This window comes from Chryseobacterium sp. MYb7 (genome assembly GCF_002979455.1).
Lineage (GTDB): Bacteria > Bacteroidota > Bacteroidia > Flavobacteriales > Weeksellaceae > Chryseobacterium.
The window spans coordinates 171475-229145 of record NZ_PCOU01000001.1; the positions used below are offsets into that span (position 1 = coordinate 171475).

The 57671-nt window shown below is 36.8% G+C and carries 47 protein-coding genes (2 of these 47 only partly in view); 20 read left to right on the top strand and 27 right to left on the bottom strand.

Features of this window, described 5'->3' with window-relative positions:
* The 5 genes from CQ046_RS00840 to CQ046_RS00860 all read right to left on the bottom strand — a co-directional run.
* On the bottom strand, nt 1-530 hold the 5' portion of the coding sequence (locus CQ046_RS00840; RefSeq protein ID WP_105700440.1) for a T9SS-dependent choice-of-anchor J family protein. Its footprint begins 427 nt before the window's first position; only the first 530 of its 957 coding nucleotides appear in the window; it begins with the start codon at nt 528-530; the stop codon falls past the left edge of the window.
* An 82-nt stretch (nt 531-612) separates the two neighbouring features.
* The gene (locus CQ046_RS00845) at nt 613-2154 is read right to left on the bottom strand and encodes a protein adenylyltransferase SelO (protein ID WP_105700441.1); all 1542 of its coding nucleotides are present in this window, start codon (nt 2152-2154) and stop codon (nt 613-615) included.
* Nucleotides 2155-2229: 75 nt separating this feature from the next.
* Nucleotides 2230-4608, bottom strand: a complete 2379-nt coding sequence (locus CQ046_RS00850) for a transglycosylase domain-containing protein (protein ID WP_105700442.1) — start codon at nt 4606-4608, stop codon at nt 2230-2232.
* A gap of 6 nt (nt 4609-4614) precedes the next feature.
* Nucleotides 4615-5079 carry a gliding motility lipoprotein GldH gene (locus tag CQ046_RS00855; protein ID WP_105700443.1) on the bottom strand — a complete coding sequence of 155 codons (465 nt, stop codon included), beginning with the start codon at nt 5077-5079 and terminating at the stop codon, nt 4615-4617.
* Nucleotides 5072-6487: a stage 0 sporulation family protein gene (locus tag CQ046_RS00860; protein WP_105700444.1), complete on the bottom strand. Its 1416-nt coding sequence runs from the start codon at nt 6485-6487 to the stop codon at nt 5072-5074. The genes CQ046_RS00855 and CQ046_RS00860 overlap by 8 nt, the downstream gene beginning before the upstream one ends.
* Before the next feature lie 467 nt (nt 6488-6954).
* Here CQ046_RS00860 and CQ046_RS00865 point away from each other — a divergent pair, with 467 nt between their 5' ends.
* From CQ046_RS00865 to CQ046_RS00885, 5 genes are all read left to right on the top strand, one after another.
* A complete protein-coding gene (locus CQ046_RS00865) occupies nt 6955-8193 on the top strand; it encodes an OmpP1/FadL family transporter (RefSeq protein WP_105700445.1) in 1239 nt (412 codons plus the stop codon).
* 12 nt (nt 8194-8205) lie between these two features.
* Nucleotides 8206-9768 (top strand): G-D-S-L family lipolytic protein, encoded by a 1563-nt coding sequence (locus tag CQ046_RS00870; protein WP_105700446.1) that lies wholly within the window; start codon nt 8206-8208, stop codon nt 9766-9768.
* Nucleotides 9769-9853: 85 nt separating this feature from the next.
* Nucleotides 9854-10792, top strand: coding sequence for a ribose-phosphate pyrophosphokinase (locus CQ046_RS00875; RefSeq protein ID WP_047426959.1), 939 nt, complete (start codon nt 9854-9856; stop codon nt 10790-10792).
* 55 nt (nt 10793-10847) lie between these two features.
* On the top strand, nt 10848-11495 hold the full coding sequence (locus CQ046_RS00880) for a 50S ribosomal protein L25/general stress protein Ctc (protein ID WP_105700447.1): 648 nt from the start codon (nt 10848-10850) through the stop codon (nt 11493-11495).
* A 240-nt stretch (nt 11496-11735) separates the two neighbouring features.
* Nucleotides 11736-12956: an aminotransferase class V-fold PLP-dependent enzyme gene (locus tag CQ046_RS00885; protein ID WP_105700448.1), complete on the top strand. Its 1221-nt coding sequence runs from the start codon at nt 11736-11738 to the stop codon at nt 12954-12956.
* Between the two features lie 57 nt (nt 12957-13013).
* Here CQ046_RS00885 and CQ046_RS00890 read toward each other — a convergent pair whose 3' ends face one another.
* From CQ046_RS00890 to hemA, 5 genes are all read right to left on the bottom strand, one after another.
* Nucleotides 13014-13139 carry a GNAT family acetyltransferase gene (locus tag CQ046_RS00890; RefSeq protein WP_105700449.1) on the bottom strand — a complete coding sequence of 42 codons (126 nt, stop codon included), beginning with the start codon at nt 13137-13139 and terminating at the stop codon, nt 13014-13016.
* Nucleotides 13140-13266: 127 nt separating this feature from the next.
* Nucleotides 13267-14298, bottom strand: coding sequence for a uroporphyrinogen decarboxylase (gene hemE, locus CQ046_RS00895; RefSeq protein WP_047376227.1), 1032 nt, complete (start codon nt 14296-14298; stop codon nt 13267-13269).
* A gap of 46 nt (nt 14299-14344) precedes the next feature.
* The gene (locus CQ046_RS00900; protein WP_105700450.1) at nt 14345-15028 is read right to left on the bottom strand and encodes a uroporphyrinogen-III synthase; all 684 of its coding nucleotides are present in this window, start codon (nt 15026-15028) and stop codon (nt 14345-14347) included.
* Between the two features lie 57 nt (nt 15029-15085).
* Complete coding sequence (hemC, locus tag CQ046_RS00905; RefSeq protein ID WP_105700451.1) at nt 15086-15994, bottom strand: hydroxymethylbilane synthase; 909 nt, start codon at nt 15992-15994, stop codon at nt 15086-15088.
* On the bottom strand, nt 15981-17255 hold the full coding sequence (gene hemA, locus CQ046_RS00910; protein ID WP_105700452.1) for a glutamyl-tRNA reductase: 1275 nt from the start codon (nt 17253-17255) through the stop codon (nt 15981-15983). The genes hemC and hemA overlap by 14 nt, the downstream gene beginning before the upstream one ends.
* A 386-nt stretch (nt 17256-17641) precedes the next feature.
* On the opposite strand from hemA, the gene CQ046_RS00915 reads away from it, so the two are divergent.
* From CQ046_RS00915 to CQ046_RS00940, 6 genes are all read left to right on the top strand, one after another.
* On the top strand, nt 17642-18667 hold the full coding sequence (locus CQ046_RS00915) for a rod shape-determining protein (RefSeq protein ID WP_045491741.1): 1026 nt from the start codon (nt 17642-17644) through the stop codon (nt 18665-18667).
* A gap of 28 nt (nt 18668-18695) precedes the next feature.
* Nucleotides 18696-19550: a rod shape-determining protein MreC gene (gene mreC / locus CQ046_RS00920; RefSeq protein WP_105700453.1), complete on the top strand. Its 855-nt coding sequence runs from the start codon at nt 18696-18698 to the stop codon at nt 19548-19550.
* Nucleotides 19543-20049 (top strand): hypothetical protein, encoded by a 507-nt coding sequence (locus CQ046_RS00925; RefSeq protein WP_002982456.1) that lies wholly within the window; start codon nt 19543-19545, stop codon nt 20047-20049. Before mreC ends, CQ046_RS00925 begins: the two co-directional genes overlap by 8 nt.
* Entirely contained in the window at nt 20046-22091 is a 2046-nt protein-coding gene (locus CQ046_RS00930) for a peptidoglycan D,D-transpeptidase FtsI family protein (protein WP_105700454.1), read from the top strand. The genes CQ046_RS00925 and CQ046_RS00930 overlap by 4 nt, the downstream gene beginning before the upstream one ends.
* The gene (gene rodA / locus CQ046_RS00935; protein WP_105700455.1) at nt 22088-23317 is read left to right on the top strand and encodes a rod shape-determining protein RodA; all 1230 of its coding nucleotides are present in this window, start codon (nt 22088-22090) and stop codon (nt 23315-23317) included. Before CQ046_RS00930 ends, rodA begins: the two co-directional genes overlap by 4 nt.
* 88 nt (nt 23318-23405) lie before the next feature.
* Nucleotides 23406-23987 carry a pentapeptide repeat-containing protein gene (locus CQ046_RS00940; RefSeq protein ID WP_105700456.1) on the top strand — a complete coding sequence of 194 codons (582 nt, stop codon included), beginning with the start codon at nt 23406-23408 and terminating at the stop codon, nt 23985-23987.
* Nucleotides 23988-24172: 185 nt separating this feature from the next.
* On the opposite strand, the gene CQ046_RS00945 is transcribed toward CQ046_RS00940, so the two are convergent.
* The 7 genes from CQ046_RS00945 to CQ046_RS00975 all read right to left on the bottom strand — a co-directional run bounded on the left by CQ046_RS00945 (nt 24173) and on the right by CQ046_RS00975 (nt 35471).
* Nucleotides 24173-24883, bottom strand: coding sequence for a C40 family peptidase (locus CQ046_RS00945; protein ID WP_105700457.1), 711 nt, complete (start codon nt 24881-24883; stop codon nt 24173-24175).
* A 306-nt stretch (nt 24884-25189) separates the two neighbouring features.
* Nucleotides 25190-26296: an efflux RND transporter periplasmic adaptor subunit gene (locus tag CQ046_RS00950; protein WP_105700458.1), complete on the bottom strand. Its 1107-nt coding sequence runs from the start codon at nt 26294-26296 to the stop codon at nt 25190-25192.
* Between the two features lie 27 nt (nt 26297-26323).
* Entirely contained in the window at nt 26324-29593 is a 3270-nt protein-coding gene (locus CQ046_RS00955) for an efflux RND transporter permease subunit (RefSeq protein WP_105700459.1), read from the bottom strand.
* Nucleotides 29594-29626: 33 nt separating this feature from the next.
* Nucleotides 29627-31018 (bottom strand): TolC family protein, encoded by a 1392-nt coding sequence (locus tag CQ046_RS00960; RefSeq protein WP_105700460.1) that lies wholly within the window; start codon nt 31016-31018, stop codon nt 29627-29629.
* Nucleotides 31019-31098: 80 nt separating this feature from the next.
* Nucleotides 31099-32451, bottom strand: a complete 1353-nt coding sequence (locus tag CQ046_RS00965; RefSeq protein WP_105700461.1) for a sensor histidine kinase — start codon at nt 32449-32451, stop codon at nt 31099-31101.
* On the bottom strand, nt 32448-33140 hold the full coding sequence (locus CQ046_RS00970) for a response regulator transcription factor (RefSeq protein WP_105700462.1): 693 nt from the start codon (nt 33138-33140) through the stop codon (nt 32448-32450). The genes CQ046_RS00965 and CQ046_RS00970 overlap by 4 nt, the downstream gene beginning before the upstream one ends.
* Before the next feature lie 135 nt (nt 33141-33275).
* Nucleotides 33276-35471 (bottom strand): glutamine synthetase III, encoded by a 2196-nt coding sequence (locus CQ046_RS00975; RefSeq protein ID WP_105700463.1) that lies wholly within the window; start codon nt 35469-35471, stop codon nt 33276-33278.
* A 305-nt stretch (nt 35472-35776) separates the two neighbouring features.
* On the opposite strand from CQ046_RS00975, the gene CQ046_RS00980 reads away from it, so the two are divergent.
* The gene (locus tag CQ046_RS00980; protein ID WP_105700464.1) at nt 35777-37468 is read left to right on the top strand and encodes a DUF6909 family protein; all 1692 of its coding nucleotides are present in this window, start codon (nt 35777-35779) and stop codon (nt 37466-37468) included.
* Nucleotides 37469-37543: 75 nt separating this feature from the next.
* Here CQ046_RS00980 and CQ046_RS00985 read toward each other — a convergent pair whose 3' ends face one another.
* A complete protein-coding gene (locus CQ046_RS00985) occupies nt 37544-38791 on the bottom strand; it encodes a phage integrase SAM-like domain-containing protein (RefSeq protein ID WP_105700465.1) in 1248 nt (415 codons plus the stop codon).
* A gap of 282 nt (nt 38792-39073) precedes the next feature.
* Here CQ046_RS00985 and CQ046_RS00990 point away from each other — a divergent pair, with 282 nt between their 5' ends.
* The 6 genes from CQ046_RS00990 (at nt 39074) to CQ046_RS01015 (ending at nt 44675) form a co-directional block, all read left to right on the top strand.
* Nucleotides 39074-39736 (top strand): hypothetical protein, encoded by a 663-nt coding sequence (locus tag CQ046_RS00990; RefSeq protein WP_105700466.1) that lies wholly within the window; start codon nt 39074-39076, stop codon nt 39734-39736.
* A 117-nt stretch (nt 39737-39853) separates the two neighbouring features.
* Nucleotides 39854-41131 (top strand): hypothetical protein, encoded by a 1278-nt coding sequence (locus CQ046_RS00995; protein WP_105700467.1) that lies wholly within the window; start codon nt 39854-39856, stop codon nt 41129-41131.
* Between the two features lie 111 nt (nt 41132-41242).
* Nucleotides 41243-41674, top strand: coding sequence for a transposase (locus CQ046_RS01000; protein WP_105700468.1), 432 nt, complete (start codon nt 41243-41245; stop codon nt 41672-41674).
* A 21-nt stretch (nt 41675-41695) separates the two neighbouring features.
* Nucleotides 41696-42028, top strand: coding sequence for a transposase (locus CQ046_RS01005; protein ID WP_105700469.1), 333 nt, complete (start codon nt 41696-41698; stop codon nt 42026-42028).
* A 171-nt stretch (nt 42029-42199) separates the two neighbouring features.
* A complete protein-coding gene (locus CQ046_RS01010; RefSeq protein WP_105700470.1) occupies nt 42200-42670 on the top strand; it encodes a DinB family protein in 471 nt (156 codons plus the stop codon).
* A 166-nt stretch (nt 42671-42836) separates the two neighbouring features.
* A complete protein-coding gene (locus CQ046_RS01015; RefSeq protein WP_105700471.1) occupies nt 42837-44675 on the top strand; it encodes a M1 family metallopeptidase in 1839 nt (612 codons plus the stop codon).
* Nucleotides 44676-44726: 51 nt separating this feature from the next.
* Here CQ046_RS01015 and CQ046_RS01020 read toward each other — a convergent pair whose 3' ends face one another.
* Nucleotides 44727-45329: a hypothetical protein gene (locus CQ046_RS01020; protein WP_123906549.1), complete on the bottom strand. Its 603-nt coding sequence runs from the start codon at nt 45327-45329 to the stop codon at nt 44727-44729.
* 191 nt (nt 45330-45520) lie between these two features.
* Here CQ046_RS01020 and CQ046_RS01025 point away from each other — a divergent pair, with 191 nt between their 5' ends.
* On the top strand, nt 45521-46279 hold the full coding sequence (locus CQ046_RS01025) for a type III pantothenate kinase (RefSeq protein WP_105700646.1): 759 nt from the start codon (nt 45521-45523) through the stop codon (nt 46277-46279).
* A gap of 72 nt (nt 46280-46351) precedes the next feature.
* Nucleotides 46352-46879 (top strand): GNAT family N-acetyltransferase, encoded by a 528-nt coding sequence (locus tag CQ046_RS01030; RefSeq protein ID WP_105700473.1) that lies wholly within the window; start codon nt 46352-46354, stop codon nt 46877-46879.
* A 93-nt stretch (nt 46880-46972) separates the two neighbouring features.
* Here CQ046_RS01030 and CQ046_RS01035 read toward each other — a convergent pair whose 3' ends face one another.
* From CQ046_RS01035 to CQ046_RS01070, 8 genes are all read right to left on the bottom strand, one after another.
* The gene (locus CQ046_RS01035) at nt 46973-47404 is read right to left on the bottom strand and encodes a nucleoside deaminase (RefSeq protein WP_105700474.1); all 432 of its coding nucleotides are present in this window, start codon (nt 47402-47404) and stop codon (nt 46973-46975) included.
* 1 nt (nt 47405) lies between these two features.
* Nucleotides 47406-48023 carry an energy transducer TonB gene (locus tag CQ046_RS01040; RefSeq protein ID WP_228406829.1) on the bottom strand — a complete coding sequence of 206 codons (618 nt, stop codon included), beginning with the start codon at nt 48021-48023 and terminating at the stop codon, nt 47406-47408.
* Nucleotides 48024-48076: 53 nt separating this feature from the next.
* Nucleotides 48077-48997: a helix-turn-helix transcriptional regulator gene (locus CQ046_RS01045; RefSeq protein WP_105700475.1), complete on the bottom strand. Its 921-nt coding sequence runs from the start codon at nt 48995-48997 to the stop codon at nt 48077-48079.
* A 142-nt stretch (nt 48998-49139) separates the two neighbouring features.
* Entirely contained in the window at nt 49140-49430 is a 291-nt protein-coding gene (locus tag CQ046_RS01050) for a hypothetical protein (RefSeq protein ID WP_105700476.1), read from the bottom strand.
* 1 nt (nt 49431) lies between these two features.
* The gene (locus CQ046_RS01055; RefSeq protein WP_228406830.1) at nt 49432-51606 is read right to left on the bottom strand and encodes a zincin-like metallopeptidase toxin domain-containing protein; all 2175 of its coding nucleotides are present in this window, start codon (nt 51604-51606) and stop codon (nt 49432-49434) included.
* 73 nt (nt 51607-51679) lie between these two features.
* Nucleotides 51680-55465: a hypothetical protein gene (locus CQ046_RS01060; protein WP_105700477.1), complete on the bottom strand. Its 3786-nt coding sequence runs from the start codon at nt 55463-55465 to the stop codon at nt 51680-51682.
* A 57-nt stretch (nt 55466-55522) separates the two neighbouring features.
* Nucleotides 55523-57565: a hypothetical protein gene (locus CQ046_RS01065; RefSeq protein ID WP_105700478.1), complete on the bottom strand. Its 2043-nt coding sequence runs from the start codon at nt 57563-57565 to the stop codon at nt 55523-55525.
* A gap of 11 nt (nt 57566-57576) precedes the next feature.
* A protein-coding gene (locus tag CQ046_RS01070; protein WP_105700479.1) for a leucine-rich repeat domain-containing protein crosses the window boundary here: on the bottom strand, nt 57577-57671 show its 3' portion. The gene runs 664 nt beyond the window's last position; the window shows 95 of its 759 coding nt (coding positions 665-759); the start codon falls outside the window, past its right edge; it ends in the stop codon at nt 57577-57579.

Consider the following 57671-nt stretch of genomic DNA (forward strand, 5'->3'; position numbering starts at 1 on the left):
GCAGCAGATGTGGGATTTCCGCTTCCTGTATAAACTCCCACTTTATAACTTTCTACAAAACTTGGAGATAACGCTTTTACCCAGAATGTTAAAGTGTTAGAGCTTGTACCTAAGGTTACCGCCGGTGTTATCAGCCAATCGTTATTAGCAGAAACTCCTCCAGCAGGTATTCCCGCCCATGATACTGCACATTTTTGTCCTCCGTGCGGACTGAAATTTCTAATCTCTTCATCAGCTGCAGTTGATGTGGCATTATTGGTGGCATTGCTTGCTGAAAGATTAAATATTTGAAATGCCATCGGACTTGCGGCATTAAGCCAGTTTGCTGTCCAGGATGCAGATGTGGTACCACCAATTACTGGACCGCCACCTGTATACGTATTTAAACCATCAAGATCGAGTGTAGTCCAACTGCCAATGCTGTTAATAGTGAAGTTGGTGTAAGACTCGAAGGTCTCATCAAGCAAAACTGTTTGGGAGCTTGCTGTTATTCCAATCAGTAAACTTAAAGAAAATACAATTTTTTTCATATTAAAGATTTTTTTAAATGTAGTGAAAATATTTAATATGCTAAAAACATGTTAGTTAATGAGTGTTTTTGTTGTTAATTTACTAAGAGCTGCATGAGAGTGTAGAACATCCTGCGGTGTCATCATAGCCGGCTGGTCTTTTAGCAGAAAACTCAGGATAGAGTTCCTGATAAGGATTTTCTAAGGCTTTGGTAAGTTTTTCCAGCATTTCTTTTTTTCCATTATTGATCTCTTCAATACATTCATAAAGAAGGTAGTTTCTAAGAATGAATTTTGGATTTGTCTTTTTCATCATAGCCACTGAATCTTCTTTCGAAATAGAATTTAAACCCAATCTTGCTTTGTAGCTTGTGATGAAATGGCTAAGCTTTTCCAACATTTCTTCATTTAAAGTGATGTAAGAAACGTCTTTAAAATGTTCTTTCAAGTCAGTGCCTGGTGTTACAGTTTCCAGTTTACTGAAAAATAAGGTGTAATCCAGCTGAAGTTCCTGCATAAGTCCCTGCCAGCTGGTGAAAAAATCTTCATCCTCTTTTCGAAGCTGATCAAACCCGAATTTTTTGCAAAGCATTTGGTCATGTGCTTCCCAGAAATACGTTCCGAAATTATTTAAAGTATCTTCTAAAAATTTTTCATCTTTAATCAATGGATGAAGGGCATTGGCCAGCTGCCAAAGATTCCACTGGGCAATCTGTCCCTGTTTTCCGAAGGCATATCTTCTTCCGGGAAGATCTGTTGTGTTGGGGGTAAAATTCAAATCGTATTCATCCATCATGGAATAAGGTCCGTAATCAATAGTTAATCCCAAAACAGACATATTATCTGTATTCATAACGCCATGTACAAAACCTACTCTGAACCATTCAACCATTAAATTTGCGGTGCGGGTGCAGATATTTTCGAAAAAGTCTCTGTATTTCTGACTGTCTGATGATGTGATCTCGGGATAATAGTTTTCTATGGTAAAATCTGCCAAATCCTGCAGATTGTTGTACTCTCTCTGGGCAGACATGAGTTCAAAATGTCCGAAACGCAGAAAGCTTTCGGCTGTTCTGATGACCACTGCTCCTTTTTCAAGCTGTGGATTTCCATTATACATGATATCGCGCATTACATCTTCGCCGGTGAAAGCCAGGCTCAGTGCTCTTGTTGTAGGGATTCCTAAATGATACATGGCTTCACTCATCAGGTATTCCCGTACAGAAGACCTTAATACGGCTCTTCCATCAGCATGTCTGGAATATGGAGTTGCTCCGGCGCCTTTCCATTGAATTTCCGTTTTTTTTCCGGCATCATTTGTGATTTCTCCTGCAAGAATAGCTCTTCCGTCCCCAAGCTGGCCTGCCCAGTTTCCGAACTGATGTCCTGCATAAGCTGTTGCGTAAGTTTGAACGTTTTCCGGAAGATTATTCCCCACCAGAAAGTCCAGATCTTTATCTTCAAGTTTTCCTAATCCTATTTCCTCGGATAAGATTTTATTAAAAGCAATCAGTTCAGGTTTGTCAAAGCCAGTAGGTTTAATGGTGGCAAATAAAACCTTTGGTGTGTTTCTCTGCATGGGGTTGTTAGAAAAATCACCAGGAAAATTCTCGATAAAAGGTTGTCTGATACGTTCGATATTCATGCTTCAAAGGTATTAATTATAAAAGAAAAGACCTTCCAAATTATTGAAAGGTCTTGTATATTTCTAAAAGAGAATTTATTTATTGAAATCTACTTCATCATTGGAATGAAGATTTTCATTAATGTTGTCCTCTTTCTTTTCTGTTGGTTTTTTAGGAGTTGGATCTACCGGTCTTGGATTTTTGATCTCATCAATAGTCTGAAGACTTCCGTCGTCTCCATATCCTCCGCTTAAGCCTTTAAGGTTTGAACATCCGTCTTTCCAATCCGAAGGTTTGACAAATTTATCATCAGGAGTCACTCCTAAGCTTTTATCTGCCCATACTTTCTTCATAAAGATAGCCCAGATTGGTAATGCCATTTTCGCACCCTGACCTTCTCCTGTGCCAAAGAAGTGAGTTGCTCTGTCTTCCCATCCAACCCATGCTCCGGTTGCTAATTTTGGTGTGATTCCCATAAACCATCCATCGGAGTTGTTCTGAGTGGTACCTGTTTTACCTGCAATTTCCACTGCTTTGGAAATGCCTTTTCTTCCCAGTTCTCCGGAAGCAGTTCCGAATTGTGCCACACCTTTCATGAGTTCAATCATGGTGTATGCGTACATTGGGTTCATTACTTCTTTCGGCTCTACGTTTACTTCCTTGATTACTCTACCGTTGGCGTCTTCAATTCTCCAAATCATCTCTGGCTTGATGTAGTTACCATAGTTGGCAAAAGTACTGTAGGCACCTAGCATTTCGTAAATCGTAATGTCTGATGAACCTAGGGCGATTGTATTGTTTCTTGGAATATCTTCTGTTACTCCCAGATCTCTTGCAGTCTGGATTACAGCATCTACTCCTGTCATTTCAATAAGTCTTGCGGCAACAGGGTTTTGAGAGTGTGCCAATGCATCTTTTAAAGTAAGCATTCCACCTCTTCCCGGTACGTGCCATCCGTTGTGATCATAAGTTCCGTTAGAAACCGCTGAACAAGGAGTCATTCCCAGTTTCATGATAGCAGTTGCGTATACGAAAGGTTTGAATGTAGATCCTACCTGTCTCTTTCCTTGTTTGATGTGATCATACTGGAAATGCTGCCAGTCGATACCACCTACCCAAGCTTTGATTTCTCCAGTTCCCGGAACCATAGACATCAAACCTGCCTGTGCAATTTGTTTGTGGTATCTGATAGAGTCCCAAGGAGACATTTCTACCTCTTCTTCTCCATTCCATGTGAATCGTGAAGTTTTGATAGGTTTCTTGAATTCCATCATGATAGAATCCTCAGGCATTCCGTCGGCTTTCAACAATTTGTATCGGCCGGTTCTTTTCATTGCCTGAAGCATTACATCCTTGATTTGTTTATCATTCAGATAATAGAAAGGTCTGTTCTTTCTACCTCTTTGTTCTGCATCAAATCTTTTCTGAAGATCCGTTAAGTGTTCTTTAATTGCTTCTTCGGCATATTTCTGCATTTTAGAATCAAGAGTAACATATATTTTTAGCCCGTCTTTGTAAAGGTTCAGCTTTTTGCCGGTTTCTTTTTCGTTGGCTTCAAGATATTTGTCAATCTCTTTTCTAAGATAGAATTTGTAATAAGCAGAATATCCGTCAGTAATACTTTTAATAGGGTGGAAGTCCACTTCTATTGGAGTATTTGCTGCTTTTTCATAGGTTGCAGCATCAATATACCCGGTTTTTTGCATCTGTTCCAATACCACATTCCTTCTTTCTTTTGCCTTTTCAGGATATCTGTAAGGATTGTTTTTTCTTGGATTTTCAAGCATAGCCACAAATGTTGCAGCTTCAGGTAATGTAAGTTCAGATGTTTTTTTGTTAAAATAAACTCTGGAAGCCATTTCAATACCGTTAGCATTGAAAAGGAAATCAAATTTATTGAAATAAAGAGTAACAATCTCTTCTTTGGTATATCTTTTCTCAAGACTTACTGCTACTACCCATTCTTTTAATTTCTGGAATGCTCTTTCAATCTTATTTTGAGAAGCATTTCCTGTAAAAAGAAGTTTGGCAAGCTGCTGGGTAATGGTAGAACCTCCACCACGTCCCCCGCCATATGCTACGGCTCTGGCGATGGAATATAAGTCGATTCCTGAATGTTCTTTAAAACGCTCATCTTCTTTAGCCTGAAGGGCATAAATAAGGAAAGGAGGAAGGTCCTTATAAACGATAGGTTGTGTTTTCTCTTTTTCAAATTTACCCAAAGTAACTCCGTCTGAAGAAATAATCTCTGAAGCAACAAAGATGTTTGGATTTTCAAGTTCTTTTACATCAGGCATTTCCCCAAGAAATCCTTGAGATACCGCAAAGAAAAGTCCCGAAATCCCCAGAACTACTGCAACAAGTCCGATCCAAATGAACGAGACCCATTTTCTCCAGGAGGTATCTTTCTTTTTTTTGGGAGGCAGAGGAAATGTTTTCCCCTTATTTCCTGCATTTTTTTTGTTTTCTTCCATTTATGGTTACGGTTTAGCCGTTTCTATTTTTACCCCAATATCCTCAATTCCCAAAAGGTTGTCATTCCTCATCGCCTGTATCAGCCCGATTTCATATTTTCCTTTTGATGGAAACGTATACTTTACTTTATACTGAAACAAAGTTTCCTTCGTATCACCAAACCCTGTACCAAGCCATTCGCCGTTAGGTTTTGCCAGTACATAATTAAGGGTGTCCGTTTCCTTTTTTTTGTTCTGAAGATTAGTGAAATTTACTATAAACCTTATATTACTGTAAGGATAATTATTGTTATTTCTTACAACAAATATAATATTTTTAGGATTCTGCGGATCTGAAATTTCAAGATTAAATTTTTGCTCACTTTTCTTATTCCATTTGTTATCAACAGAATTCATGATGACATCTCCTCCTGAGGAAGAGTTGCAGCTAAAGAAAAGGATAAGTGACAGTAATCCTAAAATTTTATGCATTATTATCTTTTTTTGGAGGATATTTTTTCTTGAATTTCTTCTTGTTCGGATTGTTTTGTTGCTTATTTTCAGCATTCGCATTTCCATCTACTTTTTCCGCTTGCGGTTTTTGCTGTGGATGTTGTTTTTGCGGTCTGGGCTGATTTCCGGACTGAGCGTTTGCATTAGGGTTTTCAGATTTTTCAGATCTGTCCGGTCTTTCTTGTCTTTCAGGTCTGTTTCTTTTTTGCCCTTGTGGCTGCCCCTGTTGCCCTTGTGGGTTGTTATTCTGCTTATTTTGGTTGCTCTGGTTGCTGTTCCTGTTTCTATTGTTTCTGTTTTTCTTTTCAAAACGATCCACGTTATTTTCCTGAATCAGATCGATAGTATGAGCAGAAGGTTCCGGCTGTTTCAGGTCTTCAAGAGGGAGTATTCTTTCTCCTCTTTTGTTCTTTGAAATCAGTTTTTTTACAAGATCAATATCGAAATCATACCATGCAACAGAACTGTCCACATAAGCGAACCACATTTTCTTTTTGAAAACATCAATTTTGATACAGAATGCTTTTCCTTTCTCTGTTTCTAAAGTAGTTGAAGAAGAAGGGAAATTGCTTAATGCATCCAGATAGCTGTCGAGTTCATAGTTAAGACAGCATTTAAGTTTACCGCATTGTCCTGCCAGTTTCTGAGGATTAATACTCAGCTGTTGATATCTTGCAACATTGGTGTTTACAGATCTGAAATCCGTAAGCCATGTAGAACAGCAAAGTTCACGTCCGCAAGATCCAATACCACCTACTTTTGCAGCTTCCTGTCTGAAACCAATCTGCTTCATGTCGATTTTTGTACGGAATGCTCCTGCATAATCTTTGATCAGCTGTCTGAAATCAATTCTGTTTTCAGCAGTGTAGTAGAAGGTGATTTTAGAAGAGTCACCCTGGTATTCCACATCAGTAACTTTCATTTCAAGGCCTAATCTTTGAGCAATTTTTCTTGCCTCAAGCTTTACGCCATCTTCTTTTTTTCTTGCTTCCTGCCATACCTCAAGATCTTTTTGGTTGGCTTGTCTGTATATTTTGAGTGCCAATTCTTCAGAAAACTTTTTCTTTTTCATCTGAATTTTTACTAATTCTCCCGTAAGGCTTACAACGCCTACATCGTGTCCCGGACTTGATTCTACTGTAATTACGCTACCTATATGTAAAGGAATATTATTTACATTCTTATAAAACGATTTCCTGTCATTTTTAAACCTAACTTCCACAAAATCACACCTGTTTGGTGCTGGATTGTTGATATTAGAAAGCCAGTCAAAAACACTTAATTTATAACTATTCCCGCAGGTATTTACATTTTCACAGCCATTTGCGGTTTTCTTAGGACCGCAAGAATGTGCAGAATCGCCGGATGTTTTGCATCCACAACTCATATTTCTATTATTTATAATCTGCAAATTTATGTTTTTTTATCTTTATGTAATTCTAAAATACTTAAATAACCTGAATTCGGGATAAAACATTTGCTTATTTTAAACAAGAATAAAAGCCGGAGACTGGAATAAGGGTACTTTAAAGAGAATAAAAGAGAGTTTAATTTTTTTTAATTTAACATTTTAGTGGATGGCTGTTTAATTTAACATTCATTATTATTTTACTCTATTATCCTGGTTTTTATCATGGTAAAACGTTTAAGTTAAACATTTGTTTAAAATTAAACACTTAAATGTGTTCTTGTTTAAAGCAATCTTAAAGCTTTAATAATGATTATTTTATCTTTTGTTTATTGTAAGGTGTTATTTTAAACATAGTTTTCTTTTCATATATTGTTTAAAATATTGGCAAATATTAACAGACGTATTCAAAATAATTTTATATTTGGGTTATATAATAATAGTCTATGAAAAAAATATTAGTATCAACTGCTTTATTGGCGGGAGTTCTATCTTACGCAGGAGGCTTTAGAGTTTCCCTGCAGGGGGTAAAACAATTGGCAATGGCGCATACTAGTGCTCATGCCGAAGACGCGAGTGTGACATTTTTTAACCCTGCGGGGATGTCATTTATCCCTTCCAAACTGAGCGTAGTGGCAGGAGGGTTTGCAGCAAGTAACAAAGTTACTTTTCAAAACTTCAATACTTTACAAAGTGCGGAGACAGATAACCCTGTAGGAACTCCATTCTATGCCGCGATTACTTATAGACCGATAGAAAAACTTACCGTAGGTCTAAGTGTAACAACGCCTTTTGGAAGTACGATTAAGTGGCCAAATGACTGGGAAGGTAAAGAAATGGTTCAGAAATTAGAGTTGAAAAGTTTCTACTTCCAGCCAATGGTTTCTGTAAAACTAGCTCCGTGGGTATCTTTTGGTGCCAGCTATATCTATGCAAAAGGAGTTGTAGATTGGGATAAAGCAGTAACGCAATTTGGAGGACAGGTAAATATCAATGATAAAAAAGCAAGCGGACACGGATATGGTTTTGGTTTCTATTTCAGACCTGATCCGAAATTAGATGTGAGTATTGCCTACCGTTCAGCAATAGATATGAAAGCTAAAAACGGTACAGCTACATTCCAGTTCCCATCTCAGTCAATTTATACACAGTTGAAACTGAATGCTGCAGGGCAGGATGGTTTCTCAGCAGTTCTTCCATTGGTTGAAGAATATACAATTGGTTTAACGTATAGAGTAACTCCGAAATGGCAGGTTTCGGCAGACTTTAACTACCATGGATGGGAGAGATACAGCAAGCTTACTTTAGATTTCGAGAATGCTCCTATTGGAAATAATCCATCGGATCCTACTATTCTTACTAATCCTAAGAACTTTAAAAATTCGAAAACATTCAGATTGGGGACTCAATATGCGTTCACTAATATGTTTTACGGACGTTTGGGAGCTTATTATGATGAAGCACCATACACTACAGACAACTTTATTCCAGAAACACCTTCGTATGATACTTATGTGGTAACAGGAGGGGTAGGTATTAAGCTGAAACAATTCGGAATTGATATTGCCGGAGGATATGCAATGCCTCAATACAGACATGTAGATAATGCTAACTTAGGTTTCTACGGACAGTCGAAAGCAACAGCATTCTACTTAGGTCTAGGTTTATCTTATAATCCATTTTAATTTTAGAAGACTATGAAAAAAATTATAATATCGACAATTGCAGTTTCTGCACTTCTTTTTACAGTTACAAGCTGTAATACGGATTTCGATACGGATGTGAAAGATATCCAGGTAACAAAAGGTGACGCAGATTTTACGAAATATATTTCACTGGGAAATTCACTTACTTCGGGATATCGTGACGGAGCTTTGTACAGCAGCGGTCAAAATGAATCTTACCCTAATATGATTGCAGGACAAATGAAACTTGCAGGGGGAGGAGATTTTAAACTGCCATTGATGCCTAACGATGTAGGAGGATTTAACAATCTTCCGGGATTTCCTGGAAAATTGAACCTTCAGGTGGTTAATGGATCATTGACTCCAGTGCCAAGTGCTCCGGCAGCAGCGCTAGATGTTCTATCTGGTGGAGGTACTTATAATAATATGGGTGTACCTGGTGCGAAGTCATTCCACTTGGTGGCACCAGGATATGGTAGCCAGGCAGGTCTTGCTACAGGAACAGCCAACCCTTATTTTGTAAGATTCGCTTCTTCTGCAACAACAAGTGTGCTGGCTGATGCTATGGCTCAGAAAGCAACATTCTTTTCTCTTTGGATAGGAAATAATGATGTATTATCATATGCTACCAACGGAGGAACAAACTCTCAGACGACAGGAGGTGTTACAACGTATACTACTGCTACGGTGCAGTCAGGAAATACAAATCCGACAACTTACAAATCTAATGATATTTCAGATCCTGCATTGGTGGCCGGGTCTATTAAGGCAGTTTTAGATGGTCTTAAAAGTGTAGGGACAACAAAAGGTGTTATTGCTAATATCCCTTCTGTTACTTCCGTTCCTTTTTTTACTACGGTTCCTTACAATCCTTTGACACCTACAACTTTAGGTTCAAATTTAGCAACGCTTAATACAAGCTTGTATGGGCCGTTGAAGCAGGCACTTACTGCTTTTGGAGCAGGGGATAGAATTAATTTACTTTCTACAACCGGTCCAAGCCCGCTTTTGATCAAAGATGTTGCTCTTACAGATTTATCAGCACAGCTTACTGCTGCTTTGACTCCATCTTTGGGGGCTCCAACAGCTGCCGCTTTCGGACAGATCTTTGGACAAGCAAGACAGGCTACAGCAGATGATTATATTTTACTTACTACAAGTTCTGTGATTGGAAGTACTGCAGCAGGAGTTCCGGCTCCGGTAAATATCTATGGTATTTCTTACCCATTACAAAACCAACATGTATTAACAAAAACAGAAGCTGGCTATGTACAAACAGCTACAACAGCATATAATGCCTCTATCAAATCACTTGCTGACTCTTATGGATTAGCTTTTGTGGATGCAAGCGCTAAAATGCTGGAGCTTAACGGGCAATCCGGTATTTCATTTGACGGAGTAAAATATACTGCGAAATTCGTAACAGGAGGAGCCTTCTCATTAGATGGAGTTCACCTTACAGGACGTGGATATGGTATTGTAGCGAATGAATTTATTAAGTCTATTAATGCTAAATATAAGTCTACACTTCCACAGGTAGATCCGAACAAATATTCAGGAGTTAAATTCCCTTAATAATTGATAAAATAAAAACTTAGAAACCACAGGAGTAATTCTTGTGGTTTTTTTTTAAATTTGCAAAATCTTTTAAAAAGTAAAAATGGCCGATCAGTTAAGTTATCTATTTTGTACAAGAACCAGCAGGGACTTGGCAGAGAAAATTGCCCAGAATTATGGGAAAGAATTAGGAAAAATCAACTTTCAGGAGTTCAGTGACGGGGAATTTGAGCCTGTTTTGGACGAATCCGTAAGAGGAGGAAGAGTTTTCCTGATTGGATCTACATTCCCTCCTGCAGACAATCTTTTGGAACTCCTTCTAATGATTGATGCAGCGAAAAGAGCTTCTGCAAAGAGCATTACCGTAGTAATTCCTTACTTCGGACTTGCCAGACAGGACAGAAAAGACAAACCGAGAGCGCCGATCGGTGCTAAGTTAGTTGCTAACCTTCTTACTGCAGCAGGAGCAACAAGAGTAATGACAATGGATCTTCATGCAGACCAGATTCAGGGATTCTTCGAAATTCCGGTAGATCACCTGTATGCTTCTTCTATTTTTGTAGATTATATCAGGTCTTTAAATCTTGATAATCTTACCATTGCTTCTCCGGATATGGGAGGTGCAAAAAGAGCGAAAAACTATGCTGGCCACCTTGGTGCTGAAGTAGTAATTGCTTATAAGGAAAGAAAGAAAGCTAATGTTGTAGAGGAAATGTTCCTTATCGGAGATGTGACAGGTAAAAACGTAATCCTTATTGATGATATGATTGATACTGCAGGTACACTTTGTAAAGCAGCTGATATTTTAATTGAAAAAGGAGCGAAAACGGTAAGAGCTATGGCTACTCACGGAGTGCTTTCAGGCAAGGCTTACGAGAATATTGAGAACTCAAAACTCTTGGAAGTTATTGTAACTGACTCAATTCCTGTTAAAAATAATTTGTCATCTAAAATAAAAGTGCTATCTTGCGCCCCATTATTTGCAGATGTTATGACAATGGTTCATGAACACAAATCAATTAGTAGTAAATTTGTTATTTAATTGATTTTAAGCAGATTGCAAATTAAAAACAAAATAATTTTTTAAATTTTTATAAATGAAATCTATTACAATTCAAGGTACAAAAAGAGAAAACGTGGGCAAAAAGTCTACAAAAGCTTTACGTGATGCTGAATTAGTTCCTTGTGTTGTTTATGGAGGTGAAGCACCTTTGAACTTCTCTGCTGAAGAGAGAGCTTTCAAAGGATTAGTATACACTCCTGAAGCACACACGGTATCTATTGAAGTTGACGGAAAAACAATTCCAGCTGTTCTTCAGGATATTCAGTTTCACCCAATTACGGACAAAATTCTTCACATCGACTTCTATCAATTATCTGACGATAAGCCAGTTATCATGGAGGTTCCTGTAAGAATTACTGGACGTTCTAAAGGTGTTGTTGCTGGTGGTGTTTTACGTCAGTCTTTCAGAAAACTAAAAGTAAAAGCTATCCCTGCTAACCTACCTGACGAAATCGTTGTGGATGTTACTCCATTAAGAATTGGTAACAAACTTTACATCGGTGGTATCAAAACAGAAGGTTATTCTTTCGTACATCCAGACAATGCAGTAGTAGTTGCTGTTAAGATGTCTAGAAATGCAATGAAAGGAGGTGCAGCTGCAATGGATGATGAAGATGAAGAAGAAGTTGCAACTGAAGAAGGAGCAGCTCCTGAAGCTGCAGCAGAAACTGCAGCAGAATAAGAATTGCTTATTTAAACAATATAAAACCTATCAATTTATTGGTAGGTTTTTTTGTTTGATAAAGATAAATAACAATTTGCCCTTTACTATTCTTACCTCATATACTATCCTTACTATACACTATCGAATATTTCTATCAACTGATAACTATCACCTCCTTATCTCATACTTCCTTTCGGAAAAAAAGCCGTAAATTTGAAGAGTTCTAAATAAGGACGGTTTAATTTAAAAAATAAATAAATGTTTGACATTCAGGAAATAAGACGCCAGTTTTCTATATTGGACAGAGAAGTGAACGGTAAGCCTTTGGTTTATCTGGATAATGCAGCTACCTCCCAAAAACCAAATTCAGTTTTGGAAGTCTGTCACGCATATTATACAGAACTTAATGCTAATGTTCACAGAGGAATTCATACCCTAAGCCAGCTGGCAACAGAGGAAATGGAGCTTTCAAGAAGAAAAATCCAGAAATTCATCAATGCCGAGCATGATTTTGAAGTTATTTTTACAAAAGGAACAACAGAAGGACTGAACCTTATCGCTTATATTTTAACACAGAAACTCCAGAAAGATGATGAGATCATTATTTCCTATCTGGAGCACCATTCTAATATTGTTCCGTGGCAGATGCTTTGCGAAAGAACAGGGGCAAAACTTCGTGTGATCCCGATTGATGAAAACGGAATTCTTCAGATGGATCATTTTGATCAGTTTTTAAGTGAAAAAACAAAGGTTGTTTCTGTTAATCAGGTTTCCAATGCATTAGGAATTGTAAACCCTATTGAGGAGATTATTGCTAAAACAAGAAAAAATACTGATGCTTACGTTGTAATAGACGGTGCTCAGTCTGCTCCGCATTTCAATATTGATGTTCAGAAACTGGATTGTGATTTCTTTGTATTCTCAGGCCATAAAATGTATGCTCCGATGGGAACAGGTATCTTATATGGAAAACGTGAAATATTAGAAGCTTTACCACCATTTCATGGAGGAGGGGAGATGATTGCTACCTGTTCTTTCGAAGGAACTACTTATGCAGGTCTTCCATTTAAATATGAAGCTGGAACACCCAATGTAGGAGGAAATATTGCTTTAGGTGCAGCTGTTGATTTCATGAATAAAGTAGGTCATGCCAATATTCAGAATCATGAAAATGCGTTGCTGGAGTATGCTCAAAGACAACTTCTGGAAATTGAAGGGATTAAAATTTATGGTGAAAAAGCAAAAAGAACCGGTGTTGTTTCCTTTAATTTAGAGGGAGTGGGAATTGCTTCTGACGTAGGGATGATTCTTGATAAAATGGGTATCGCTGTAAGAACAGGACATCATTGTACACAACCTATTATGAACTTCTTTAATATTGCAGGAACTGTAAGGGCAAGTTTTGCAGTGTATAATACCTTCGAAGAAATTGATATTTTGGTGGAAGGAGTTAAGAAAGCACAAAGAATGTTGAGCTAATTAATGCGAAATTCTTTATATTATAAATTAAAAGCAGCCATTGGGCTGCTTTTTTTGTTAATCCATGGGAACACAATAGCACCGGCCATCAATAATAACCTGATAATATCCGATAGCACATTCCAGGCAAATTTCTCCTCCGGCTACAATGGTTTTCAATTTTTCTTTGTTTAATTTTTTCATAATAATGATTTAAAGTGTTCGTAATCAAATATAAAGAAATAAATAAAAGATCGTTAGAAAATTATTGATCATAAAAAAGCCCTGTTTTTTAATAACAGGGCTTGTATGTTTTCTTAAGAGAATAATCTTATAAATTCGGTTTCCAGTCAACCACTGCTCTGATGAATGCCTCAGCATTTTCAACAGGAACATTCGGTAGAATTCCGTGGCCTAAGTTGGCGATATATCTGTCTTTTCCGAAACGGTTGATCATTTCATTCACCATCTTCTTAATTGTTTCAGGAGTGGAGTGAAGTCTTGCAGGATCAAAGTTACCCTGTAAAGTCATTGTATGGTTTGTAAGTGTTCTTGCAAATTCCGGCTTAATAGTCCAGTCTACACCAAGAGCAGAAGCTTTAGACATCGTCATATCTTCCAATGCAAACCAACATCCTTTTCCGAATACCACCACATGAGTAAGCGGGCTTAATGCCTCAACAATCTGGTTGATATACTGCCATGAGAATTCCTGATAATCTGTAGGAGAAAGCATTCCTCCCCAAGAATCAAAAACCTGTACTGCAGAAACACCCTTTTCTACTTTTCTCTTTAAATAAGCAATCGTAGTATCTGTGATTTTCTGTAATAACAAATGAGCTGCCTCAGGCTGTTGGAAACAGAAAGATTTTGCAATATCAAATGCTTTGCTTCCTTTTCCTTCCACACAATAGCAAAGAATAGTCCATGGAGAACCGGCAAAGCCTATCAATGGAATATCATTGTCCAGTTTCTGAAGAGTAAGTTCAATAGCATCAAAAACGTATCCTAAAGTATCATTCACATCCGGAGTTTCAATATTCTGAACCTGCTCCATTGTTCTGATAGGAGTATCTAACCATGGACCTACAGATTCTTTCATCTTGAAATCAATTCCCATAGCCTGTGGAACTACCAGGATATCAGAAAACAGAATCGCTGCATCCAAAGGAAATCTGCGGATAGGCTGTAGAGTAATCTCAGCTGCAAGCTCAGGAGTCTGACATCTTGTAAAGAAATCATACTGATCTCTTAAAGCAATGAATTCCGGCAGATATCTTCCAGCCTGCCTCATCATCCAGACAGGAGGTCTTTCAACGGTTTCTCCGCGAAGTGCTTTTAAATATAGGTCGTTTTTTATCATAATCTATTTAAACTAATATTACCGCTAATATTCGGTAACAGATATTCTAAATTCTACTTCTTATTTCTCTTCTTATCAGTTCAAAGATAGAAGTCAGTGTATTTTCTTCAGAAGTAAAAATGTCTTCCTGGGTATAATTTCTCAACTCTCCGGAAGTCGTTTCGCCAATTGAAAAAAGCTTCATACCCTCCAGAGAATTTCGCCTTGCAAAACTACGAACTCCGCTCGGACTAAAAAATACTGCGGCATGATATTTTTCATTTATTACAGGATGAGTTTCCTCAGTATTGTATATCGTAACTTTTTTGTATTTAATGTTTTGTAAAGGAAGCTGCTTATCCAGAACATTGATGGCAAGATTACCGCAAAAATGAAGAAACTGCTCGTGCTGGCAATTCCCGATAATGAATCTGGAAAGGGTCTCAGCATTTTTCAATACTTTAAAAGTTCCGAAGCCATGCTTTCTCAGTTCTCTCTTCGTTTTTTCACCTACACAATAGATCTTGTTGTAATTTTTGGCGGTAAAATTTTCATTGGGCTTAAATCTGTTTTTGAAAAATAAAATAACTCCATTCGCACTGGTGAAGATCAAAGAATAATTTTTCAGATCAAAAGGGCTGATCATAATAGGTTTGGTCTTAATTACCTCCACACAGTCAGCCAAAATATCCTCTCCTAATTCTTTGGATATAATCATTTGGTCTATATTTTTGGTAAATAAGATTTTCATGTCTGTAAAATTAAGAAGATGAAAAAGAATGGCTAAAAGAATTTACAATCTGAAATATCAGATCTGGCTTTTGATTTCTGCCATTAATTCTTTTCCACCGTTTTCAAGAACGACTTTGGCAAACTTTTCTCCAAAATTTTCGGTTGGAGTATAGTCAAAGTTTTCATCCACAGCAATACAGTTTTTCCCATCCAAAGAGCAAAGTGCAGCCTTGAAACGGATCTGATCTCCGATGATTTCTGCGTAAGCCCCAATCGGTGCTGTACAGCCTCCTTCTAGAGTGCTCAGGAAGTTTCTTTCAATTTCTACACAGATTTGTGTCTGCTTGTGGTTAATCTGGCTTACAATCTCATTGATCTCCGGCTTGCCGGTATGTCCAGCTACGGAAATTACGCCTTGAGATGGAGCGCAAATCATTAATGGAAGCATTTCATAATCAATTTCCATTTTCATTCTTTTGATTCCTGCCAAAGATAAAATGGTAGCATCAAAATCTCCATCTTCCAGTTTTTGAAGTCTGGTCTGAATATTTCCGCGAATATCCGAAAAATCAGTAGTCGGATAATTTCTCAGCCAGAAAGCTCTTCTTCTCAAACTGCTGGTAGCAAGTTTAAGCTCATGGAATTCTTTATTCCTTGCAGATTCTTTTCTGATCAGAATGTCCTGTGGATAATCTCTTTCCAGATAAGCGACCATCTCAATATTTTGAGGCAATTGAGTAGGAACATCTTTTAAAGAATGTACGGCAATATCAATCTCATCATTCAATAGAGCAATATCAAGGTCTCTTGTGAAAACCCCGGTAATTCCTAAAGAATAGAGTGGTTGATTAAGGTTCTTATCGCCAGAAGAAACGATAGGAACAATTTCCGTTAAATAATTGTTGTTCTGAAGGTGCCTCGCAACCTCTCTAGCCTGCCAAAGTGCAAGTGCGGAATTTCTCGTTCCGATTCTAATGCTTTTCATTGAATTCGTTGTTTGGTTGTTCAACTAATATTTCGTGCATTAATTTACTAATTTCTTCGGCTTTTAAAGGGTTGTCAATGATATATTTTGCAAAACGGTTGGTGATTTTCTGGATCATTTTGTCAGAAAGTTCCATGTCCGTGATGTTTATGTATTTATTCTTTCTATAAAAATTATGCATTTCATTGCGTTCCATATTCTTTAAAACCGCTTTGAAATGATGAATATTGGGTGCCAGTTTTCTCTTTTTCTCCCATTCAATAAATTCTTTCATCAGTTCCTTGATGATTTTTTCAGCTTTTGGAATTTCTCTTTCACGCTGTTGAATTGTTTCCTGGATCTGTTTTGAAAGCTCATCCACATCAATCAATGTTACATTTTCATTTTCGGTAACATTTTTTTCAACGTTGTGCGGAATTGAAAGGTCAATAATCAGAGTTTCTTTTCCGTTCGGGAAATGGGACTGGTTGACAATAGGATGTTTGGCTCCTGTTGCTACAATAAGAATATCAGTGTTTTTTAATTCCTTGTCAAAATCAGAATAATCAACATGGGGAATATTATATTTCTGGGAAATCTTTTCAGCTTTCTCCTGAGTCCTGTTAGCAATTTTGATTTTTGGCTGATAGACATGTTTTACCAGATTTTCAACGGTATTTTGTCCAATTTCACCTACCCCTAAAAGTAAGATGTTTTTCTCAGCGATTCTTTTCTGGCTGTTTAAAATATAATGAACCGCTGCATAGGAAACAGAAGCTGCTCCATTGGAAATACCGGTTTCATTTTTTATTCTTTTCGAAATCTGAATAGCAGCATTAATGGCTCTTTCCAGATAAGGGTTAGAATTTTGTCGTTCCTTTTTGAAACGGCTGTATGCTTTTTTGATCTGACCGATAATTTCAAAATCTCCGATAATCTGACTTTCAAGGCCAGCTGCTACTCTGAAAAGATGAATAAGAGCCTCCTCTTTAGTTAAGATATTGGCAAACTGAAGGAAATCCGTAAGGTGTACTCCAATGGTTTTGCAATATTCTTCAGCCACTAAAAGATAATTGGGAGAAGTGGTATAAATTTCGGTTCTGTTACAGGTAGAAACTACAAATGCATCGCCCAGGTCTTCATTGTGGACTCTGGAGACGAAGTTTTTGATGTTTTCATCAAAGAATGCAAACTTTCCTCTCGTTTCTACATCGGCTTTCTCGTAGCTTATGGAAAGCACGGCAAAATTCGACGTTTGATGGATGTTGGAATACTGTAACATAAGCAGTCGCAAATTTACGCTTTTTTTAATTAATTACTCTCAGATAGTGTATATGATAATTATCGTAAAAAACTATAGGAAGGAGGATCGGGTTTATGGCATAAAGGCAAAATTATGAAATCACAAAAATTGCAAAATTGCTTATGTAGGTAAATGTACTTGTGTTTTTTAGTTTTATTTCCGTCATTTTTGCTAGGTTTTTTAGTCTTTTCCGCCTTTTTAACACTCCATTAATTTTAGTTGAAATCAAACTCTGTAAATGTCTAGACTAAAAGTTAATAAAGAATTATAAATTTTAATAAAATTTTAACCAAATTAAGTTGGTGGGAAATTTCTTTAGTAGTCTTAAATTTATATCTTTGTAATCTTAAAATCAGAAGAAAAATATGAGTTTATTTGATATGTTTACGCAAGAAATTGCGATAGACCTGGGAACGGCTAATACCCTTATTATCCATAATAATAAAATTGTTATAGATCAACCGTCAATTGTTGCAATTGAACGTTCTACGGGTAAACCCATTGCTGTAGGTGAACAGGCTAAGCATATGCAAGGTAAAACTCACGAGGATATCAAGACTATCCGTCCTTTGAAAGACGGGGTTATTGCTGATTTCCACGCTTCTGAACATATGATCAAGGAATTCATCAAGAAAATTCCTGGAATCAAAGGTAAATTTATTCAACCGGCATTACGAATCGTAATCTGTATCCCTTCTGGTATTACTGAAGTTGAAAAAAGAGCGGTGAGAGACTCTGCTCAAAAAGTAAATGCAAAAGAAGTAAGATTGATCTACGAACCAATGGCAGCTGCAATTGGGGTAGGGATAGACGTACAGAAGCCTGAAGGAAATATGATCATCGACATAGGTGGTGGTACTACGGAGATTGCTGTAGTAGCTTTAGGAGGTATCGTATGTGATAAATCTGTGAAGATTGCCGGAGACGTATTTACCAATGATATTGCTTATTACTTAAGAACTCACCATAACCTTTATATCGGAGAAAGAACAGCTGAAAGAATCAAAATTGAAGTAGGTTCTGCAGTAGAAGATCTTGATGTAGATATCGAGGATATCCCGGTACAAGGTAGAGACCTTATTACAGGGAAGCCAAAAGAAATTATGGTTGGATACAAAGAGATTGCACGTGCATTAGACAAATCGATCATCAGAATCGAGGATGCCGTAATGGAGACATTATCTCTTACACCACCGGAATTGGCAGCTGATATCTACAAAACGGGTATTTATCTTGCCGGAGGAGGAGCGTTATTAAGAGGTCTTGCGGACAGAATTCACAAAAAGACAGGTCTTCCTGTATTTGTGGCTGAAGATCCGTTGAGAGCTGTCGTTCGTGGAACAGGTATTGCTCTTAAGAATATGGATAAGTTCAATTTCTTAATTAAATAATTTTAACTTTTTACGACTTTATATCTGAATGGGATTTTTGCTGAGATTATTTTCGAAGAATACTCTTTTCGTCTTCTTTATATTCCTGCAAATTATTGCTCTGGTTTTGATATTCTCCAGAAATGCCATGCAGAAATCCTGGATAGCGGGCCAGACGGCTGCTTTCAATTCCTGGGTTTCCGGATATATTGATGAAGGAGTTTCTTATCTGAAACTAAAACAGATTAACGAAGATCTTGTGGTTCAGAATAAAGCCCTTATGACTGAACTCTATGGAAAAGACGGAGCGAAAACTCCTGTTTTCAAAAGAGTTCATGATACCATTGGTGGTGGGCAGATCTATACTTTTGTTGATGGAGAAATTGTTTTCAATAGTATCAACAGAAGAAATAACTATTTTACAATCAACCGTGGCCGAAGAGATGGGGTTTTTCCTCAAATGGGAGTAATGGCGCCAAGAGGTATAGCGGGAATTGTAATCAATTCTACAGACAGTTATGCATTGGTTCAGTCGGTTTTAAGTGTAAACAAGATCAGAATTAATGCAGCACTCAAAAACTCAGGATATTTCGGTACTTTAACATGGAATGGAGATAACTCCAGAGTGATGCACCTTGCGGACATTCCAAAATATGTTGCCCTGAAAGTAGGGGATTCGGTTGTTACCGACGGTAAATCCGCCATCTTTCCTAAAGGGGTTACCATTGGTACTATTGCCGGATATTCTGTAGATAATAAAACCGGCTTCTGGGATATCTCCGTAGAGCTGAGTGAAAAAATGGGAGCGTTGAATAAAGTGTATGTAGTGAAGAATCTTAAGAAAGCAGAAGTGCAGAAGATTCAGGACACTATGCAGGCTGTAATAAAAAAAGAAAATGATTAGCAGGACTTTATTTACCGATATATTGATCATGATTTTTCTTGTTGCATTACAGATATTTGTATTGAACAGGATTACGCTTTTCGGGAAATATACTCCGGTATTATATCCTGTATTTGTCATGTTCTATCCATTTTTCAGAAATAAATTTCAGTTCCTGGCATTGAGCTTTTTAATAGGACTTTCTATTGATGGTTTCCTCTATTCTTGGGGGATCAATGCATTTGCGACAACGTTAATTGCTTATTTCAGAACGTTGATCTTCAGGACTTCCACAGATACATCTACAGACTTTTTCTCTTTTCAGTCCCTTCAATGGGCGCAGTTTTTGCTGTTTTTATTTTCAAGTATTTTCCTGCATCAGCTTTTAGTACAGTATATTGAATTCTTTAAGTTTAGCAGGTTTTTTGAAATATTATTTAATGTGTTGGTAACAAGTGTAATTTCATTTATCTTTATAGTCATCTACGCATTAATATTTAAAATCAAACAAAAAGTTTGAACACACGTTATTTAAAAATTTTTTCCATCCTTGTTGCTATCGCCCTCATTTTTGTGGTGAGGCTTGCTTATTTGCAATTATTTACAGACCGTTATGCATTAAATGCAGCCAATACCTCCATCAAAACAGAATACATTATTCCGCAGCGTGGAGTTATTTTTGACAGGAACGGTAAAATCATGGTAGGAAACCAGCCTGCATATGAAGTCTCTTTTACACAGGCTTTAATGAGACCTGATTTTGATACACTCGGATTTTGTACCCTGATGAAGATCTCCAAGGCAGATTTTATCAAAAGAATTGAGGTTATTAAAAAAGAGAAGTATTATTCTAAACTTACTCCCATGACTTTTCTGAAGGATCTGAGCAGAGAAGACATTGCAAGAGTTCAGGAAATTATTTTTAAATACCCAGCTTTTAATATTGTACAAAGACCTCAGCGTCAATATGAAGTTTCCACTTCAGGTAACCTTCTTGGGTATACCAGCGAAGTAAATGAGCGTGAAATAAAAAAAGACTCAGCCTACTATTTACCGGGAGATTTCATTGGGAAAACAGGTGTTGAAAAGTCTTATGAAAAAGAGCTTCGTGGAGTGAAAGGAGTGAAATATATCCAAAAAGATATCAGACTCCGAAATATTGGTTCTTATAAAAACGGATCTTTGGACAAAGATGTGATTACGGGTAAAGATATCACATTAACTATAGATTATGATCTTCAGAGAACAGCTGAAGAAATGATGGTCAACAAACACGGTGCAATTGTAGCTTTAGACCCAAATAATGGGGAAGTATTAGTTGCAGCAACCGGACCGGATATTGATCCGAACCTTTTCACCGGACCTTATAAGTCGAAAAACTTATATGCTCTTTCAAAAGATACTCTTTACGAAAATAAACCTACTTTTGACCGTTCTTTACAGGCGGGATACCCTCCGGGATCAACTTTTAAATTGTTAACAGCCCTGGCAGCAATGCAAATGGGAGTAATGGATGAAAAGACGATTTTCCCTTGTGGAGGAGGATTTTTCTATAAAGGGAAAAGAATTAAAGGCCATGGCGGAGCAGATCCGCTTATTCCTTCCATTCAGGTTTCCAGTAACTGTTTTTTCACCTATGCATTTATAGCTATTATCAAAAAATATCCAGGAAATCCTTCAAAAGGTGTTGATGAATGGAAAAAAATCATGAGCAGTTTCGGAGTAGGAGAATTTTTGAATAATGATTTTGCTGTGGGAGCCAAAGGAAGAATTCCTTCAGGAGATTTTTACGAAAAAAGATTTAAAGCCATCATGAAAGCAAGCGGTTCTCAAAGAACTGATTTTAAAAACTGGGATGAAATGTCAACCGGTGCTATTTATAATGGGATGGGACAGGGAGATGTTTTGGTAACGCCCATTCAGCTTGCCAATTATGTGGCCGCTATTGCTAACAGAGGATGGTATTATACCCCTCATATCGTAAAAGCAATTGATGGAAAACCAAATCCTGATCAAAGATTTAAAGTTAAACATCAAACTTTAGTTGATCCAAAACATTTTGAACCAGTTCTAAAAGGAATGGAAGCCGTAGTTTTGAGAGGAACAGCAAGAGGATTGAAATCCAATGATTTTACGCAGCTAGCTAAAACAGGAACAGCACAGGTTCCACAAGGGAAGGATAATTCTATCTTTGTATTGATTGCTCCGGCTGATAAACCCAAAATTGTTGTCGTTGCAGTAATGGAGCATGCCGGATTCGGAGCGACATGGGCAGGGCCTGCGTGTACAGTGATTGCTGAAAAATATATTACAGGTGACTTGAAAAGAGAAAATCTTTATAAAAAAATGATCACCTCGAGTTTCATGCCGGAATATAAAAGGCAATGGGTGGCAGATTTAAAACGCAAAGGATTGTATATTGATCCTAAACCCGATTCAATTAAACAAAAAAGAATAAAAGATAGTCTGGAGCTGGTGAAACAGCAAAAAGCTAAGCTGCAAAAGAAAATAGAAGAAGACGCAAAAAAGAATAATACTGCTAAAAAACCTGTGAAGCAATGAAATGGACGGAAGGAATAGATAAACTGGGCCTTGGGCTGTATTTCCTGCTTTGCATTTTTGCGATTGCAAATATCTACAGTGTTGACCAGAAACTGGGTGAAAAACAATTAGTATTTTTCTGTATCTCGTTATTCGTGGGACTCATCATCTTCTTTAGCAGAAGTAAGTTCTTTGAGAATATGGCGGGTATTATTTATATTGGCGGCGTTTTACTGCTGATAGGTCTTTTCCCGTTTGGTAAAGAAATCCTTGGACAGAAGAACTGGTATAAATTTGGAAGCTTTACCATGCAGCCTGTAGAGTTTGCAAAGATCGGTACAGCTCTCATGCTGGCTAATTATGTTTCCGGACCCGATTTTAATCTTAAAAACAAAAAATCTTTATGGACTACTTTAGCCATTATTGGTATTCCGGCAGCAGTGGTTCTTGCTATTCCGGATGTAGGTTCCATGCTTGTATTTATTGCATTCTTCATTGCATTATATAGAGAAGGGCTGAGTGGTCTTTTATTTACTGTTGGTTTTATTTTTGCCGGAGTCTTTCTTATTTCGCTGGCAATTCCTCCTGTTTATGTAGCAGTAGCCGTTTTAGTAATTGCCGGTGTTCTGATTGCCATGAACTATCACAGAATGTCCTGGGATGTAATTTCTATTTCAGGAATTTCAGGATCTATTCTTTTGCTGTGCGGACTGGCTTTCGGGTCTCCCTATATTCTAGAAAAACTTCCTAAACACCAAAGAGAAAGAATTGAGGTTCTTTATAAAGGAGAAAAAGCATTCAGAGATACTTCGGGTTACAACTTGTTATATTCCAAAACAGCCATCGGTTCCGGTGGAATCTGGGGGAAGGGTTACCGTGAGGGATCAGTTACCCAAGGGAAATTCGTTCCCGAGCAGGAAACCGATTATATTTTTTGTACGGTAGGAGAAGAATGGGGCTTTGTAGGAAGTGCAGTTTTGATCCTGTGTTACATGATTTATATCGGAAGGATATATTATCTGGCAGAACAACAGAAGTCTACTTTTAACCGCGTATTCGGGTATTGCTTTGCGTCGATTCTGCTTATGCACTTTTCGATCAATTTAGGGATGGTTATGGGGCTCTTCCCGACCGTTGGAATTCCGCTTCCCTATTTCAGTTATGGAGGAAGTTCTTTATTGGCCTTCTCGATGATGACTTTTATCTTTTTTAAACTTAATTATTCGGATAAGAATAGTTTGGTGTAAAAGAGGGAGGCTGGAAGCTGGATGATGGAAGTTGATCATTGTTCTGCTTACCATTCGTATTCAAAATCAACTTCATCAATACATTTTTATGAAACAATCCTATTTCTCAGACGAAAATTTCGAGAACAAAGATTTCACGCAGCATCCTTCAGAAAAAAGCGAATACGAAAACTGCATTTTCAGAAACTGTAATTTCGAGTATGGAGACCTATCCGGTTTTATCTTTACAGATTGTGAGTTCATTGAATGCAACCTCAGCATGGCAAAGCTTGTAAAGACGGCGTTTCATGATGTAATTTTCAAAGACTGCAAAATGTTTGGGCTTCAGTTTAATGACTGTAATCCGTTCGGATTATCTTTCAAATTTGATGGAAGTGCTTTAAATAACTCAGTATTTTATCAAACCTCCATTAAGAAAACGGTTTTCAAAGATTCTAAATTAATTGAAGTTGATTTTGCTGAATGCGATTTGTCTAATGCAGTCTTTAGCAGCTGTGATCTGTCGGGTGCTGTTTTCGACAATACCAACCTCGAAAAGGCAGATTTCAGGACTTCGGTTAACTACTCAATAGATCCGACTTTAAATAAGCTTAAAAAGGCCAAATTTTCACTTTCCGAAATCTACGGACTTTTGTATAAGCTGGATATTGAAATTGACAAGAACGGCTGATCTCTCAACGGTGTAAAGATTATTTATAAAAATATAGATATTAAATCAATAGGAGCGGGTTTTAACCCGCTTTTTCTTTAAATATATATTCCAATTGGCTTCAGTCGAAACTTAATCAAATAGCACATATAAAAAAGCCATCAGAATTCTGATGGCTTCATTATTTAAATCAATTATTTATAAAATTAAAAATTTGCGGGTGTAGAAAGCGTAGCGGCTGCTAAGTTATTGTAAGCTTCTCCTTCTTCATTGATCACTCTCTTAGCGAATCTGAATTTAGGCCCCCAATAAGAATCATTCAGTGAAGAAATCATTACTCCTTTTGATGTTGCTGCGTGGATAAATTTAATCTCACCCTCTTCAGAAACACTTTCTACAATACCTACGTGAGAAATTCTTCTTCCATGAGAAAAGAAAATCAAATCTCCTTTCTGTAAGTCTCCTTTTTCAATTCTTTCACCCTCCTGAGACTGAGATGCTGCTACTCTAGGTAAGCTAAGACCTGCTGCTGCTCCGAATACAGAAAGAACAAAAGCTGAACAATCTATACCGTTTCTGGTTGTCCCTCCGTATCTGTAAGGAGTCCCAAGGTATGTTTCAGCTTCTTCAAGGATACCGTCAATGGTTTTATTATGTTTGATTACTTTCGCAATCTCAGAATTTTTAACTGCTTTTTTAGCACTAGCGATAGATGCAGCCTTTTCAGCCAGGAAAGAGTCGATAAGTTTTTGCTTATCCTGTTCCATTTTTTTGCTATCTATAGAAGCTAGTTTGGCATCTGTTTTGTATTCTTTTGTGTAAGTTGCTGGTTTTGAAACCACATAATTTGTAGCACACGATTGCAATGATACTGTAGTAACTATAGCAACTAAATAAAACAAAACTCTTTTCTTCATATATATTTGATTATCCGTGTTAAAAAGGAATATTTATTTTCAAAAGCATTACAAAAGTAGAGATTCCGAGCAAAAGACCCCTGATATGATAATTGTCAGGATCTTACTTTAACACATTTTAACATATTATTTACATATGTTAAAGAAAAATAAACCGCAACAGCCTATTTTTGGTAAGTGTGCGGTTTTTTTTATTAAGATTCTTTAACAAACTTATTTCGCTTTATCCTGAATCAGCCTATTTTTAAAATTTTTAAGTCTAAAAAAGAGATTATAATTTTTGTTAATAAATACACGGTTGTAAGCCTATTTCGGGGCTTTAATTCTAATATTCTGCCCATCACGGATTTCCTCTGATGCATTCTTAACAATCATATCGCCAGAAGATACCGGACCTATAATTGTAGTAGTCTCGCCATTGGCAATCCCTGATGTTACCGGAATCCAATGAGCCGTATTTTTTTCTACTTTAATGACAAATACCCCCAGGGTAGAATTAAGCACAGCAGATGTAGGAACAGACAATGATTTACTGTTTTCGCTTAAAGGAAGAATAACATTGGCAACCATTCCCGGGAGAAGTCTTTTGTCTTTATTGTATACATCCATTTCTACCCATTGAGAACGTAATTTGTTATCTAAAGCTCCTGCGAATCTTGACACTTTTGCCGTGAAAGTCTCTCCTGGAATAGATTGAATAGAGAATTTAATATCGCCGTTTTTATTCAACAGTCCGGTATAAGACTCCGGAACATTCACAACCAAACGTAATCTATCCTGTTGTACAAGATTGAACATCGGAAGGTCAGAACCTTTTCCTGATGGTCCTACATAAGCACCTGCGCTTACATTTCTCGTGGCAATATTCCCGCTGAACGGAGCTCTGATCTGCAAATAGTTTTTAACATCTGCTACTTCACGATAGGATGCTTTGGCAGCCTCCAATTGAGCCAGATCAGATTTCTGAGCTGCTAAAGCCTGTTCCAGATCAAGTGCTGAAATGGTTCCTGGAGTTTTGCTTGTTTCCTTTAAACGGTCATATTTTGCTTTACTGGCAATATACAGGGCTTCCTTCGATTTTAAAGCTGATGATGCTGCACTTTGCTGAGAATTGATCTCCGGAGCTTCTAATGTGGCTAGTAATTGGCCAGCCTTTACTTCGTTTCCTACATCAACATACAATTTTTTAACAAAGCTGCTTACCTTGGCATAAACATCAACTTTCTGATAAGGCTGTAATTCTCCCGGAATAATAGTGGATGAAGAAAAGTCTTCCTGTTTAGGATTTACCGTTTCGATTTCCGGTGCTGAAGGTTCTGCAGATTTTTTTGCCTCCTTCTTCTCTTCATGGCCGCAGCTTTGAAGGCTGAAAATCAGTACTGCCGGAATTAAATATTTATATAATTTGTTCATCTTTTATTTTTAATAGCTTAAGGTTACTTATTTTACAATTTCAGGCATATAATGAATACTTTCTTCATCTTCAGGATCAAGAGAAACACTTTGAGTGGTAGCTTTTCCTTGTCCCCACGCAAATGCCAGCGGAAGGATGAAAAGGGCAGCGAATGTAGAGGCTATCAAACCTCCGATTACAGCTCTTCCTAAGGGTGAAACCTGATCTCCGGCTTCTCCTAAACCTAATGCCATCGGAACCATTCCAACAACCATTGCTAATGCTGTCATTACGATAGGTCTTAACCTCAACGCGGCGGCTTCTCTGGCTGAAAGTAAGGCATTTCCGTTATGTTTTCTTAATTGTTCCGCATTGGTAATCAACAATACAGCATTTGAAATGGAAACTCCGACAGACATGATGATTCCCATGTAGGATTGGAGGTTAAGCGTTGATCCACTTATGATTAATAACGCTAAAGACCCTACCAAAACCGCTGGTGCAGTTACCAATACAACGCCTGAAACTTTAAAAGACTGGAAGTTGGCGGCAAGCATTAGGAATATCACTACAATGGCAATGATCAAACTGTATTGTAAGCTGCTTAATGTTTCATTTAAAGTCTGGCTTAAACCAATCAGTTGTACGTTGAGACCTCTCGGAAGCTCACCGATATGATCAATTACTTTTTGAACATCTCTTGAAGCGGTTCCTAAATCGGTGTGATTAAGATTGGCGGTAACAGTGAGTGTTGGCATTGCTCCAAGGTTATCGGTTTCTCCATAAGTGAAGCTGTTTTTAATCGTAGCAACATCCCCAAGATTCGGTCGGTTGGAATTTTTTTGCAATGGAATTCCTGCAATTTCCTCTTTGCTGTTCATTTTATTTTCAGGAATCTGAACCTGAACGTTGTAGCTGTAACCTGCTTTTTCATCCGTCCAGATATTTTTTTCCGTAAACCTTGACGATGAAGTAGAAGCTACCAATGAACGTGAAACATCAGACATGTCAATACCCAGCTGAGCTGCGCGAACACGGTCAACATTGATGTCGAGTGCAGGATATTTTATAGACTGACCTATCTGAACATCTCTTAAATACGGAATTTTCTTAAGTTCAGCTTCTATTTTTTTAGCATAAGCCTCGTTCACACTTTTATCTCTTCCGGATAATCTTACTTCAATAGGAGTAGGGGATCCCTGACTGAGAATTTTTTCTGTTAATTCGATAGGCTCGAAGGATAACTTCATCTCAGGATTAATGCTTTTGGCCTTTTCTCTGATTTTGTCTTTCAGATCATCCATATTGGTATGATAGTCTTCATTTAATGCCACTTGTAAAACGGTTTCATGGGATCCTGCCATCCAAAGATAAATTGGGCTTACGGAGAAAAGAGTAGGATGCGTTCCTACATATGCGGAAGTGATTGAAATATTGTCTTTACCAACAATTTCTTTGATTCCATCTAATAATCTTAAGGTTTGAAGTTCATTTTTTTCTATCCTTGTTCCATCCGGAATCCTTGTTCTAACCTGAAACTGATTTCCGTTTACCTGTGGTAAAACATCTCGGCCAATACTATTCAGGAATAAGGCAACCATTGCCATCATCAATAGAATATAGGCAGAGACCACGATTTTTCTGTACGGCATGATCCGGTCTAAAAACTTCAGATATCGGAATCGGATTTTTTCAAACATACTTACTTTTCCGTCACGGTTGCTGTCTTCGTTTTGCAGAAGAATCTCTTTCTGGTTCCATGTATCACTTTCATCACTTAATCCGGCTCTTTGTAGTTCTTCGGAATCTGTCAGAACATGACCGTCTTTTGCTTTGTGATGTTTTACTTTCATAATCCAGTTTGCCATTACAGGAACGAAAGTCTGTGCAAGGAAATAGGAAACAATCATACTGAACCCAATGGCCAGTGCAAGAGGCAGGAACAGTGATCCTGGAATTCCTCCCATCGTAAATGCAGGTGCAAAAACAGCAAGAATACAAAATAGAATTAACAGTTTCGGAAAGGCAATTTCCTTGCAGGCATCCCAAACGGCAAGGGATTTTGGTTTGCCCATGTCCAGATGCTGGTGAATGTTTTCTATGGTAACGGTACTTTCATCCACGAGAATTCCAATGGCGAGGGCAAGTCCGCTTAAGGTCATGATATTAATGGTCTGACCGAAAAGATTTAAAAATAAAACCGCCGAAATAATAGAGGTAGGAATGGTAAGAATTACAATCAAAGCTCCCCTGATATCACCGAGGAATAAAATAACCATCAATCCGGTGAGTATGGCTCCGATAGTTCCCTCACTCAATAAACTCTTAACGGAATTAATTACATAGGTTGACTGGTCAAATTCAAAGCTGACTTTCACATCATCCGGAAGGTTAGATTGAATCTGTGGCAATTGTTTCTTTAAATTCTGTACAACATCCCACGTAGAAGCATCGGCACTTTTAGCAATACTCAGATATACAGAACGTCGTCCGTTTACCAAAGCGTAGCCTGAGGTCATATCTGCTCCATCAGTTACTGTGGCAACATCCCTTAAATAAAGATTCTGAACACTGCCTTTGTACAAAGGAATATTCTCAAAATCTTTTACGTTTTTAATCATCGTATTGGTGGGAGTGATATAATATTTGTCTCCGATCCTTACATTTCCGGAAGGGGCGGTTTGGTTGTTCAAACGCAATGCTTCCACAAGCTGATCGGGTGTCATATTGTGCTGCCGGAGCAAGTCTGGATTGGCATTGATAACCACTGTACGGATATTTCCCCCAAACGGAGGGGATGAAACAATTCCGGGAATTGAGGTAAATGTAGAACGGACATAGACGTTGGCAAGGTCGAGCAGTTCATTGTTTGATCTCTTGTCACTGCTTAAAACGAGCTGTCCGACAGGAAGTGTAGAAGCATCAAAACGAATGATAAAAGGAGGATTGGATCCCGGAGGAAAAGCCGCCTGGATTCTGGTAGAAAATGAATTTAATTCTGCTGCGGCCTGCGCCATATCGGTTCCGGGGTAGAAATTAATTTTCATTAACGTTAATCCCTGAATGTTTTTGGTTTCAATACTTTTGATCCCGTTCACAAAAAGGAAAATATTGATATATTGTTTGGCGAAAAATGCTTCCATCTGCTGTGGAGTATACCCGCTGAAAGGGTGTGAAACATAGATCACCGGTAGATCCAGTTTTGGAAAGATATCGACTTTAATGGAGTTCATGGACCGGATTCCGAAGAAAAACAGCCCGGCGACAATCACTAAAATCGTAATGGGTTTTCTTAATGCAAATCTTATTAAGTTCATTGAGATACTATTGATTTATAATTGATATTCATGTTACAGTTCGTTTTCAAATACTGAGAAATCACCCATCGCGGCTGCTTTTAATAATAACGCGTTCCAGACATTACTTACGGCAATATCTCTGTCGGTTTCGGCTCTTACGAGAGCATAAATGGCTTGGGATAAATCCACAAGATCAGTTAATCCGTTTTTGTATAAAACAGAACGTTGGATATAAGCATCATTGGCAGACCTGAGCTGAATTGGAACCTGATCATAAATCAGGAGTGCATTTTTCCATTTATTATCAGATAAATCCAACTGGGCTTTTAATTGCTGTTCAGCAAGATCATATTCATGCTTTAACCCTTGGCTTACATAATCCTGAGCGCTTATCTCTTTTGAGAGTCTGTAGGTTTGTGTGAAATTCCAGGAAACACCAATCCCGAGCAGGTAATTGCTTCTTGTAGGATGAACACCATCCCAATAAGAGGAAGAAAAATCATTTTGATTTTGGGCATAATTATTCCCGAATCCAGAACCTCTTGTCTGAATAATGCCTACCATTGAAAACGATGGGTAATATTGAGTTTTAAGAAATTGCTTTTCCTGTTCGCTGACATCGATTCTGCTTTTATACAGAGCCAATAAAGGATGGCTTTCCAGGGAAGTGCTTTTTTCTGTTGGGAAATCTGCCGGAATTCTTTTCAGTAAAGTACTGTCCAGAACAAATTCCTGAGCCGGAATTCCCAATAGCTGGGCTAGTTTGTTTTCCTGTTCCTGTTCGTTGTCCTTTGCTTTAGTATAGGTGATCATTGCATTGGCGTAATCTGCTTTTGCAAGAGATAAATCTACGCCGGGAACAATTCCGTTTTTTTCTTTCACCTCAACAATTCTTCTGATGGTATCGGTTCTTCCCAGATTTCGGGCGTAGGAAAGTTTTAGTTTTTGAGCTGCTAAAACATTCAGGTAGGCTGCGGTCACTTTTACTTTGTGCTGGAAGATTTCATCTGATAAATCTTTGGTGTCTCTCTGATTTTTGGATTCAGCAACCTTCACTCTTTGCTTAGCCTTTCCGAAAGAGAAAAATTCCCAGTTGACATTGGCCAGATACAAAGCTCCGAAAGAAGCATTCCAGTTTTGATCAGGGAGAGGAAGTCCGGATGAGGCTACTCCATATCCCCCGAAACCATACAAAGGACCATTTTGTCCGTTGACGGTTCCATAATCCTGTTGGATACTGATGTTAAGATTAGGCAGATACTGCCGTTTTGCCAATTCTATTGATTCCTTCGATGATTGCCGATAAGATTCCTTGGCTTTGATGGATCCGTAATTCTGAACAGCTGTTTCCAGCGCAGACTGAAGGGTAAGAACCTGCTGTGCTTTTGCTGTGTTCGTAAAAAAGACGGATAATAATGCGAGAATAAAAACTCTTGAAAGCATTTAACGTATTTTTCTTTTTTCAAAGTAAAAAATACATTTTGAAGCAAATTTGAAGTTGGGGAAAGTGATGAAGAGAATCGTTATTTAGCAAAATTTACCATCTGTTCTACGGGTTCAAAAGCCATAGTATTTTCAGTTAATGTCCTTTCGGAAATTGAAGATTCATGTGTTTTGATATTGTCAAAATAGATAGTAATGCTGTGCCAGCCGTCTGTAAAATCATAATGAACTGAAAAGTCATTGACTTCACAAATTTGTTTTACAATAGAAAGCCCAAGCCCGATGCTTTCCTGAGACTGATTGCTTTTTTTGAATCGTTTGAACAGTTCCTGGGTCGGAACATGAGGCGGAAGTCCGGTGTTGTTAATTTGAAAATAATTGTGCGTTAAATTGATTTCAATTTTTCCACCTTCAAGATTATGACGGATGGCATTGGAGAGGAGGTTACTCAAGAGAATTTCGGCTAATGTAGGGTGAATTTTGACGAAAACACTCTTTTCACAATTTCTGTTTAACGTAATATTCTTCAATGCGAGGTGATCAGCATACATGCATAATGCTTCCTTTTCCACAGTACAGAATTTCAGCTCCTTGTTCGTTAAAAATTCATTGTTGTTCAGTTTGGTCAAAAGAATAAGTGAGCGGTTTATTCTGCTTAATTTATCAATGGAATTTTGAATGTCTGTCAACAGAATAGCCTGGCTTTCATTGATCTCTGTTTCTGCAAGCAGTTCTATTTTACTTTGAATAATGGCCAAAGGAGTCTGAACTTCATGGGAAGCGTTTTCTGAAAATTCCTTCACAGGAGCATAGTCTTCCAAAGCTTTGTCTGTCATTGTTTTCAAGAATTCATTAAGCTTTTTAAACTCTTTGGTACTTGTCTCTGAAAGCTGCAGTCTTTCCTTTTTCTGAATACTGAATTGCTGAAGTTCATTAATGGCATGATGGAAAGGTTTTAATATGAATTTAGATAAAATTCTTGCCGTGATAAAAACGATGAGTGTAATTAATAATAATTTCCAGAAAAGGGCAACCAGCATTCCGCTCATGATTTGTTGAGTGGCGGAAACGTAGCCGTATGAAGAAATTTTATAAATTTTGTCATCAACTTTTGTATAAGAATTGACCTGGATCTTACATTCATTATTGGAAACTCCTTTGTTTTCCATACAGGTATGGATAACTTCCGGTTCGGATGGAATATTTTTTTTACTTTGTAAATTTATGGAAATCGGAAGTCCCTGAGATGTTTTTGCAGGATCTTCTCCCTTTTTTATTTGATTAATCACGTAGATGTTAACGTGTTTCAGTCTTTCTATTTCAACATTGTCCAGACGTTTTTTTATACTGGTGTACGAAATGTACATGCTTATGGGGGTAACGAGTAATATAATGGCAATAAACCAGACAGATATTTTATTCAATAAATTCATGCACCACTATGTTTTAGAGCATTAAACTTGTAACCCAATCCGTAGATGGTTTCAATATAATCGTTGCCGCGGGCAGCTCCGATCTTTTTTCTAAGGTTTTTAACGTGCTGATAAACAAAGTCAAAATTAGCTAAATTATCGGTGTAATCACCCCAAAGATGATTGGCGATAGACTGCTTGGATAACACGCGGTTTTTATTCACCAGAAAATACAGCAGCAGTTCAAATTCTTTTTGCGTGACTTCCAGTCTTGCTGTGTGAATAATCACTTCGAAGGTGTCTGTATTTAATATAATCTCATTGAATTTCACTTCGCTGTAACCATCCATTTTTTTTCTGCGGTATACGGCTCTTAATCTGGCGTGTAATTCCGGTAGATGAAACGGTTTTGTGATGTAATCGTCGGCACCTTTTTCAAGCCCGTTGATTTTATCATCCAGCGCATTTTTAGCAGAAATAATAAGGATTCCGCTGTTGATTTTTTCAGTTTTAATGTAATTCAAAATACTTAATCCGTTTCCGTCAGGCAGCATAATGTCAAGTAGAATACAGTCATAAGAATTGAAGCTGAGTCTTTCTAAGGCTTCATGGTAATGATACGCACATTCGCAGATGTAGCTTTCACCTTCAAGGTAATATTTCATACTTTGGGCAAGCTCATGGTTGTCTTCTATGATCAGGATTTTCATAATGAGAGCAAAAGTAGAATTAAATTCTGTATCAAATTTGAAGTTATAGAAGTCTTTGTCTATTAGTATTTTAGGCTAAATAAAAAATTCCCCGGAAAACGGGGAATTTAAACTAATATGGAACTTTACAGGACGTTATTTTGTAAACAACATTTCTCTGTATTTTGTCATAGGCCAAAGCTCATCGTCTACCATCATTTCCAATGTATCAGAAGCTTCTCTGATAGGATCGAATAATGGTTTTACTTTATTACAATAGCTTTCCGCCTGTTTTTGGCTGTCTGAAATACCTTTTGCTGCTTCTCTTGCTTTAAGAAGATCTTCAACACCAAGTTTAATTTTAGACACATTTTCAGAAATGCTTGTAATTAAACTCATTTGTTCTTTTGCTAAAGCTTTGAATTCTTTATCACCAAAGATTTCTTTAAGACCTTTTACGTTTTCAATTAATCTGTTCTGATAATTTAATGCAGAAGGTATGATGTGGTTTCTTGCGATATCACCTAACACTCTTGATTCGATATCAATAACCGTAGAGTATTTTTCTAATTTGATTTCGTTTCTTGCTTCAACTTCTCTGTGGTTGAAAATTCCCATTTCTTCATATAGATCTAAGAATTTCTTATCCATTTCCTGTTTTAAAGCTTCCGGAGTTGTTTTAAGGTTGTTCAATCCTCTTTTCTTAGCTTCTTTCGCCCAGTCATCAGAATATCCGTCTCCTTCAAACATGATGTTTTTACACTGCTTGATATATTCTCTCAATACATTGAAGATCGCTTCGTCTTTCTTAAGACCTGTTTCAATTAAAGCATCTACTTCTTTCTTGAAATCATTAAGCTGTTTTGCAGCAATAGTGTTCATTACGGTCATAGACTCTGCACAGTTTGCAGAAGAACCTACCGCTCTGATTTCAAATTTATTTCCTGTAAATGCAAATGGGGAAGTTCTGTTTCTATCAGTATTATCTAATAAAATTTCAGGAATCTTTCCAACTACATTTAATTTTAATTCTGTTTTCTCTTCCGGAGATAATTTTCCGTTTGTTACTTTTTCAAGTTCTTCCAATACGCTGAACAACTGAGTTCCGATGAATACGGAGATAATTGCCGGTGGAGCTTCGTTGGCGCCAAGTCTGTGGTCGTTGCTTGCAGAAGCGATACTTGCTCTTAAAAGGTCTGCATACTCGTGAACTGCTTTAATGGTGTTCACAAAGAATGTTAAGAACTGTAAGTTTTTCTTTGGATTTCTTCCTGGGCTTAGTAGGTTTTCACCAGTATCTGTTGCTAAAGACCAGTTGTTGTGTTTTCCGCTTCCGTTTACTCCTGCGAATGGTTTTTCGTGGAAAAGAATGTGGAAGTGGTGTTTGTGAGCTACTCTTGCCATGATGTCCATCAACAAAGAGTTGTGGTCTACAGCAACGTTCACTTCTTCGAACATTGGCGCAAGCTCAAACTGGTTTGGTGCAACCTCGTTATGTCTTGTTGTTGCAGGGATACCCAATTTCATACATTCGATTTCCAACTCTTTCATGAAGTTCATTACTCTTGTAGGAATAGAACCGAAATAGTGGTCATCCAATTGCTGTCCTTTTGCAGGAGAGTGTCCTAATAATGTTTTCCCTGTTAATACAAGGTCCGGACGTGATTGATATAATGCTGAATCAACTAGGAAATATTCCTGCTCCCAACCCAAAGTAGGAGTTACCTTCGTTACATTTTTGTCAAAATACTGCATTACATTCGTTGCAGCTTCATCTACAGCGTTCAAAGCTCTCAAAAGTGGTGCTTTGTAATCCAGAGTTTCTCCTGTATAAGAGATGAAGATGGAAGGAATACATAGTGTAGTTCCCATAATGAATGCCGGAGATGTAGGATCCCAAGCCGTATAACCTCTTGCTTCAAAAGTATTTCTGATACCACCATTAGGGAAAGATGATGCGTCAGGCTCCTGCTGGATAAGCATGTTTCCGCTGAATCTTTCGATTGCTCTGCCTCCTTCAATTGGAGTGAAGAAAGAATCGTGCTTTTCTGCAGTAGTACCTGTTAAAGGCTGGAACCAGTGTGTATAGTGTGTTACACCTTTGCTCATTGCCCAGTCTTTCATTGCTACAGCTACCTGATCTGCAATATGTCTCTGGATTTTAGTTCCTTTTTTAATCGCGTCCATGATAGAACCGAATGCTTCTTTCGTTAAATATTCTCTCATGGTTTCTTCTGAGAAAACATTTTTGCAGAATAGCTCTGATAATTTCGCAGGGATCTCAACAGAGTTGTCTTTTCTGAAATCCTTAAATGGAAGGGTTTCTAATGCTTTGAATCTTAAGGTTGACATAATTGGGTTGAATTTTTACAGGGCAAATTTACAAAAAAAATGAATTGAAAACATTTTAACCCTAAAAATTTTAGGGGTGTTGTGAAAATTTATACAATTTAAACAGTTGTTTGGTGTTTTTTGAATGGGGTGTTTTGTGATTTACTACTTAAAATGTGAGATTCTAAGGTTGTTTGTATGGGTATGGATGTAAATAGATAATATGGAGTACAATTTACAATAATTCTACGAGATTAAGCTACTTATTAAAAGACAGTTAAAATAAAATGGGTAAAGATTTTGTATATTTGTGTGAAATTTATTTTATGACAAATTCTAGAGCAAGAGAAACAACGGAGGCTATTGAAAGACTATACATCTCTATGAGACACTTATTTTATAGAGGATTTTTCAAGCCGGGTGGAGTTTCAGGAGAGAGTATCAGAAGTTTGTTGAAGACGATCAATCCGGAAATTTATGGAACCATGAATATTCCAAGCAAATTGGAACTTGACGGTTTGATGTATGTTTTAGACAGGCTTCCGGAAGGGATTGAGGAATGTGCTTTTATTCATCTTACATCTGATGAAGGGTTTGATAAAGGAAGTTTCGAACCTATTGTTCCAAAGAAAAGAAGAAGAAACTGTTATAGAATAGACGAACACCAGATGAATATTGAGGTTCTTTTGGGCCGTTCCGAAATTTATGACATTCTTACCCACCTTACCTTCCTGTTTATAGAAGCTGATAAAATCCGTAACCTGGCATTCATCCAGGACGAAAACTGGAAACCAACACGTGCCTTCAAAATTATTGAAGAAGTGGTGAAAGGTGAAAAGAAATTCAGCAGAAAAGAAAAGGAGGTGGCGCTTATCCATCTTTCTTCTTTAATAGGAAGATCTTTTGATGAAACTTTAAGAGCTTACAATACTTTTGGCGATGATCATAATCCTGACCGTTTATTTAAAATCATTTACAACTTAGGGAAAGTAAGCCTTGATGATGCAAAAGGAAGCAGAGAAAGAGAAATTCATTTCAGTTCTATATTAAAAGAAAGAGTAGGTCACCATTATTTTGGTGAAAAATGGGCCAACAAAGTGAAAGAGGTTTTATTTGAAAACAATCTTCACATGCGTCCGTTGCATATTATTTCTGCCAACATGCACTCGGTGAAAAATATGCTGTACGCTAATAATGCCCTTAAAAAGAAACAACATCACGAGATTGATTATAAACTGTACGAAGAAATTTCGAACAAAAAAGAACTTCGTGATAAAGTTTCAAAATATGCTTTGGATGAAGGTATGATCCATATCGCTGACAAAAGCGGAAGTAATATAGATGTACAGATTATAGACCTCAGCAAAACAGACCTGAAGAATACACCTTTTGCAGACTGTAAGTTTGGAGGGGATGATGTTGTGATGGTCTTTGATTATGCATTTGGAGAGCAGGCTTTTGAAGTGATGGATGAGTTGCTTAGACCTTTTGAACATAAAGGAGAAGTATACATGATGCATGTGAAATCTGTTTCTATTATGGGGAAAGCAGGTATTCTTACAGGAGCGAAAGGGGATATTATGATCCCTACTTCTCACATCTTTGAAGGAACAGCAGATAATTATCCTTTTGAAAATGCTTTAAAACTGGAAGATTTCAAAGATGGTGAATTGAAAGCGTTTGAAGGGCCAATGATTACGGTTTTAGGAACCTCTCTTCAGAATAAAGATATTCTGTCATACTTTATGAATACTTCATGGAAGGCCATTGGTCTTGAAATGGAAGGAGCACATTATCAGAAGGCCATTCAGGTAGCTTCTAAGATCAGACACCACATTTCACCGGATCTGTTTGTGATGTATGCTTATTATGCATCAGATAATCCGCTGGAAACAGGAAGTACACTATCTTCAGGAGGACTTGGCCTTACAGGAGTAAAACCAACGTATCTGATTACTTTAAGAATCCTTGAAAAGATTTTAAGAAGTGGAAAGAAAGAAGCTTCTGCTAAAAAATAATTGTAATTAAAAATATAATATCAACCTCAGGTGTATTTTGCATCTGAGGTTTTTTAATATGAATGAAAGAATGCGCTAATATTGAAATGCCGTTCTCCCTTCATCAATAGTATCAAAATAATTGCTGAGAGATAAAATACGGTCTTTATTTACAGGATTAATATATCGTAAAAACATTTGTTCGGTACTGTGTCCTGTAGCTTCCATCAGCAGTGGTGTTGGGATTTTTCCATAGAAGTTGGTTGCAAAGCTCCTTCGTCCTATGTGGCTCGAGAGGGCTTCCCATTTTTCGGTTTGTACTTCCCTGCTTCTGTACCCGATTCTTTTCCGGGATTTTAAAGATTCATTCAGATGAGCCAGTTTTGCAATTTCTTTGATGGATCTGTTATAATGCTGGATGTCCATTATTTTTGGAAAGCAATTCTTGTTTCGTTCAATAATATGCAATACTTTGGGGTGTAGGGGAAGAAAAATTTCTTTTTTTGTTTTCTGCTGAGCAAAAGAAAGACAGGTTTTTCCCTCAATAATATGGATCTGTTGCGTACTAAATCGTATAAAATCTGAAAATCGCTGACCGGTATAGCAGCTGATGAGCAGCCAGTCTTTTGCTGCTTGCAGTTCTTCCGGAACATCTGTTTTCTGTATTTTGATAATTTCTTTTTCTGTAAGGGTTATCACTTCTTTTTTTTGTTTTTCTCTGCGAAGTTCAAGCTCTCTTACACAAGTTCTGATTCCTTTTCTTTCTACAAAATTTAAAATGGTTTTGATGAAGTGAATCGTACGGTAGATGGTATTTTCACTATATTCCTCCTGTTTTCCAAAAATCATAAAATCCCTTATAAAATCCGAGTCCATATCCTCTATATAAACTGATTTGCATAAAAAACCTTCAAAACGTTCCAGGAGACGAAAGAAAACTTTATACCTTTTATAAGTGGAGTGGCAGATGAGATCCTTTTTGCTGTCAATATACCATTGCATATAATATAGGAGTGTATTTTCCTGCAATGGTTCTTTCATTCCGTTACAAATCTTTTTTATTTTACATGATATTTCACGTCTGAGAACTTTTTTGTGATCTGCTTCTTGATGATCAATATATCTTGTTACTTTCTTTTTTATGCGATCCAGTTTTGCGTTAAGGATTTTATATTTTTTCAAATAAATATTGATGGGGCGTTGTTTTTCTTTATCCCAGTTTTCTTCGGAAATGCAAAGATCTGTGCGAAAATTGTAGATTTTGTTTTTTTGATTGTCAGTAATTTTCAGGTGGATATTTTTCTGTAAACCACTGTTTTTAGATAAGAAAAATTGAAATGTCATTCTGCCCTGTTTAACGATTATTACAGGCTAAATTAAAACAAAAAAAGTAGTCCTCTTTAGACTACTTTTTCAATGCAAATATAAACTTTTTTTTGAGAAACCCAATAATTTAAAAACCTGTTGTCTAGTTTGTTGTAAGTGTTTTATTTCGTTGATTTGATATTTATGTATTGAAAAAACACAACAAAAGGTCTATATTGATGTTAATTATTTATTGTGAAATTATTGATTTGTAAATCAATGGGTTAAATAATAGTCTAAAGAGGACTATTATTTAATGATATGATGAAAAACATCCTGGTGAAAAAAAGTTTGTTTCCAATAGCATACCGTACATGCGGTATGTCTATTGGCTTTTTTCTGCAGTTTATCTCGGTGTTTTTATTCTCTCAAACTTTTAATAAAAATAATCCTGAGGTAAGTATACAGAATGGTGTTATTCTTTATACAACAGATGATTTTTCCGGCGAAATTAAAGATTCAACTAGTCCAGAAGCAAAAATCAGTACGGGAAAAGCTGAAATTTACATTGCAAAAGGTGTCCATATATATGGCGTAGAACATTTTGGAAATTCAACATTTAATAGAGAAAAGCCAATTGCCTGCGGATCAGAAAAGAGAAAAGCAGATGTAGAGCCAAAAGATCAAAAAGCACAACTTTATAAGGCTGAGAAAAAAATTCCTTCGGCATCTTTTATCAGTTCCTCAGAAAGCAGTCGTACATTCTTTGTGTTGTCCGAAGGTTATCTGGGATGTGCCGTGTTAAATAATAATCCCGTTATCCAAAAATTTCAGATCATATATGAAGATTTATATGTACCTGCATATTCTTTTATTAAGGAAACTATCATCATATTTTCATCCCGTTCATCTTCTCCTGTAAAAGAAGAATTGCTGGCTCATTATTCACGACCTCCTCCTTTCACTATGTTTTTTAATGTTTAAGCTTTTACAATTCCTATCAAATTTAAAAATCTTGAAAAGGATGTGAAGTATTTCCAGGATAACAATATTCAAGTTTAAAAAAACGCAAAAAAATATAATTAGTTTAAAATCTATAATATGAAAAACAAGTATTTATTAATTTTATTAGTGATGCTATTTCAAGTAGCAAATAGCCAGGTCGGAATCGGAACAACAGCACCCAGAGGTGCATTAGATATTAATAAACCTACCACCTATAATATGGGTTTGGTACTGCCTACCAATGCCTCTACCGGAAATATTATAAACCCTCAGGGAGGAAATGTAGCGGAAGGAACGATTATTTATGACAGCAGTATGAAATGTGTAAAAGTATTTAACGGTACAGCATGGTCAAACTGTTTATGCGACGCTTGTTCCACAACACCCACTATAGCAGCTGACTGTACTCAAAGCGGATTTCAGGGTACTTATACAGGAGGCGTAGCATTATCTGGAGCAACATTTTCCGTGACGCTTACCAATAACTCTTTCTCTACGGCTACAATTGGTTTTCAGGCCAGTGATCTTACTTTAAGTGGTGTAACCGGAGTGACTGTGGCTTCTGTAACACCTGCATCAGCTACTCTTAACGCAGGACAATCACAAGTAATTACTTACAACTTAAGCGGAACACCATCCGCATCCGGAACTTTGACAGGGTCATGGGCTAAGCTCAATTTAAGCTGTTCAAACTCTGTACCAGTTAGAAAAACAGTTCGTTTTGCGTATTGGTCTACCTATGCAATAGGAAGTGCTGAACAGGCAGCGTACAATTCGCAACTCAGCAATGCTGCTAATTATGGAACTGCCGGAACATATACAGGTAATTTCAATGGGTTTACTTTTACGAATATCACATCCACTTTATCTGGGCTTACAGTGGCCAACTTATTAAGTAACTATGATGTTATAAGTACAGGATTCGCCAATATGACGGCTGCTGATGCTGCTAAAATCAAAGGATTTGTAGATGGAGGAGGAGTTGCAATCATCCTTTTTGATTCTGGTACAGGAACCAGTCTGTTTAATGCATTCGGAGGTACAGGTGCTGTAGGTTCTGGTGTGGGTACTGCAACAACCAATACAAATGCGATCAACAATGGAATATTTGGTAATACAACAAATACTCTGATAACAGGTCAGGGATCATTTGGTGCAGTAACGACTGCTCAATTGCCTGCAGGATATACACTTTTGGCGGCTAATGGAGCTGCTCCTCAAATATTTGTGGCCGGAAACCAAGGGAAAGCTATTTTCTTCTGGGATGAAGGAGCTTTCAGAGATACCTCAGTAGCAGGTACTGTGATTGACACACAACAAGAGAGGTTCTTACATAATATCATGGCCTATGCTTTAGGTAAAGCTGGGTTTTAACCTATAAAAAGCAGGTTCTAAATAATGATGCAGTGCTTCTTTCTTTAATATGATGAAAAGAATATTGAAAATTGAAGGCTGCATTTTTTTAATAATCTAAAAAGCCGTACAATGACAAATTTTAAGGAAATACATATAGGAAAGATGATTGAGAAAAGAATTACAGAATGTGGAATGGACATCTCCCGTATCTGTAGCTTTATGAAATGTTCAACTGAAGAAATAAACAAGATGTATGAAGCCGAAAGTTTAGATGCTGAGGTTCTACTCCGTTGGAGCAAACTTTTGGAATATGATTTTTTTAGAATTTATACACAGCATCTGATATTATATGCTCCACCTTCTTCTGAAAAGAGCAGCCACAAAAAGACGGCTCTTCCTCAATTCAGGAAGAATATTTACACCAGAGAAATCATAGACTTTGTTCTGGAGCTTATTGAAAGTGAAAAAAAAACAAAACTTCAGGTAATAGAAGATTACAGAATCCCTAAAACGACCCTTTACAAATGGATAGAAAAATATAGAAAAACAGCAAATATTTAGGCTTAAGCCTAAAAAATTACTATGAAAAAATCTACTATTAATTATCAGCAAATTTTCATGGATATTCTTGATGCCAAATATCCTGAGAAAAAAGCAGCGTGTCTTCCTTTACTACGAAAAGAAAATCTATCAGAAATAGATATCATAACGCTTAATCATAAAATATTTGGGAGAGCAGACAAAGAGACGGCAGATTTTAATCAGAAACACCGTTCTTATAGTAAATCTGCGATTGTGAAAATACTGGACTTTCAAAAAAAGAATAACATGAATAACCTTCAGCTTGCAAGTTATTTTAACCTTAGCAGAAATACCATCACAAAGTGGAAGAAAATTTTCTGCGTAACGAATTAGTAAATAATCAGCTTTATGCTTTTTATAATTGAAGGGAATGCTATCATCATGAATTTCCGATAAGAATGTCAGTTTTCTAAAAAGCTGATATTTTTTTTGCTATCTACAAAGTCTGCGGAGTTTAGAAGTTATTATCCAATTACTTATCTTTAGAAAAATAAGTAGCTACCCATGAGTTCAGTGTCAGAATTATCAAAAAGATTCAGAGAAGTTATGCTGGATGGTCTCTGGATCGCCAATACCAATTTTAAAGATCAGCTTTCAGATGTGAGCTGGGAACAGGCGGTGGCAAAAGTAGATTCCTTGAACACCATTGCTATGCTCACCTTTCACATTCATTATTATATTGCAGGAATTATTAATGTTTTTGAAGGCGGCGATCTCGAGATCAAAGACCAATTCAGTTTTGATCTTCCACCCATAGAATCTCAGCAACAATGGGAAGAGTTGTTGAATAAACTCTGGACAGATTCTGAAAAATTTGCATCATTACTAGAACAAATACCGGATTCTAAACTTGATGAGGTTTTTGTTGATGAAAAGTATGGAACTTACCGAAGAAATATCGATGGAATGATTGAGCATAGCTACTATCATCTTGGGCAGGTTACTTTAATTAAAAAGCTTTTGAAAAGCAGATAATACTATTCTTGCCAGCTTTGTGATCCTTATGAAGGGTTAAAAAAGAATTTAACAAACTAAATTAAAATTCATCTAAAACCATAATAAACAGATTAAAATCTTCAAATAACTCCTATTTGAGGTTCTTATCTAAATTACCTACCTTTAGAAAAAAATAAAATTTTAAATGAGAAAATCGGCTGCAATCATTTTTGCGTTTATCATTTCACAATTTCAGGCTCAGCAAGGGGCTTATTATCAGCAGGCTGCGAAGTACAAGATGGATATTGATGTCAATGCTGAAAAATTTACCTATCAGGGAAAACAAACTTTAGAATACACCAACAATTCGCCGGATGAGCTGAATGTGGTTTATTTTCATTTATACTGGAATGCTTTCAAGCCCAATTCTATGATGGATCAGAGAGTGGCTTCCCAAGGCAAAAATGGTGACGGAAGACTGCAGAAAGACGGGGTCTCAAGATTAGCTTCCATTCCTAAAGATCAGGAAGGCGCTCAGAATATTCACTGGATTAAGCAAAATGGGAAAGACCTGAAATTTGAAGTTCAGGAAACCATTATGAAAGTATATCTGGCAGAACCTATCAAACCAAATTCTACCACTACATTTACGATGGATTGGGACTCTGTGATCCCTCAGCAGATCAGAAGAAGCGGGAGAAATAACAGAGAAGGAGTAGATATGACAATGACTCAGTGGTATCCGAAAATTGCAGAGTACGATTATGACGGCTGGGCAACATTCGATTATCTGGGAAGAGAATTTCATGCTCCGTTCTCGGATTTTGATGTAACCATTAAAATCAACAAAGATTATGTAGTAGGAGCAGGAGGAATCCTGGAAAACCCTACTAAAGTAAAAGGCTACGATGCCAATGCTAAAGTAAAGGCAGAAAAAGATAAGAAAGCAACCTGGAGATGGACTGCAAAAAACATTCTTGATTTTGCATGGAGTGCAGACAGAGATTATTCTGTAGAAAGTTTCAATGTTCCGGAAGGACCAAAAGTATATCTGGTTTATCAGAAAAATGATAAAACAAAAGCGTGGGGCGAAGCACAACCTTATATCACCAAATATTTCCAGATCATGAATTCTCATTTTGGAAAATATGTATATCCTACCTATGCATTTATCCAGGGAGGAGATGGTGGAATGGAGTACGGAATGTGTACTATGATTTTAGGTGAAGCTAAAAGCGTTAAAGATTTATTAGGCTTAATGGCTCACGAAGGATCTCACTCATGGTATCAGCAGATGCTTGCCACTAATGAGTCCGTACGTCCATGGATGGATGAAGGGTTTACAAGCTATGCAGAAGGATATACGATGTATCAGTTATTTCCGGGAGATCTACCAAATCCTTTTATGGAAAGACTTGATGCTTACAGAAAATTCGTTAAAAAAGGAATTGAAGAACCTGCTGTTTGGTTAGGAGACCACCATGATAGTGGAACGTCTTATACTTTTGCATCTTATGTAAAAGGGGAGTTATATCTGGTGCAGCTTGGGTACATTATGGGAGAGCAGAATCTTGCAGAAACCCTAAAGCAATACTATGATCAGTGGAGTATGAAGCACCCTTCAGACAGAGATTTCCTTCACATTGCTCAAAAAGTTTCGGGGATGGATCTGAAGTGGTTCCATAACTATTGGATCAATACAACCAAGACCATTGATTATGGGATTAAGGATGTAAAATACGATGCAAAATCGACTACCATTACCTTAGTTAATAATGGTCAGGTTCCAATGCCTATTGATTTTGGAGTGGTGACTACGGATAAGAAGATTGTTACCTATCAGATTCCGATGAATATGACGCATACGTGGAAAGAAAAGGATATTTATGGTGATTTTAAAACGATGCCTTATTGGGCTTGGACACAGAAAGAATATACGCTTACTATTCCTTACACAAAATCTCAATTAACTGCTCTTGGAATTGATTTCAGCCAGAGAATTGCCGATGTAAACATGGAAAACAATTTTGTCGAAGTAAAATAACTATTATCACCTATTATAAATAAAAATCCACAGATAAGTCTGTGGATTTTTTTATTTTATTTCAAATTGCTGTACCATCCAGTGTTGGGGATGATTTTTGATAAGATCCTGCCTCAGCGCTTCATCCTTGGTGTTTAAATAACTATAGACCTTTAAAGGAATAGAATCAGGATATTCTTTTAATCCATTGGCAACGGTAAGTTTTGCTTCATCCTTTTGTTGGCCACTATCTAATGCTTCCGCTTTAAAAATGTAAATGATTGCCGGGAGTTTTCCATATACTTCTTTTGTTTCACTTTCCAGAAGATGCATGGTTTCAATCTGAAATACCGGATTGGGATTTTTTCCTTCTGCTACAGTCTGGCTGATATGCTGCTGATACATTAGAAGAAGATAAAGCAGATGTATATTTTTTGTATTAGGATCAGAAACAGCTTTTTGAATTCTGTGGGTAAGTTCGGGAGTCACTTCATCATTGTCTGCCTGAAGATTTTTTTGATAAAATTCATCCATCAGATCATAAACTACTTTATCATTAGAGTCAATTTTTGATTGGCTCTTTATTTTTTGTAAAACACTTGCCATTGAGTTACCAGACTGTGCAAAAATAGAGACACTAAGGCATAATAAAGTGGCGAGGATCAGTTTTTTCATGAGATGTTTAGAATGATAGTATTGCGCAATTAAATATACTGATTTGTTCCTAAGAAAGAAAAAATAAGTGAGTCATTGTAATTTAGTTTGATAATGGCAGGTTCTTTTTCTTAAAATTATTAAATTTATTGCCTCAAAATTAAGCAGAAATTTCAATTATATATAATGAATTTCTTCTGAAAAATATGTCAATGAATTCAATTGTAATAAACGTAGGAAACAGCAATATCAGATTTGGTCTTTTCAATGGTGATAATTGTGACATTTCGTGGGTAATCAATACAAAACCTTACAGAACGGCAGATGAGCTTTATGTACAGATGCTGATGCTTTATCAAACCTATAAAATTGATCCACAAGAAATTGATAAGGTTATTATTGGGTCTGTGGTACCTCAGCTCACCAAAGTAATGAGCTCCGGGATCAAAAAGATCCACGGGACTACTCCTGTAATTGTTGATAGATCAACTCCTTCAGGCGTTCAGGCAAAATCTAAGCAGATGGGAACAGATATCTATGCCAACCTTGTAGCAGCACACAATTTGTACCCAAACAGAAAGAAAATTGTTATTGATTTCGGAACTGCACTTACAGCAAGTTGTGTAACAGAAACAGGTGAGACTTTAGGTGTGATTATTGCTCCGGGCATTGTTACCTCACTGAATTCTTTGATCAATCAGACAGCACAGCTTCCGGATATAGAGCTGAAAAAACCAAAATCTGTTTTAGGATTGGATACGGTAACCTGTATGCAAAGTGGAATGGTATATGGGTTTCTGGGAATGGTAGAAGGTTTTGTAGACCGTATCAATGAAGAAGTGAATGATGATTGTTTTGTAGTGGCAACAGGTGGCGTTTCCCATATTTACAAACCTCTTACAGATAAGATTCATGTGATGGACAGGCTTCATACCTTGAAAGGACTTTATTTCCTTGGAAAAGATTTATAAATTATAATGATTAAAGTTGAGGTTTAGTCCAGCTAATACTTTAGTCTTAACCTCAACCTTAATTTTACGATCATGGATAAATTTCCGATCATACAAACCGAAAGATTGATACTTTCAGAACTGGAAGAAAAAGATATTCCTTTTATCGTTGAATACCTTCAGCATAGAATTTTTTCTGATCTTACCTCTAATATTCCTTATCCATACGTGGAAGATGATGCCAGATCATGGCTGAAAATGTCAAAAGAAGCTTTTGATAACCATACAGGATATACTTTTGCTATCCGGAATAAGGAAGGTCAGATCTTAGGAGCTATCGGGCTGCATGACAGGGATGATGATAAAGCAGAACTGGGATACTGGCTGGGAATTCCTTACTGGAATAAAGGATTTGTGACCGAAGCCGCAAAAGCGGTTGTAGGTTTTGGATTTAAAAAACTGGAGTTCAATAAGATTTTTGCTACTCACTTTCTTCACAATCCGGCTTCCGGAAGAATTATGGAGAAAATAGGAATGGAGCAGGAAGCTTTATTAAAACAGGAAATGAAGAAAGACGGAGAATATTTTGACATCGTGAGATATTCTATTTTTAAAGACTGATTCTTAAGGAGTGTTGATCATTCCAGACTTTATAAAATAAAAGCGCAGAATATTTTCGAATATTCTGCGCTTTTTTATATGGTGATTAAAAGATTATCTTTTACTTTTAAAAAACTCTTTTACAATAGAAGAACACTCCGTTTCCATAATTCCAGTAATAATTTCGGTTTTCGGATGCAGAGAAAGGTGTTTGTTGATAAATCCTCTTTGTTCGTCCCATGCACCAATCACTACTTTTGAGATCTGTGACCACGAAAGTGCGCCAGAACACATCACACAGGGTTCCATCGTTACATAAAGAGTACAGTCTTTTAAGTATTTACCTCCAAGGAAATGAGCAGCTGAGGTGATGGCCTGCATTTCAGCGTGAGCAGTAACATCGTTCAGTGTTTCGGTGAGGTTATGGGCTCTTGCTATGATACGGTTTTTAGAAACCACCACACAGCCAATAGGAACCTCATCTTTTTCTAAAGCGGCTTCTGCTTCCTGCAGAGCCATTTTCATGTAATATTCGTCAGTAAACATTTTAATCTGTCATGGATAAGGTTAAAGGAAGCTTGAAACAGTAGGTAATGGGATCACCTTTTATCATGGCCGGGGAAAATTTTTCTGCAAGAGAATATAATGCAATTTCAGCCTGCCTGTTGAAGGTAAAATTATCACCCTGTGCATGAACATTGCTTACTGTTCCATCTTTTTCTACAATAAAAGCAACATCTGTTTTTACCATTTTTTCTTCAGAATATACCCCGTCAATATACAGCAGATTAGCAACCTCTTGCCTCAAAGAATTAAGCCCTCCGGGATAATCTGCAATCTTTTCTGCATCCTGAAATTTCTTAGATGAGGTTAGCCTTGGATTTTTGATGGTTTGGAGATCTTCCTGGTTTCTTACTTTTAGTAAAGCACCAATCAATGCATTATTTTCAATACTGTCCATTTTTTTCATGAAAAAAAGGAAATCTCCTTTTATTTCGATTTTCTTTACATTATTGGATTCTGCATCAAATTTTTTCTTGAATTCTTTATTCAGCATGGTTCTGTGCTGGTTGTAATAATTTTTTACAATCCGGAATTGTTCTTTTTGCTGTGACAGTAAAAAGGAAGAAATGAAGCAGCTGATGCCAATGAATAAAGTTTTCAATAAGGGTATATTTATGTAAATATAACAAAAAATATGAAATTTACTGCTTATGATCAGCTTTCAAGATAACGGTTCAAAGATTCCTGTAAATGATTGCGAATGTCATCAACTAAACCTTTAGGTTCCAGAACGGTAACCTCCTTTCCAAAAGAAAGAATTTCCTGCATAAAGTCATAGGTAGGATGGAGGAAGAATTCAAAAAAGATTTCTTCCGGAGTTTCTTTCGTTTCTTTCTGCGATTGATGAAGAGGGAAGCTTCTGATGTATTCTCCCTGATGACGGCTGCATTTTAATACAATATTCTGTGGTTTCTGCTCTGCCAGATTCATCACTCCGAATGCATTTTTGAAATGCTCTCTGAAGTTGTATTTATATTTTTCTCTAAATTGATTTTTAGCTACATCCAAATAGTTGATTCTGTCCAGCCCGAATGATTTTAAAACTTTATCTTTTGTATCAATGGCGATAAGATACCATCTGTCTTTGGATTCTTTTAAGGCTAAAGGATGAACTTTTCTGGAGGTCATCAGTTTGTTTTTATAATTGTAATGTTCAAAACTTACCACTCTTTTATTTCTGATCGCGAAAAACAGATCATAAAAATTCTCCACACCAGTGGGTTTACGGCTTTCGAAGAAGATAAAATCTGAAAAATCAGGGTGGGTATTCATAGCGTTGCTCACCTGAAAAGATTCGAGTAACTTTTGGTTGTACTCATCCACTTCCATGATGGGGCGGCTCTCAATATAGTATCGGTTGTCTCCTTTTTTCTTGTTGTGGATCGAAAGATTGAAGAGATCGGAAATTTCGCGGATATCCCTCTGCAGGGTACGGATAGAGTAACTTTTGATTCCAGCATCCTGGAATTCAAAAGAGTTTAAAAGATAGTGCTCCAGCTGGGAATAAGTAGCTGGAGAACTTTCTAATTTTTTTATAATTAAGGCATATCTTGTCAGATAAAAATCTTTCTTCATTTCTCTTTTTTTAGGGAGCAGCAGAACTGCGATTCATGGTAAAGTTTTATAAGACAAATATATGCGGTTAATGCGACAAAACGTGTCGTGTTATAATTTTTTGTTGGAAAAATCCTATTTCTGAGACTATGTTGAGGTTTATTTAATAATAGTTCCCGTTGCTGTCTTTTTTTATTTCATGAATTGAATGTTTGGACTGTATATACAATGGTTCTCCGGAGATATCTGAGAATACAAGGAAGTCAAGAGAATCAAAAACAGGTTCGTTTACCACCACTACCCAGGTATTGATAATTTCACCAGCAGGTCTCGCTACTTCATCTTTTTCATTGTATTCCACTTTGCCGATATTTTCTTCATTAAAGTAAGCCGGATTTAAATCTTTTAAAACCTTTTTTGCCTTTACTAATATTTTTTCTTCAGTATAATTCATTTTATTTTATTTTTAGTGGTTTTAAACCATACTCATTTACTCTCACTCTGTTAATGTAATTAAATGCATCGTTTAACTCTGCTTCTGTCCATCTGCTTCTTTGGGCTATAATCTGTTTCCAGACATACATTTCTTTGGTTAATCTGTTGTATCCTCTATATACTTCAGCTCCTACTTCTTCAAAGTGCTTTAAGTGACACATTTCGTGGAATGCAACTATTTCCGTACACTCTTTCGTCAAAATTAGCTGACCGGTTTGTGCACTGAACATCCCTACCTTAGGGGGAATACTAGACTTCATAAAAAGCATCAGATCTTCAAAAGTTTTGAATCCTCCGACAGGTTTATACAACTTAGTAATAGAGTTAATATCCCCATCTACAATTAAAGTCAATCCTTTATTTTTTAAGGTTCCTCTAAGTTTTCTAATTTGAGTTTCCTTTAATATATTTCCTCCTAAATTGCCAATATTTCTGGATGCCATCCAATCTAACTCTTTAGAAGTAAGATCAGCAATCTCTTCATAACGAGGTTTTATAGCTTCCTTATTTTTCAGAAACCAATCTGCGATCTTTTTCCAAATATTATTGATAAAGTCGCGCAGTTTTTGTCCCCCTGTTTTAAAAAGAAGTAGTAAATCTTCTAATGCCTTACCAGCTTTTTTATAGGCATCTGCAGTTTGAATTTTCACAAATTTACTGGTTTGGCTAATAGTTTTTCCTATTTCTGAATTTATTTTTGTTAAAACCTCTCCAAGTTTCCCAACCTCAGCAACTTTTGCTATATCGGCAATGGGAATGAAGAATGTTCCGATGAAAGAGATCGTAAATCCCGCGATATAATAAATTCTGACCCAATTCATATCATCGGAATTTTTACTTTTTAGATAGTCTGCCATCTGTTTAATTCCATCATATACCGCATTTTTAATATTGGTGAATAATGTTCCTGATTTTAACATATTCCAAAAATTATCTATCATTTCCAGAATGTGTTGAAAATCCAAAGAGATATCAAAAGGTGCTTCAAGTAAGCTCCCCAAGAATTTGAAAATTGATGATACAAAATCAATCACACCGTTCCATATCCCACAAATCAAAGCTATTCTTTCAGAGAGGATAGTGGTTTTTTCCTGCATCTGGGGGCTTTCCAAGGTTTTAAAAATATCTTCAATTTCGTTTTTTACATAGTTGTTATAATTCTCTATAAATTTTTCTATTACAGAGATTTGATTAACAACAATATCATTAATTATTTCAGGAGAAATATCAGTGAAATCAAATCCATCTTTATTGGTAAATATTTCTTTGACAATTTTTAGTTTTCCATCAGGAATGGATAAAACCTTGATTAAACTATCTTTTTTAAAAAAATAATCCTGATTTTCCGTATCCCAAATACTATCCGGAATTTTAAGAAAATCAATGCCATGCCCTAATTTATTAGAAACCCATCCTAAAGCTTTTGCAGGAGCAGAAATGCTCATAATAACATATCTGATAAAAGTAAAAAAACCTTCTTTAATACCTTTTTTTTCAATATATCCTTTTAAAAAAAGTTCTTCAATGATTTCTTTACTGACATTATTGGCATGTTTATTAATTCTATCCATAATGTCTCCGTCAAAAAAAGTTTTATATATTTTACCTGAAGACTGATCTGTATATGTTTTCTTTATTTTATCAGAAACCCTTCCATATAAAACATCGTCACTTAAAGTATCATCATCAGTTTCCAGAAAAAAGATAACTTCATCTTCAGCAGGTTTTACTACTTCGTAGCATTCTTTTACTTTATTGCCGTCAGTTGAAACAAATAGGAGTAATTTAAAAGCCAATTTTTCACTGCTATTAACCATATCATTTCTATTTGTATCTGAAAAAAATTCATATTTATAAAAAGAAAATCCGTTTTTATCAATTTTAGGATCTATTACTAAACTTGAGTTTCCTTGTTGAAAGCTTTTAGCAGAGGGATAATATTTGTTGTTGATTACAGAAGTGTTTTGGTTATAGAATTTATACGTGGCTAGAGGACTTACGTTGTTCATTCCCCGAATAAATTCTCCTGAATTGTTATCTGTAAATAATGGATTCAAAAATGCTGAGAATTTGTTTTTCATTGACAAAGCCTCTTCAACAATATCAAAAACATCTTTATAATCTGTGTTTTTCATTTTTAATAATTTTAAAGATTAATAAAAAAGGCAGAGTAAAACACTCTGCCTCATGAAGTATGATTCAACAGAATTATTGCAATGCCTGCTTTAATTCAGATAATGGTAATGAAGCGATAACTTCTTTAGGATTATCATCTGTTGTCAACTCAAGGAATCCGTTGTTAAGTTCAATTTTGTCTACAAACTTATCGTCTCCTGCGTTTAATTTAGAGTCAACAATAGAAAATTCAGTTTCTGTAACTACATCTGAAGGAACTTCAAAATCTTCTGGATTTTCCTTTGTAAATGGTAATGCTGTAGCTGTTTTTAATCCGGCTGAGTCTTCCTGTAAAATATTCAGAGAAGTAGGAAGTACAGTGATCCATGCTTTTCCTTGTTTTATTCCTACAGGTTCACGCATTTCGTCAACAATACTCAAATACATCGGATCTCCGATTACAGGTACTTCACCTCCGTTCCAGATTCTTCCGGTAGACATGAAGAATTGTACGGCATCTTCGAATCCTGGTTTTACCGTTACAATTACTCTGGCCATACCTGCCTGAAGGAAGTTCCTGAATAAAGGATCTGTACTTTGAGACAGATACATATCCTGCCATTTCGCTTTATCTCCCCAATAGTAAGGATAGAAGGTATAATCCATGATGCTCCATTCAAAGGCTTGTTCCATGAATTTTGCCAATGCAGTATATTGTTCCAGATCTTCACCTAGCACAATGCTGAAGTCCTGCATTCTTTCTGCTCCGTTGGTAAAGTTTTTCCCCAGTGAAGCATAATCCTGTAATAGATAAGCAATACAGTTATGTTTTAGGATAACAGATTCCATATTACGGTAGAAGTTGCTTGAATTAAGCTTTTCTTTATTCTGCTCTTCTTCTTCCTTCGCTTTTTTCTCTATTTCTGCTTTCTTCTCCAAGAAGATGGCATAAGCTTCATCATAAGCCTTGATAATGGCTGTGAAGTTTTCTAAGAACCATGATGTCATGTACGCTGCAGAAAGTTTACAAGTAATTTCGAATGCGATATTCACAGAGTCGATATTTTCACATCTGTACACGAAGTCATAAGAACCGGTTACATTCTGAGGTGTAAAATAAGCTGTACTGTCAATAGAAGTATTCCAGTTTTCCAAAGCTACTGTACCTCCTGCAAAATTACTTGTATATAGAACACTTTTACCTCTTGAATCTCTTTCGAAACCATAGAACATTTTTACGGCACTTGCTTCATAGTTATCAGGGATATCAATTTGTCTGTGTCTGAATTCTCCGTTTCCGTCTACTTTTTCCCATTGTTTTCCAAGAATAAGGTTAATAGGAGATTTCGGCTGTTCTGTAAGTTTTACATTATAGTAATTCGCCCAGTATTCAATCTGTTGTTGAGTGGCTTTTTGAGCGCTTGGCATATTCCATTGACCGGTAACGGTTCTTGGGTCTAAAGGTGGCGTTAATGTATCAGATTTTGAAGCAGCTGTTGCTAAAGTATGAAGTCTTGCAGGTTCAGGAACCATGAATTCAAACATGGTACGTTTACCATAGTTGAAGATCTGGTTTTTCATTTTCTTATCTACCCATCTGTACACTCCAACTACATGTTTGTTACCGTTTCTGTTATCAAAACCATGAGCATTGTTTTCTTCAAATTCTTCAATGATTTTTTCAATTCTTTCCTCGGCTACTTTGGTAAGGATTCTTTCTGTAGCTTTTTCTGTAATTTCCTGAGATTTTGAAATAGCCTGCCTTGTACTGTTTTCTTTAGAGTTTCTGGCAGCAAAGCTTCCTCCCACCTCAAAAGATTTACCCATACCTCCATATCTGAAATGTGCCTCAGTATTAATATCTTGTTGGATAACATTAGCTACTTCAGACTGCATGTCATTTCGGGTTGTAGTAGTTGTATCACTCAGGGTTTCTCTCTCTGTAGACTTGGAAGTGGTGGTCTGAATTTCACTTCTTCTCAGCCTACGGGTTGATTTTTGTTTAAACTCTTTCGCCATAATGTTTTCGATATGAGTTACCTCACCCGGAACATAAGCATGAGTTGTCTGAACAACTTTTAAGTAATCTGCAATACCCAGCCTTTTTACACCAAAGTGCTTAGGAATAAAGGTTCCTGGCTTATATCCACCATTACCTTCAGATGGGTTTTCCGTTTCATCTTTTGTCTCTTCAGTATAAAGAATTCCTGTGAATGTTCTGTTGATTTCAATTTCAGAAAGACTTAATGAAGCTTCTTTTCCATTATTGAAATAAATTTTGATGTCCATAGATCTGATGAACTTACCAAACTTATCCACTAAGAACAGAGGCAAGGCTACTTTTCCATCTACCACTTCAATATTGGAGAAGCTTTCCTCAAACAATCCGAAATCAGTGCTGGCATTGATTTTTACAGAAGCTGCTCCCCATGCGTTGCTTTCAGCCTGATAATAGAATGTAGCTGTTGCCGGCATTCTTGAATAGACTGGTTCGTAGGATGTTTTCAGATAATATGATCTTGGAACAACTCGGGATGAAGCGCTATAAGAAGCAGCTACAGGAACCAATACTCCTCCTACACTTGCATAAGTTTGCTCTGGAGCTGGTGATTTCTGGAATAAAGTCTGAACTTTTGAAGCCGTTTCTTCATCCATTTTTTCAAAAATTTCAGGATAGGTGTCAAACTCGTCAGTAATGGAAACTTCAATTGTTCCTAACTGCAGTTTTCTGTCACTTAAAACCGTTATTGTTGAGAAATCCAATCCGCCTTCAGGTTTTTCCTCACTGGTTACTTTTGTGAAAATATTGACGAATAATTTGAAAGAATCCAGAGAAAGTTTTTCCTTAAGATCCCCAAAATTAATTTCATTTTTATATTCAAACTTGAATGGCGGAACTTTTAAGGCTTCCAATGAAGCATATAAAGCATCAATTTGTTCCTGTGTTAAACCTCCTTTTGCAATTTGGGCTTTAACACTTTCCTGCAAGGTATTGTATCTCTCAATATCTGCCTGATGGGTATCCATATATTGTTTGTAAGCGGCATCATATGCTTTTGCTCTTAACGTATAGAATAACTTCTGAGTAGCTTCCAGTTCAGCTCTCAATTGTAATAGGCCATCTTTCTCAAAAGTAAGATAAGAAAGTTCTGAAATCCTTTCTCCTTCTGCTTTTAATTGCTGCTGTACCGAAAATGAAAGAGGAGTAGTACCGTTGATCATTCCCTCTCCAATTTTAGAGATGTCTACCTGAAATGCATTTCCTGAAGGATTTGATGTGGAACCTTCTCCTTCGTATCCGTCTCCAAACAATTTCATGGGTAAAACAACTCTTGCTTCCAATGCTTTTGCTTTCAGATCCTCACCGTTGATTTTTATTAATTCCGGTGTGGAAGGTAAATCAGCAACATATCCAAAGTGAAGAGCTTTTAAAATATGAACCAAAGCTTCTTTTACATAAAAGTTTTCCTGGGTAACCGTTTGATAAATAAGATTGTCCCAGATTTCTCCCATTTTAGATTGTATAGCATTGCTGTTATATAGATTCTTAGCTGTAATTTCATCTGCTACAGAAATTGCTTCTTTTTTTGCAATTTTTCTACCAATTTTAAGAGCTTCCAAAAGAGGTCCGCCTTCAATTTCAATTTCGCTTTGATATCCAACTGTATTGAATGATTTAGCAGCACGTTCCAATGCCTGGAATTTTTCTAAAGCTGTACTTGCTGGATTAATTGCCGTATCAAAAGAAGTCGTAAGCTGCGATGGTCTGTGAATAAATCCAAGATTTACTTTTTTAGTTTCTGTTAATTCTGGGTTTCTTAAGCTTACAAATCTAAATAAGGTTTGTGGTGCGCTATTGTTTGTTTCGTTTGTTGCCATTTTTTAATATTTTGTTTTTATTGTGTGTATTGTTTTTGTTTACTTAATGAATTGTGATTATACCGGGCTGTCATTTTTTTTGGTGTATTCAAGGGTCAGGGCAAATGAATTGATCAGAGAGTAATCATAATCAGAAACACCTGCAAGTTCAAATCTTACCTTTTTGTTTTCCAGTGTGATGAAAGCTTTCGTCATCCATTGATTTCCGGCAAATGCTACATCCAGTGCATACCATTCTGTGAACATTTGGTTGGAGACAATCACTTCCATATCTTCAAAAATTTTGTCAATTGGAAATTCTCCGGTTCTTGGGATCTGATCAAGGAATAATGTCTTTTTATAGACCGGTTTATTATTAATCCATAAACCACCAGTTTTTTCTTCTTTGGTAGTATAAGAGTGCTGCTTGTCTGCATATTTCTTTTGGATAAAACTTTCATTACGATAATAGTCGCCATAATAAAAAGATCCAGTCATTCCCGGAGAATCATAAGATGTTCCTATAAAGTCAATTCCTGAGATTCTTACATTACTGCCTGCATTGTATTTATTATTGATTTCAACTACTCCGTCATCAAGGAAGGAAATATATGATCCATACACAGCTCCTTTCAATTCTCTGTTTCCGTTTGTATTGTCAAAGACAATATCTCCGGTAATAGGTTTCACAGGTGTTGTACCAGAAAGTGGGACAAAATCAGTAAGGTCTGATAAATTTTTATATCCAAATACATTACCATCGTTCAGCACTGCTACTTTGGTGTAAGAACTGTCTGCTAAAGGAGTTCTTTTTGCAGAAATAACAGCGTCAAAATCTACTGTTCTTACGGCAAAGTCCCCTCCAATTAATGGAGTCACAAAATCATGACGTCTTGCTACCGGATTGGATTCAATAACCAACTTGTTGAATGTGGAACCTCCCAATGGGGCATTACAGCCAATAACGACGTTATTATCTCCCCAAACTCCCATTGCATGAGTGGTTGAAGCTGCATTATATCCGATAAATGTATTGGAACCCCAAGCCCCTGAAGTGGTAACTTTTCCGTAATTCTGCCCAGCAAAAGCTCCAAGGAATGTATTCTGAACCCCATGAGTAAGCCAGTATCCGGTTCCTATTCCTAATGTGGTGTTGTATTTACCATCAATGTTTTTAACCCCCGCTTCATCCCCAACGTAAGTACATCCAAGAGCTGTGGTTGAATTTTTACCAGCTTCAGTTCCGACCATTAGATTGTAACTTCCGGTTGTTAAAAGCGAGCCGCTGTTTACTCCTACCATAGTGTTCCAGTCTCCGGTGGTCAGGTTGGCACCAGCAAAACCTCCGATAGCAATATCACTTAGGCCGGTTGTTAGTTTTGGTAGGGCATTATATCCGATCCCAATTCCATAGGTTCCGGTATGATCTGTATTCATGTTTCCAAACCATAAAGAATAGGTTTTAGAGCTGAAATTGATTTCACCTGCTCTGCCTTCGCTCGGTTGGAAAATGATAGGTTTGGTTGTTCCGTTACCTCTGTCGATGACATTTTGTAAATTATCATTTCCGCTAAATGCTGGTTTATCAGAAAGATCATTATAGCTGCCTGTAAGCGCTACTTTTTTCAAAACTACTTTGTCCTGGCCTTCCTGTACCAATGTCATACTTCCGTCGGGATTGGTAGTCGGAATAATACTGAATTCTGATAGATTAATGTGAAAGGCAGATCCATCATTCTGGGTAATTGTGATGATATTCTGAGCGGCATCATATTCAGCTCTTTCAATATGGATGTTATTGGTAACGAGAGTACCTAAATCTACAGATTTACTTTGTTGAACTCCATTCTCACCGATATAAAATACAGTTAAGATATTTCCGTTCAATTGTGGGGTTTGAATAGATGTTTGTGTTTCGATTTTGTTTTTCCAAAGCTGAGCATCCTGTGGGCTTATATTGGAAGCGTTTACATCTGCTTTTTTAGAAAAGTCGTAATCTATTTTTTCTAAAGGAAGTTTTTCATCCTTATGCCAATATGACTCCTGCCATTCCCAAAATTCTTCCTGTTTTGGGATATCCCCGTTTTCGAAATATTTTTTTAATTCCTGTTTTGTTTTCATTTTGTTAAATTTTAATTAATAAGCTGCCCTCCGGTTACCTGAACTTCAGGATCAAAAGAATACATGTGATATTTGGTGTTTTCTCCTAATACAACCTCTGTTAGTT

Coding starts and splice junctions, on each gene's coding strand:
- CQ046_RS00845 (WP_105700441.1), bottom strand. CDS start 2,154: ATGAATATCGAACGTATCAGACAACCTTTTATCGAGAATTTTCCTGGT.
- CQ046_RS00850 (WP_105700442.1), bottom strand. CDS start 4,608: ATGGAAGAAAACAAAAAAAATGCAGGAAATAAGGGGAAAACATTTCCT.
- CQ046_RS00855 (WP_105700443.1), bottom strand. CDS start 5,079: ATGCATAAAATTTTAGGATTACTGTCACTTATCCTTTTCTTTAGCTGC.
- CQ046_RS00860 (WP_105700444.1), bottom strand. CDS start 6,487: ATGAGTTGTGGATGCAAAACATCCGGCGATTCTGCACATTCTTGCGGT.
- CQ046_RS00865 (WP_105700445.1), top strand. CDS start 6,955: ATGAAAAAAATATTAGTATCAACTGCTTTATTGGCGGGAGTTCTATCT.
- CQ046_RS00870 (WP_105700446.1), top strand. CDS start 8,206: ATGAAAAAAATTATAATATCGACAATTGCAGTTTCTGCACTTCTTTTT.
- CQ046_RS00875 (WP_047426959.1), top strand. CDS start 9,854: ATGGCCGATCAGTTAAGTTATCTATTTTGTACAAGAACCAGCAGGGAC.
- CQ046_RS00880 (WP_105700447.1), top strand. CDS start 10,848: ATGAAATCTATTACAATTCAAGGTACAAAAAGAGAAAACGTGGGCAAA.
- CQ046_RS00885 (WP_105700448.1), top strand. CDS start 11,736: ATGTTTGACATTCAGGAAATAAGACGCCAGTTTTCTATATTGGACAGA.
- CQ046_RS00890 (WP_105700449.1), bottom strand. CDS start 13,139: ATGAAAAAATTAAACAAAGAAAAATTGAAAACCATTGTAGCCGGAGGA.
- hemE (WP_047376227.1), bottom strand. CDS start 14,298: ATGATAAAAAACGACCTATATTTAAAAGCACTTCGCGGAGAAACCGTT.
- CQ046_RS00900 (WP_105700450.1), bottom strand. CDS start 15,028: ATGAAAATCTTATTTACCAAAAATATAGACCAAATGATTATATCCAAA.
- hemC (WP_105700451.1), bottom strand. CDS start 15,994: ATGAAAAGCATTAGAATCGGAACGAGAAATTCCGCACTTGCACTTTGG.
- hemA (WP_105700452.1), bottom strand. CDS start 17,255: ATGTTACAGTATTCCAACATCCATCAAACGTCGAATTTTGCCGTGCTT.
- CQ046_RS00915 (WP_045491741.1), top strand. CDS start 17,642: ATGAGTTTATTTGATATGTTTACGCAAGAAATTGCGATAGACCTGGGA.
- mreC (WP_105700453.1), top strand. CDS start 18,696: ATGGGATTTTTGCTGAGATTATTTTCGAAGAATACTCTTTTCGTCTTC.
- CQ046_RS00925 (WP_002982456.1), top strand. CDS start 19,543: ATGATTAGCAGGACTTTATTTACCGATATATTGATCATGATTTTTCTT.
- rodA (WP_105700455.1), top strand. CDS start 22,088: ATGAAATGGACGGAAGGAATAGATAAACTGGGCCTTGGGCTGTATTTC.
- CQ046_RS00940 (WP_105700456.1), top strand. CDS start 23,406: ATGAAACAATCCTATTTCTCAGACGAAAATTTCGAGAACAAAGATTTC.
- CQ046_RS00945 (WP_105700457.1), bottom strand. CDS start 24,883: ATGAAGAAAAGAGTTTTGTTTTATTTAGTTGCTATAGTTACTACAGTA.
- CQ046_RS00950 (WP_105700458.1), bottom strand. CDS start 26,296: ATGAACAAATTATATAAATATTTAATTCCGGCAGTACTGATTTTCAGC.
- CQ046_RS00955 (WP_105700459.1), bottom strand. CDS start 29,593: ATGAACTTAATAAGATTTGCATTAAGAAAACCCATTACGATTTTAGTG.
- CQ046_RS00960 (WP_105700460.1), bottom strand. CDS start 31,018: ATGCTTTCAAGAGTTTTTATTCTCGCATTATTATCCGTCTTTTTTACG.
- CQ046_RS00965 (WP_105700461.1), bottom strand. CDS start 32,451: ATGAATTTATTGAATAAAATATCTGTCTGGTTTATTGCCATTATATTA.
- CQ046_RS00970 (WP_105700462.1), bottom strand. CDS start 33,140: ATGAAAATCCTGATCATAGAAGACAACCATGAGCTTGCCCAAAGTATG.
- CQ046_RS00975 (WP_105700463.1), bottom strand. CDS start 35,471: ATGTCAACCTTAAGATTCAAAGCATTAGAAACCCTTCCATTTAAGGAT.
- CQ046_RS00980 (WP_105700464.1), top strand. CDS start 35,777: ATGACAAATTCTAGAGCAAGAGAAACAACGGAGGCTATTGAAAGACTA.
- CQ046_RS00985 (WP_105700465.1), bottom strand. CDS start 38,791: ATGACATTTCAATTTTTCTTATCTAAAAACAGTGGTTTACAGAAAAAT.
- CQ046_RS00990 (WP_105700466.1), top strand. CDS start 39,074: ATGATGAAAAACATCCTGGTGAAAAAAAGTTTGTTTCCAATAGCATAC.
- CQ046_RS00995 (WP_105700467.1), top strand. CDS start 39,854: ATGAAAAACAAGTATTTATTAATTTTATTAGTGATGCTATTTCAAGTA.
- CQ046_RS01000 (WP_105700468.1), top strand. CDS start 41,243: ATGACAAATTTTAAGGAAATACATATAGGAAAGATGATTGAGAAAAGA.
- CQ046_RS01005 (WP_105700469.1), top strand. CDS start 41,696: ATGAAAAAATCTACTATTAATTATCAGCAAATTTTCATGGATATTCTT.
- CQ046_RS01010 (WP_105700470.1), top strand. CDS start 42,200: ATGAGTTCAGTGTCAGAATTATCAAAAAGATTCAGAGAAGTTATGCTG.
- CQ046_RS01015 (WP_105700471.1), top strand. CDS start 42,837: ATGAGAAAATCGGCTGCAATCATTTTTGCGTTTATCATTTCACAATTT.
- CQ046_RS01020 (WP_123906549.1), bottom strand. CDS start 45,329: ATGAAAAAACTGATCCTCGCCACTTTATTATGCCTTAGTGTCTCTATT.
- CQ046_RS01025 (WP_105700646.1), top strand. CDS start 45,521: ATGAATTCAATTGTAATAAACGTAGGAAACAGCAATATCAGATTTGGT.
- CQ046_RS01030 (WP_105700473.1), top strand. CDS start 46,352: ATGGATAAATTTCCGATCATACAAACCGAAAGATTGATACTTTCAGAA.
- CQ046_RS01035 (WP_105700474.1), bottom strand. CDS start 47,404: ATGTTTACTGACGAATATTACATGAAAATGGCTCTGCAGGAAGCAGAA.
- CQ046_RS01045 (WP_105700475.1), bottom strand. CDS start 48,997: ATGAAGAAAGATTTTTATCTGACAAGATATGCCTTAATTATAAAAAAA.
- CQ046_RS01050 (WP_105700476.1), bottom strand. CDS start 49,430: ATGAATTATACTGAAGAAAAAATATTAGTAAAGGCAAAAAAGGTTTTA.
- CQ046_RS01055 (WP_228406830.1), bottom strand. CDS start 51,606: ATGAAAAACACAGATTATAAAGATGTTTTTGATATTGTTGAAGAGGCT.
- CQ046_RS01060 (WP_105700477.1), bottom strand. CDS start 55,465: ATGGCAACAAACGAAACAAACAATAGCGCACCACAAACCTTATTTAGA.
- CQ046_RS01065 (WP_105700478.1), bottom strand. CDS start 57,565: ATGAAAACAAAACAGGAATTAAAAAAATATTTCGAAAACGGGGATATC.